Consider the following 56,393-nt stretch of genomic DNA (forward strand, 5'->3'; position numbering starts at 1 on the left):
GTGACGCCGGAGCGCGGACGCTCCAGAACGTGACGGCGGAGCTTGACGAGACCATCCGGGAGCTTCGCAACACCATTTACTCCCTGAATGATTCTGCCGTTGAAAAGGAGCTCCTCAGCAGCCGCGTGCTGCAGGCGGTCCGTAACGCGGCGCGGTCCCTTCGATTTGTTCCCCGGCTTACCCTGACCGGGCCGATTGACGCGATCAGGGACGAGGAAACAGCATCCAACATCCTGGCTGTCGTGACGGAAGGCCTCAGCAATGCCGTCCGCCACTCCGGCGCCGACGCCATTCGGGTGGCAGTTTCCTTGGACGAAGGATGTGTCAGCGTCCTGGTCAAGGACAACGGCGAAGGATTCACCGTTCCATCGCCCGGGAACGGACTGACGAACCTGCAGCACAGGGCCGAAAAGCTGGGCGGCACCTTCGACGTTTCGAGTTCACCGGACACAGGAACCGAGCTGACCTGGCGGGCTCCTGTGTTTTAGGCTTTGGCACCCGTGCTTTACGTGCAGTTCCTACTGGTCCTGCTGCGACTTCCCGCGGTGCTGGGCCGCATGGACTGCCGCCTGGGTCCGCCGTTCAAACCCCAGCTTCGCCAGAAGTGACGAGACGTAGTTCTTGACGGTCTTTTCCGCAAGAAGCATGTGTTCGCCGATCTGGCGGTTTGTCAGGCCTTCACCAATTAACTCCAGGACCCTTCGCTCCTGCCGGGTGAGCATTTCGATCCATGGATCCACTCGCTCCGGCTCGGCCAGTCCCTGGATTATCCTGGCTTTCAGGTCGGCATCAAACAGCGACTCTCCATTGGCAGCGCGGCGAATTGCCCCTATCAGGTCGGAACCGCCTATTTCCTTGAGGACGTACCCCGAGGCGCCGGCCAGCACTGCGCCGCGCAGGGCCTGTTCGTCGTCGTAGCTGGTGAGGATCAGGCAGTTGATCGTTTCGTCGACGGAATGGACATCGCGGCAGACCTCAATCCCGGTCCCGTCAGGCAGCCGCGCATCAAGGACGGCCACATCGGGGCGCAGAGCTGGAATCCGGCGGGCCGCTTCGGCAGCCGATCCGGACATGCCTACGACAACAAAGCCTTCGCTTTCCAGCAGGTCCTGGAGGCCGCGCCGTACCAGTTCGTGGTCGTCGAGAATGAAGACCCGGATGCCGCCGCGTGGTTCAACATGGTGGTCCGATGCTGCTGAAGCGATCATCATGGTCCTTTCTGCCGCCGGGTCCCCACCCGTAACGAGGTGCCGGTCCCGCGTCTGACTCATTCTGTAGGACGGGGGATACGGTCACAAGGGCCCAAGGACCCGGGGACCCTGCGTTCGTGAAGGGTGACAGCGCGTCCATGTGACCTTTGGCCCTACTTGACATGGCCACGTCGGGCTAAGGCTGGAAGGGACTCAGTGCACGGCAGGGGGTGCGGGGCCACGCTGTTTCATCGACGGGGAGGACTCCCATGAAGGCTCGTTCCATCACCATGCTTGTTCTCGGCATCCTGCTCTCAATGCTGGGGGTGGGCCTTCTGTCCGGCGGTATAGGTGCATCGTGGGTCAATGCGCTCCAGAACGACGGCGGCTACCTCACCTCCCCGAGGGAGCGGTTCGCCGTCGATTCATCCGCCATCGTCTCCGCCCGGGCGGACGGAATACGCGGCGACACCTACCCCGGGCCCCTGCCTTTCGACGTGGGCAGCATCCGGATCGGCGCGGAATCCGCCAACCCGGACAAGGACGTATTTATCGGCATCGGGCCAAGGCAGGACGTTGACCGCTACCTGTCCGGATCGAACTACTCCGAATTGCGGGAAGTGGAATTCCGGCCTTTCCGTACTGAATACCTGGAGGTGCAGGGGACAGCCCAGCTGTCAGCTCCCGCAGGCCAGACGTTCTGGGCGGCATCGGCGGCGGGCAGCGGCGAACAGAACCTTGACTGGAAAATCGAAGCAGGGGACTGGTCCGTGGTGGTCATGAACGCCGACGCCAGTCCGGGAATTTCGGCAGACCTTCAGGCCGGGTTCCGGTCCGAGCTGTTCGGTCCCATAGCTGCAGGCCTGCTGGCCGCGGGAGCCATCCTGCTGCTTCTCGGTGTGCCGCTCCTGATCTTCGGCGCGCAAGGGCTGGGGCGCCACACCGCCACACCGTCGCCTTCAATTCCGGTGGCCCGGCCAGGTTCCGCAACACCCTCCGCACCGTCCGGCACAGCGCCGGTGGCGGTCCCGGGCCAGCCCGCCGCGGCCCGGGATGTCCAGGCCGCTGCCGATCTGCGGCCCTACCCCTCACGGCTTCGCGGCGACCTGGACCCGGTGCTGTCCAGGGGGATGTGGCTGGTGAAGTGGTTCCTGGCCATCCCGCACTTCGTGGTGCTGGTCTTCCTCTGGTTCGCGTTCGTTGTGGTCACCATCATCGCCTGGTTCGCCATCCTCTTTACGGCCCGCTATCCCCGCGCGCTCTTCGACTTCAACGTGGGGGTCCTGCGGTGGAGCTGGCGCGTGTCCTTCTACGCCTATGCTGCGCTGGGAACGGACAGATACCCGCCCTTCACGCTGGCCAGGACGGACTACCCCGCAGATTTTGAGGTGGAGTATCCGCAGCGGCTGTCCCGCGGGCTCGTGCTGGTCAAGGGGTGGCTGCTGGCGCTGCCGCACCTGATCATCATCGGGGCACTGACCGGGGCCAGCACGATCCGCTGGACCGACCCCCAGAACCCCGGGATCAGGTATGAGACGGCGGCCGGGTTCTCCCTGTTCGGCTTCCTCGTGCTGGTAGCGGGCGTGATCCTGCTGTTCAGCGGCCGGTACCAGCGCCCGCTGTTCGACCTGATCATGGGCTTCAACCGCTGGATCTACCGGGTCACCACCTACGTGGCGCTCATGCGCGACGAATATCCGCCGTTCCGCCTCGACCAAGGGGCCCGGGACGTGGGAGAGCCGCACCACGACGCCAGCGTCGGCGCCGGCATGCCGGGCACGCCGGCGGTGCCGGCTGAGTCCTACCCGCCGCCCGCGGGCCCCGTGCCTCCGCAGGGTCCGCCGCCGTCGGATCCTACACCGCGCGCTTAAGGCTTCACCGCAGCAGCAGGGCGCCTGTAGGTCTGAAGGCCCCTAGCTGTGGATGACGCACAGCCTTAGGGTCATACCTATGAACCCCACTCTCCTCAGGACGGCGATTGTGCGATTCCCCGTGGTGGCTGCCACCGTGGGGGTGGGTGCAGTCGTCTCGGTGCTGCTGGCAGCGGGGGAGGATCCGGCGGCCCGGTGGACAGCAAGCGCCTATGCCGTCCTCATTGCGGTCATCCAGTCCGGGTCCATGTTCAAGGCATTGATCGGGGGCCGGTGGGGCATCGACCTGTTGGCCGTGACGGCCATCGGCGCCACGGTGGCCGTCGGCGAATATGTTGCGGCCCTGATCATCGTGCTTATGCTCGCAGGGGGTGAAGCCCTCGAAGACATCGCCCAGGGCCGGGCAACCCGTGAGCTACGATCCTTGCTCGAGCGCACTCCCCAGACCGCCCACCGGGAAGTGAACGGCGGTCCGCCCGAAGACATCCCCGCTGAAGCGGTCCGTCCCGGTGACGTGCTCCTGATCAAACCTTCGGAAGTGGTGCCCGTGGACGGGGTGCTGCTCACCGGGACCGGCAGCTTCGATGAATCCATGCTGACAGGGGAGAGCCTGCCGGTGGAGCACGCGGCAGGCGACATGCTGCTCAGCGGATCGGTCAACGGTGATAACGCCGTGAAGATGACAGCGACAGCCACGGCGAAGGACTCGCAGTACAGCCAGATCGTCGCCCTGGTGCAGGAGGCAGCAGCAAGCCGCCCGCCAGTGGTCCGGCTCGCCGACAGGTACGCCGTCCCTTTCACCTTCCTGGCCTTCGCACTGGCCGGGGCGGGCTGGTATTTCAGCCAGGACCCGGCCCGGTTCGCCCAGGTCCTGGTGGTGGCAACACCCTGTCCGCTGCTCATTGCAGCCCCGGTGGCGTTCCTTGCCGGCACCAGCCGTGCGGCACGTTCGGGCATCATCATCAAAAACGGCGGCACCCTTGAACAGCTCGCCCGGGTGCGGACGGCCGTCTTCGACAAAACCGGCACGCTCACGCACGGCCGGCCAACATTGCACGGCATCAGGTTGCCCAAGGCGGCCGGCCCGCCAGTCAGTGAGGACCGGCTGCTGCAGCTCGCTGCGTCGGCAGAGCAGTATTCGTCCCACGTGCTCGCATCATCGGTCATTGCCGCCGCCCGGCAGCGCGGCCTCGAACTCCTGCCCGGCAGCGACGCGAATGAACACGCCACACAGGGAGTCACCGCTACCTGCGGGAACCACAGGGTGGTGGTGGGAAAACCCGGCTTCGTCCGATCGGTCACCACAGGTTTTGAGGAGGCCGGCCTTGCCGGCGGACAACTGGCGGTTTACGTGGGTGTGGATGGTCACTTTGGGGGAGCGCTGATCATGAGCGACCCCCTGCGGGGTAATGCGGTGGACACACTGGCCGGGCTTCGGCGCCTTGGCGTGCGGGAAACCCTCCTGCTCACCGGCGACGCCCTTCCCACGGCAGAACAAATCGCGCTGCAGGCCGGGATCAGCCAGGTCCAGGCAGGCTGCCTGCCCGGTGACAAGGTTTCCATCGTGGCAGGACTGCAGAAACGTCCCGTCATGATGGTGGGCGACGGCGTCAACGACGCTCCGGTCCTGGCCGCCGCAGAGATCGGCATCGCGATGGGGGCCAGAGGATCAACCGCTGCGAGTGAGTCGGCGGACGTGGTCATCATGCTCGACGATCTGTCCAAAGCGGCGCTGGCCGTGGACATCGGTCAGCGCACCATTCGGATTGCCCTGGCGAGCATCTGGACGGGCATCCTGCTCAGCATCGGACTCATGATTGCAGCTGTCTTCGGCTACATCCCCGCCGTGGCGGGCGCACTCCTCCAGGAGGTGGTTGACCTCGCCGCGATCCTCAACGCGCTGCGCGCTCTCCGCAGCGGCAGGAGGGAAACCACGACGGCGGTGGGCGGCACTCCGGCAAGGGTCGGCGCCGTGAGGTGAACCGCCGTCGTCGGCCGCTATCAGGGCTGCCCGGAGTCCAGCGGCGGCCACCAACGCGACGGGGGATTGATCACGAAGCGCCGGCCGGTGACCTCGGAGGGGGTCACCCGCACCAGGTGATCCTTGCTTCCGGACTCCCACGGTGAGAGCCCGGCATCGGCAGCCTCCTGGAAACTCTCCTGCGAATCCACGACGGCAGCGGTGCCTTTGACCACCACACTCCAGGCAATGGTCCCGTATTTATTGAAGCCGTCTGCCTCCAACGCAATGGCACTGCCGGCGAGCACGGCATCCAGCTTCGTTCCCGATGCGGTACGGAACACCACCGTGCCGTTATCGGGAACGTAGTTCACCGGGAAGATTTCCGGCTCGCCGCCGGTAACCACCGCAACCCTGCAGACCGACGCGGCCCGGAGGTATTTCCAGCAGTCATGAACGGAGAGGACTTCTGTCTCAGGTCCCGAAGTGTGGCTTTGCATGCTCGCAGGCTACTACATCCGGTGCTAGCCGCGGTGGATTGGGGTTATCACCGTGGGGCACGGCAAATGCGTCAGCACCGCGTGCGCTGTGGACCCGAGCAGCAGCCGTCTGAAGCCGCCACGTCCTCGGCTCCCCACCACCAGCAGGCTGGCTCCTTCGGCGGCCTTCACCAGCGCAGCAGCCGGCTCCATCACGGTATCCAGGACCTTGTGCACCACCAGATCCGGGTAATCCTCGCGGAGGCCCGAGACTGTTTCGGCCAGCACCATCTGCTCCTCGTCCTCAATGCGCTGGGACAGCGTCTGGGTCAGGGCGCCACTGTCGACCCATTTGTCGGGTTGCCAGACGGCATAAACCACCGTCAGCTCCTCGCCTTCCCGGTCCGCCTCTGCGGCAGCGAACGCAACGGCCTGGGTAGCCTCTTCGGACCCGTCAACGCCGACCACAACACCCTTCCGGCCTTCGGTGTCATGGACGCCGATGACAGCCACCGGACACTTGGCAGCCGCCGCCACCTGCAAGGCCCGGTCCCGCAACGAACCGCCACGATGCGGAGCGCCGGAGCCAACCACCAGCATGGATACCTGAGTGGAGTATTTCCGGAGCGAGCCCGAGATCCCGCCCTCCAGGACTTTGGTGGTCACCTCAACCGGAAGGCCGTCCCGCACGCGTGCGGCCGCTTTCTCCACCAGGCGTTCGCCCTCCTCCACCAGCTCACCGGTCCACGGGATGGGTTCGGCCACCCAGCGGTCGTCAACGACGTAAAGGATGGTCAGCGGCAGGCCGGCCTTGGCAGCCCGTCTGGCAGCCCACTCCACGGCGGCCTGGCTTTGCGGGGAGTCGTTGGTGGCGACAGCGATCGGCTTGGACGTTCTCACGGCTGGTCTTCCTTCTTCTTTTTGTCGGGGCTATGGACAACTAAAACGGGGCAGTGCGCATGCGCAACACAGGCTGAGCTGACTGAGCCCAGCAGCAGGCCGCCGAATCCTCCGTGACCCCGCCTGCCTACAACGATCATGTCTGCGTGGCGGCTCGCGTCGATGAGGGAGTCCCGGGGATGGCCCCGGACAACACGCGGGACGACGTTCGGCGGAATGTTTTCGCCGAAGGCCTGTTCCAGGGCTTCGTTGAGGACGATCCCGACGCGTTCCTCGAAGCGGTCGATTCCCATGGTTACGTACCCGGCGTAAACCTGCGGCTCGTCCCAGTAGGCGGTGGCCAGCACCTTGGCCCCGATGGGAGCAGCCAGCGCCTGGGCCTGCCGCAGCGCCTCCACGGACGCCTCCGAGCCGTCTACCCCCACCACGAACCTGGCGCTCTCTGAGTCCTCCATGGCTGTTCCCTTCGGTACGTGGCTGCTTTAACTCCAGCCTGCGTCCTCGGACAACGGGTCTGTAGGGCCGAAAGTCACCTAGAAACTCGAGGAGCTGCCGGAGCCCGAGAAGCTTCCGCCGCTGCTGCCGTAGCCCGTGGTTGCACCGCCGCCCCGGGCAGAATTGACGCTGCCGACGCCGGTGTTGAGGCCGGTGTTGAAGGCAGGGACCGAAAAGAAGTAGTAGGACGGGTAGACCGTGCCGAGGATGCTGGGTTCATACGTCCGCCGATGCTGCCGGTCCGTGCCTTCCTGCGCATCCTCCATCTCCTTGCGCATGAGGGTTGCTTCACGGTCCGTCTTGGCAAAGCCCTCGATCACGGTTTCTGCATGGTTCTTCAGGAGGACTGACAGGTGGCTCCGGGCATCGCGCAGCCGGTCGAGGGCCGTTTCCGGGGTGATGGTTCCGTCCGCGAGTTCTGTGGTCCAGCGTTCGATGTTGCGCAGGCTCTCGTCACGGAAGGACCTGAGCGCTGCGGCGGTAGCGGAGCCGCTTTGCCCGTGGCGTTTGCTGAGCAGCTGCTCCACGCCTGCCAGGTCGTTGCGGAAGGGCGCCAGTTGCCGGTCCCAGGCGGTGGGCCAGGTGGTGAACTTGTTAAGGAGGGCGTTGCTGTCGGCAATAACGTCGTCCAAGGCGTCCAGTTCCGCGGCCGCGTCCGCGTACTCCCGCACGAGCTTGAGATTCGGCCTGCGGCCCAGTTCCTTCGGCGTCAGGGCATGGACACGGTTGGAGAGCCCGGTGGCGGCGTTGTAACGGTTGAGGAAGGTGCGGTGCTTCTCAAGGACACTGCTGCCGTAGCGTGAGGCCGCCGGAATGGTGCCGGCGTTCAGTTCTGTGACGTCCAGATCCGTGCTGACATTGGCATAGCTCCGGTCGCCGCGCTCCAGCTCCTTCCGGGCCGTTGATCTGGTGACAGCCCGTACCAGCATCAAGGCGCCGGCACCGAGAACAGCGGCCCCGCCGGTCACCCACGCTGTTATCAGGAAGGCGGCAGACCGGTACCAGGGCTGGTTGATCAGTTCGGCGCCGCGCCGGATTCCGGCGATGGTTCCATCCGTCCATTGGGCGTCCCGGAGAAGGTCCTTTGCGGCGTTCTGGATGTCATCCCGCTGTTCCAGCGAAACCTTCCGGTCCTCACCCATGTACGTGCCCACATGCCGGCCCACAGGATCGAGCGCGAAGATGAACAACCCGTCAGCCCATTTCTGCCCGTCGGGGCTGATCCAGTCCGGGTGTTCCGCGCGGGCGAACCTGAGGACCTCTTCGTTAAGGTTGTCCGTGGCGCTGCCGTTGTAGGTGTAGACGGCCACTTTCGTGGGCTCATGGAACTCGATCCCGGCGATGGCCGGCACCAGCGTGTTGCGGTCCAGAACTCCCGCCCGGTCCTCGATGACGACGTCCGTGGGGGTGACGGCACGCGGCAGGGCTGCTGCGCCGCCGCCGAGCAACACGGCCAGCACCAACATCAGCAGCAGCCTGACCGTCCTGATCATCAGGTCACCGGCCACACAACCCGTGTCTGCCATTTCAACGGATCGGGCTCCGTGTCGGGGCCGTTCAGATAGAACTCCCACATGGTATCTGACGGGTTCTTTCCAGCCTCCCTGATGCTGTCCTGGATGGCCGTGTACGTCTCTTCCAGCCGGTCGTAGGGGCCGGTATGCAGAGCCTCGAAGGCATCAATATCGGGAAGCGTGCCCGCGACCACGGTTCCGGCGTCGGACAGAGTGCCGGAGACAGGAAAGCCGGCTTCAACGTCCACCGTATCCGTCGGCATTCCGCGGTACAGGGCGAACGGCGGTCCGGCGAGTTGGACATTCTGCCTCTGCGCTTCCTGGACCACAGTCCCGAATGCCCGGCCGAAGAATTCAGTCAGGGCATTCATTGCGACGTTTTCGCGAAGGACGGCAGTTGGCTGTTCGGTGCAGTGGACAAGCGTTGGTTTCGGAGCCGGTGCATTCATACGGACCAGAATCCACCACGGAAGGGATTCCTTACAGGGCCGAAAGGCACACCGCTCCGGCCCATCACCGCCTTGCCGGGCCTTCCAAGGGGATTACATCAATGCGGGCCTTTTGGCCGTCCGCCGGCCCGATCACCAGCAGGACATTCTGTGCGGTGACGCTGCCGAGCGCTGCAACCACCCGCTCCGCGAGCTCAGGTTCCGGTACGGCACCGGCCGGTTGTGCGGTACCGGCGGCGTCCATCCTTTTCCACACGGCGACCCGGGCACCGGTGGCCGTGTGGATGGCCCTGGACAGCGGCGCGGGGTCGGAGGCTGTCACCAGCGTGACGTGATCAATGGTGCGTTCCCTGGCCGGGGAGGCCGCTGCCAGGAGCGCGCGTTCCCGCCGCCACAGGCCGAAGTGGTAGGCGGCCACGAGGCCGGCCGCAACCAGGAGACCCAGCGGCGCGCGGGTACGGTCCAGGAGGCTGCCCCCGGTTACCTCGCCAAGGAGGAACTCGAAGAGCCTGTAGCCAATGACGAGGAGGGCGATCAGAGCCACCACGGCACTGATGCCGAAGAAGGCTATGAGGTAGACACGCCTGCCTGGCGCAATGGTGTCCGCGGTCTGCGGCGGCCTCGTTGGCCTCCATGCCCGCCACCAGGCCGGGCCGCCCACAGCCAGGGAGCTGAGGCCTCCCAGCAGGAGCGTCCGTGTGCCGCCGCCCGCGAGGGGTGAAACCGCCATGGCAAGCGAAGCATTGATTACCACCCCGATGCCTGACGCAGCCGCTGCCAGGGCAACCCCGGACGTCACCAGCCGGCCTGCACGCCGGCTGGCAACTGACCGTTCAGCCCCGCTGACGCGGTGATAGCGCCACACCAGGGCACCGACCGCGGCGGCGGCTATGGCCGGGCCCAGCGGTGACAGCAGTTCGTTCATCGGCTCAGCCCGGTCGAACGCTGTTCTCAGGAGCACAAAAATGACGACGCCGGCCCCGCCGAGTGCAGTGATGCCCGCTGCGAAGATGCCCACGGCGATCAGCGCCACATCCACCAGGGCGGTGTCCAGTTTCCGGCCGCCGCCCCGGTGCCAGTGCCACCACCACACGAGGCTTCCGCCGACGGCCCAAACCAGCGCCCGGAGCACGGCCTGCCACCAGGTGTCTCCTCCCGGAGTCAGGCTGATGTAACCCCGGATCGCGACGTCGAGCAGACCGCCCAGGGCCGTGATGGCGGCAACAGCGCCCACCACCAGCCCGAAGACCGAACCGATGACTGCCGGGAGATCGTGGAGAGTGCCCGGGCCTTTGAGGGGGTGCCGCCACATCCACCGGTGCCAGATAAAGATGCCGGCCCACACAAGCCCGTTCGACAGGGGCGAATACCACCGCTGTTCGGGCTGGCCGATGAAGGACGCGGCCAGCCCGAGGAAGGCAGTTGCAGAGGTGATCAGGGAGACTGCATAGACGGCGGACAGGTACAGGCCCCACCCCACGGAGCTGCGCTCCGCGCCGTCGTCGAGCCTCTTCCAGACAACCCACCACAGGAGGGCGGCGAGCGGCCCCCCGATCAGCGTGAAGGCAAGGGCGCGGGCCAGGCCTGCCACGTCCGTTGACGCCAGCTCGGCGCCGGTGCTGAAGAGGCGTTCCAGGAGCCCGCTGAGACCCGATGCTGCGATCACCACCAGGGCGAACAGCAGGGCGTAGAGGATCAGTCGCCGGAGCGTGAGCTGGGCGGAACCAACCGGCGGCACTGTTGTCCGGATGCCGGAACTCATGGCTTCACGGGCGTTCCGGTGCACGACAGGAGCTGGTACGGTGCCCGGTCAACCAGCCACCTGCCATCTGTCTTCACCAAGGAGAAACGATCCTCCGTCTCGTACTCGGACGGCCCGAACGGGCCACCCGACCCTGAGTTGACCACGGAGACCTTCACCAGCGCCGTGTTGTCCCGTTCCGTGGCAGAGATCAAAACCACGCGCGTGGGCAGCGGCCCGCTGTCATGGAACCCGGTGCACAGGGACTTGGCCGATGCCGTGAGGTAGGACGTGGCTGTTGCCGTATCGCCGTCGATGACGGCTGTGCTGTACCGCTGGACCACACCCTGGGGTGTGGTTTCATCAAGCGACTCCGGCTCCCCGCGGGTGAAAACGACTGCCAGGGCGACGACCACCAACAGTGCAATCGCGGACAGGATGGCGATCAGAATCCGGTCGGGTTTTCCCCTGGCAGCACTCATGCCGTCAGTATGGCCTACCAGCCATCTTTTGTATCGGTCCTTTGGCCCTGAGCCGGTCAGTTTTTCGCGTTCGAGCTGCTGCGGGGCAGAGCCGAACATCGCGCGGGCGGACAGGGGTTCCTAATCGCCCAGGAGTGCGTCGAGGGTAGTGAAGCCGTAACCGGCGGCGCTGACTTGTTCGATGATCCCCGGGAGTGCATCGGCGTCCAGGGTGCTGCCGTCGTCGGGATTTGAGCCGATGTGCATCAGGATGATTTCACCGGGCTGGAGATTGGCAAGGACCCGATCCGCGACCGTTTGAGTGGTGGTTCCCCCGCTGGTTCCCTTCCACCCCAGGGTGTCCACCGTCCATCGGACCGGGACGTAGCCCAGGCCGTTCACGGCTGCTATGGTCCGGGCATCCCGTTCGCCGTAGGGAAAGCGGAAGAAAGGGCGTGGATCCGCGCCCAGCTCTGCAAGGGCCTGTTCGGCTCCTAAAACCTGTTGGGCGATGAGTGCATCGGACAGGCCCGTGAATCCGGGGTGTGTCATGGAGTGGTTGGCCACGCGGTGTCCGGCCGACATGATCTGTCTGACCTGGTCCGGATTCGAGACAGCCCAGTTTCCGGTCAGGAAGAAGGTCCCGGCCACGTCCTTGGCGGCCAGGGCCGTCAGTATTTTCGGCAGCCCGGCCGCGTTTGCTCCGGCGTCAAACGTCAGGGCCACCACATTCCCGGCGCCCGGGACCACGGTTAGGTCTCCGCCCTGCAGAGCCGGCGGGAACGGGTCACCCGGCAGCGGGGAAGTTGCCTCAGGCACTGTCGGCCCAGGAAGCGGGGGGACAATGACGGGAGGCTGGACCGGAGTCTGGCCCGCTTCCGGAGTGTCAGTGCCCGCCGGGGGTGGCAGCGGCAGAGGCGGTGCAGCGGATGGCGCCGCCGCGGTGGAGGAGTTCGGGCCCGGTGCGCTGGCGGAATTCGTGCCTGGTGCGGAGGACGCACCGTCGGGCGGAACCGCCGGGGGCGGCGCACTGCCGGGCCGGACAGCGAGCGTCACTGCGAGCACCACCGCAATGGCGACCAGGACAAGCGCCGCCGCGACGGCGGCCACCCGTCGTCGCGCGCTACCTGCAGTTGCCGTCGACACAGCCTCATCATGAGGCGCAGGACGGCCAAGTGGCAGGGGCTTTGGTCCTCCACATCAACAACCGGCACCGGCGTTTCCGGCGGAAGGCAGGCCCTTCGACCCTGATGCCGGGACTGCCCCGCGCCCTACCCTCAGGAGATGAACACCACCACTCCGAGCCCGTCCCCTGAGGGTTCTGATGCCGGTACCCGGCGGCTCGCCCCTGACGCCTGCTGGGAATTGCTGGCGGAAAGCGTCGTTGGACGGCTGGCTGTCATCGTGGAGCAGCGGCCGAAGATCTTTCCCATCAACTACGTTCTGGACGGGAAAAGTGTGGTTTTCCGTACCGCGGCAGGAACGGCATTCTGGGGAAGCGTCGGACAGGACATCGCCATTGAAGCTGACGGGTACCAGGCCGACTCCCAGTCCGCCTGGAGTGTCGTTGTGAGCGGCCAGGCCCATGTGATCGTCGCCCCGGAACAGATTGCCGCGGTGGACGCCCTTGGGCTGGAACCCTGGCAATCGGGTGAAAAGCACAATTACATCAGGCTGACGCCCGGGTCGGTGACCGGCCGTCGGTTCCACACAACCCGCCCCGGCGTCTGGCATCCACCGGAGTTCGATCCCGCCACGTCGTCATTTCAGTAACGGTGGAAGCATCGCTCATGGAGCGGACGGCATATCCGGCGGACACCACGCGTGCTACTCGGCAGATGGCCGCTTTCGCTGCTGCTTGGTTGCTGACCGCTTTTGTTTTGATGCGAGGTGCCGGCGCTTTGACCCGCGGGTGGGTTTGGTTGCCCGCCGGTTGGGAGCGTCGGGAGCCAGGCCGGCAGCCACGAGGCCGGCGAGCTTGGCCAGGGCGATCTCCCGGTTCCGCAGCTGGGAGCGCTGTTCGGAAGCAGTCACGGTGATCACGCCGGCGATGAGGCGTCCCTCGAGGCGCGTCAGCAGCCGCATCCGCTGGACGTCCGAAAGCGCCGCGGACTCCGCAACGTTCCAGGAGAGCTCGGCCCGGCTGTCCGTTGTGTTGACGTGCTGGCCGCCGGGACCGGACGAGCGCGAAAACCGCCAGCCGAGTTCCGACGACGGGATGGCCAGCGCGGGCGACACCTCCAGATCCATGGAACCAGCGTTGCATTAAATCCGCGAGGTCCCAGCCTCCCGTACAGTTCCGCGGCCCCGGACTAGCATCGTCTCGGGTGGACCGAAGAGCCTGGCTGACGTGGAGGGAAGGAAATCATGCCGATGTGGTTGCAGGCTCTGATGTGGGGGACGGTGGCCGGCGGGGCCCTGGTTCTTGGGTCCGGGATCGCCTGGTTATGGAAAATCCCGCCAAAGCTCGTGTCAACGGTGATGGCGTTCGGCGCTGGCGTGCTGATCTCGGCGTTGGCTTTTGAACTGGTCGATGAAGCTGTGGAGGGCGGCGGTCTGCTGCCCACGGTGGTGGGTTTCCTGGCGGGCGCCCTGATCTTTGTGTGCTCCAATGTCCTGCTTGCCCGCGCCGGAGCAAAGCACCGGAAACGGTCGGGGGAGAAGCAGCCTTCGGAGCAGGATGCGCCCGGCAGCGGCACGGCCATAGCGATCGGTGCCCTGATCGACGGGATCCCCGAATCGGTGGTTCTCGGACTGGGACTTGTGGCGTCTGGGACGGTCAGTCCGGCCATGCTCGCCGCCGTCTTTATTTCGAACGTCCCCGAGGGTTTGTCCAGCACAGCGGGGATGAAGAAAGCCGGCAGGGGTCCGGCATATGTTTTCGGCACGTGGACCGGCATCGCCGTCTTCTGCGGGCTGGCATCCCTGCTCGGCTTCGCAGCCCTGGAGAATGCGCCCGTTGAACTGATTGCGTTCATCACGGCCGTCGCCGCGGGCGGAATTCTCGCCATGCTGGCAGACACCATGATCCCGGAGGCTTTCGAAGAGCATCACAACCTGACCGGGTTTACAGCCAGCGTCGGCTTCCTGACCGCTTTTACGATCCACCACGTGGGCGGTTGACGTCACCGACGTGCAGACTGGTGTGATGGATGATGCTGACCACGTGACAACCCAACACTCAACGGTGGATGACTGGACGCGGGCACTCGCGGAGTCCACCGGCTCGCCGGGTGGTGGGGCCGGAACGGGGGTGATGCTGGCCATCGCCGCCTCCCTGACCTCGATGGTTGCCGGCTATACCGAAACCGACGATCACCTTCGTTCCGAGCTCGCCGGCATCCATTCACGGGCGCGCGCGCTCCGAAAGGCCGCGCTGCGGCTGGCCGACGAGGACGCCTCCGCATCGCAGGCCTTCGGTGCCGCATTTCGGCTGGAACCGGGAGCAGAACGCGACGCCGCCGTCCACCAGGCATCCGTCGATGCGGCCAAGGCGTCCGCCGTGCTGGGCGACCGGGCCATCGATGCCATAGCGGACCTGGGCTGGCTGGCCACGCATGGCAATCCGGCGCTGGTTGCCGACGTTGTTGTGGCCATCGGCGCCCTCAGGGCAGCGGTCTCCGGGGCGCGAACCAACGTGAGTTTCGACCTCGCTGCGCTCACCAAGGCCGGCGCTGACCTCGAACAGGTCCGCGAGGAGCATCCGGCCCTGTGGGCAACGGTGGAGCGCCTCACCACGGCGCTTGACCGGATCGATCGGCTCACTGCCGCGATTGACCACAGGGCCGCTCCGACGGACAACGCCTGACCGGCAATGCTATTCCGCCCGACGGCGGTCAGGCCGGCTGTGGCGCCGCGCTGACCTCCGCGTAGTCCGTGCGGGCGGCGTACACCTGAGCCTGACGGCCGAGCCAGCGGGCGCTCTCCTTGGGTGTCCGTTCCTGGGTCTCCCGGTCCACAGCGATGAGGCCGAACTTCGGACCGTAGCCAAACACCCACTCGAAGTTGTCGAAGGCCGTCCACGCAATGTAGCCACGCACGTCAATGCCGTCCGCGAGGCAGGAGGCAACGCAGTCGACGGCGACGCGCAGGTAGTCCACCCGCTGCGAATCGTCGTCGGTGGCGAGACCGTTCTCCGTGACGATCACGGGAATGCCGGCGATCCTGGCTGCCTCCCGGATGGTCGCCTCGAGGGCCTGCGGGTAGATCTCCTCGCCCATCTGGTTGGTGGGCACGCCGTCGGGGGCGGGCGCATGGCCGTTCGGGCCGTAGACGGTGCGGCCGTAGGTCTGGATTCCCACGAAGTCGTCACCGCGGGACGCCTCCAGGAAGCGTTCGTTCACGTCGCGGCGCACCTGATCGGCACGTTCCTGGCCGCCCTCAATCGACTGGATGTCCGAGTTGGCGAGGGTCCAGCCCACCTGCAGCCCCGGCCGGTGTGCCTTGATTGCTGCCGTGCCGGCCCGGTGCGCGGCCAGCTTCACGTTGAACCCCGCCTCCGTGGAACAGAACTGAAAGGGAGCCACCGTGCCGGCATCAACGCCAAGCCGTTCCGCAGCGGCGGCCCACACGGGTACGGAACCACGGTTTTCCGGCGCGACGCCGCCGATGCCGAAGGACTCCAGCAGCCAGGGGAGGTTTGGCTCGTTCAAGGTACAGGCGACTCCGATCAGGTCGCCCAGGTGCGCCATCACCCGGTCGCAGTAGCGGGCAAAGAGTTCGGCCGTCCGGGATCCTTCCCAACCGCCGACGGCGAGGAGCCAGCGCGGGGACGTGAAGTGGTGGAATGTGACCACGGGCGTGAGGCCGTGTTCGTGGCACGCTTCCAGCATCCGGCGGTAGTGGTCAAGTTCCGCCTTTGAGAAGTGGCCCTCTTCCGGCTCAATGCGCGCCCACTCCAGTGAAAAGCGGTACGTGGTGAACCCCAGGCCCGCGATCAGGGCAATGTCCTGGCGGTAGCGGTGATAGTGGTCCACGGCATCCCCGGACGGCTCGGTGAACATGCTGCCCGGGAGGTGCTCGAGGAACCAAGTGTCGCTGTTGACGTTGTTTCCCTCCACCTGGTGCCCGGCGCTGGCGACGCCCCAGAGGAAGTCCTGCGGGAATGCTGATGCGGTGGTCATGTGGTTCCTTTCGGTTCAGCGCCAAACACCGGCGCACGGGCCTCTCTGCCCTGGCTTTCAATCCTTTCCCGCCACGTGACCCGGGCCACAATACTTTTTCAATCAATGACATTCTCATGTGAGCGCCCTTTGCCGGCGGCCGATGCTTGTGGGGAGCCGGCCAGCCGCCAGCCCCACAACACTTTTCCTCCGTTTGTCACATCAGAATGCAAAGGCGCACTACATGAAACTTCTGAACTCCACCGCCCGTGCGAGCTCCGCCGTCCTGGCCGGGGCGCTCCTGCTGGGATCGATGACCGCCTGCGGCGGCGGCTCCAGCCAGGCGTCCGCCAAAGCGGACACCAGCTCCCTGACCCTCGCCATCGACAGCGACTCGGCATCGTTCGGTTTTGACCCGCTGCGCGTTTCTGCTGCACAGCGGCAGTTCCTCGAGGGCCTTTATGAGAGCCTGATGACGCTCCAGCCGGACGGCTCGGCAGGTCCGGGCCTGGCCAAGGAGTTCAGCTACAACGCCGACAACACCGTCCTTACCCTGACACTCAAGGACGGCGTGACGTTCACCGACGGGTCCACTCTCGACGCCGAACTGGTCAAGGCAAACCTCGACCGCCGGTCCGACCCCGCATTGAGCGCCTACTCCGCTGTTGCCAAGGGCGGCGCCCAGGAAATCGCCTCCGTTGACGTAGTCAGCCCCACCCAGGTGGCCCTGACCTTCGCCGCACCGCAGCCCGGCTTCGAGAAGAACCTGGCGTCCACCACCGGCATGATCGTTGGCAAGAAGGCTGTCACGGACACTGCCAGCCTCGCCGCCACCCCGGACGGATCCGGCCCCTACACGCTGGATCCCAGCACGGTGAAGGGCAACAAGTACGTCCTGGTAAAGAACACCAAGAGCGCGGACGCGTCAAAGTACGCCTTCGACAAGGTGATCTTCAGCGTGGTCCAGGACCCGCAGGCCCGGGCGAACGCCCTGGTTTCCGGTCAGGCCGACGTCGCCATGCTGACCTCGAACACCGTTGACTTCGCCAAGTCCAAGGGCGTGGGTGTGACCCAGATCGGCGGCACCGTCAACACCATGATCTCCTTTGACAAGATCGGCAAGACCGCCCCCGCGTTCGCCGAAGAGAAGGTCCGGCAGGCCATCCAGTACGCGATCAACCGCCAGGCCCTGGTGGACGCGCTGCACAAGGGCGACATCCCAGCCTGGAACGCCCTGCCCAAGGACTCCGCAGGCTTCAGCAAGGACATTGAGACCACGTTCGCCTACAACCCGGACAAGGCCAAGAGCCTGCTGGCCGAAGCCGGCTACCCGGACGGCTTCGAGTTCACCATCATCGCAAGCGCGCAGACGCAGACGGACCTGCAGGCAGTCCAGAAGGACCTCGCCGCCGTGGGAATCACCATGAACGTGAAGATGGCGTCCTCAACGGACGAGGCCTTCGCCGCCGTGGCCACCACGCCCCTGGGCTACGCGCCGCTGAACTGGGACAACCCCGTGGGTGTGATGTACGGAGCCATCCTCAACGGCTTCACCAACGTGCAGAAGGCCACCGATGGCCAGCTGAGCGCTGCCACGGGCGAGCTGGCAGCCGCCAAGGATGACGCTGCCGTCAAAGCCGCGGCCACCAAGCTGAACACCCGGCTGGTGGAATCCGGCTGGATGATCCCGCTGTACGAAGCGCTGACCAACCAGGGCTACAACACCAAAAAGGTGGCCCCTGTGGAGTTCGCCGGAACCAACGCTTACCCGCTCCTCTCGTCCTACAAGCCGGCCAGCTAATACCCCGGACCTTCCGGGCGGCCGCTTCCCCTGCGGGACGGCCGCCCGGAAAGCCCTGACCGATGGAGGTCACCATGGCACTATTCATCACCAAGCGCCTGTTGATGGCGCTGGCCACCGTGCTGGTGGTTGCGGTGCTGGCATTCCTGCTGGTGCACGCAATGCCCGGCAGCCCGGGAGCCGTCTCGCTCGGCGCCGGCGCCTCCCAGGAAGCGATCGATGAGGTCAACGCCCGGCTCGGCTGGTCCGATCCTCTCGTGGCCCAGTTTTTCAACTGGCTCGGCGCCGCAGTCCGCGGTGACCTCGGTATTTCACTCATTGACGGGCGTTCCGTCAGCGCGGACCTGGCCAGCAGGCTTCCCGTCACCGCGTCGCTGGCGGCCGGAGCCGCCCTGCTCAGCGGAGTCCTCGGCATCGCACTGGGCGTCACCGCGGCCGTCCGGGGTGGCCTGGTTGACCGCATCATCGGCGGCGTAGCCGGCATGGCCGTAGCCCTCCCGGCCTTCTGGATCGGCATCATCTTCGTCTACCTGCTGGCGGTCCAGTCCTCCGTCTTTCCCGCCACCGGCTATGTTCCGTTTGAGGACTCGCCGCAGGACTGGTTGTTGTCCCTCGCGCTGCCGGTGATCACCTTGGCCGTGGGTGGCGGGGCCTTCATTGCCCGCCAGACCAGGGCTTCCATGCTCGAGGCGCTCCAGCAGGAGCACATCCGGACCCTCCGGGCCACCGCCACTCCCACCTGGAAGATCCTCTACGTCCATGCCCTGCGCTACGCCAGCCTCCCGATCGTGGCCGCCATCGCACTGCAGTTCATCCAGCTTTTCGGCGGCTCCGTCATCGCCGAGCAGCTGTTCGCCATGCCGGGGCTGGGCCAGGCCGTCCAGAACTCCGTCAGCACCCATGACGCCCCGTCCGTACAGGGCGTGGTGGTGATCGCCACGGTTGTGGTGGTTGCCGTGAACCTGGTGCTGGAACTCGCCACCAAGTTCCTCGACCCGAAGTTGCGTGCCTCATGATCCCCAACATTGCCCCCGCCCCCGCGGACGCGGACCAGCCAGTAACGACGACGGCGGCTGCCGTCCTTTCCAAGGCCCCCCGCCAAAGCGCGGCGAAGAAATTCTCCGGCAGCAAGATGTTCGGCTCACCGGCCAGCATTGCCGGGGTCATCTGGCTCGTCGCACTGGTGGTGGCCTCCCTGAGCGCGCCGCTGTGGCTGCCCTTCAAGACCGAGGACCAGGACTTCACCGCCGTCCTGTCCGGACCCACTGCCGCCCACTGGCTCGGCACTGACGAACTCGGCCGTGACCTCCTGAGCCGCATCTTCGCTTCCGCAGCCGGCACGCTGGGGACGTCCATGATCACGGTGATTGTCGCCGTCGGCCTCGGAACCCTCCTGGCCATGCTGGCGGCGGCCGCCGGTGACCGCGTGGAGAACGTCATCAGCCGCGTCACTGAAATCATGATGTCGCTGCCCGGCACGGTAATCATTCTGGCCGTTATCGGCGCTGTGGGAACCAACATCCCGCTGATCATGGGAATCCTGGGTGTGTTGATCTCGGCGGGCATCTACAGGGTGATGCTGGGCCAGGCAAAGTCCCTGCAGTCCCAGCTCTACGTGGACGCCGCCAAGGTGGACGGCATGGGCATGGCCGGCATCAGCCTCCGCCACGTGCTGCCCGGCCTGACCAACACCATCGTGGTCCAGGCGGCCTTGATCTTTGCCGTCGGCATGCTGATCCAGGCAGGCCTGGCGTTCATCGGATTTGGCCCGCCCATCCCCGAACCCAGCTGGGGTGGCATGATCCAGGGCGCCTCACAGCACGTCTACGACGCGCCTTGGCTGATGGTCCCTACCGGTGCCGTGCTGGCGCTGACCGTCCTGGCCGCCAATGCGATCGGCAACGCCCTTGGGAAGGCACCCAACGCCGTCGCCTCGCACCTGCCCTCCGCCGCCGCCCGGCGGCAGCGCGCCAAAGCTGTCGCTGCCATCGCGGCAGCTGCTCCGGCACCGAAAGACTCAGCAAAAGACACGCTGAGTGTCCGCAACCTCTCCGTAGGCGTGGACAACGGGGTACGGCTCGTTACGGACGTCTCCTTCGACGTCGAACCCGGCACGGTCCTGGGCCTGGTGGGCGAGTCCGGCTGCGGCAAGACCATGACAGCGTTGTCGCTGCTGGGACTGCTGCCCTCCGGAGTCTCCGTGGCTGAAGGACAGATCCTCTGGAACGGCACGAACCTGGCCGCCGCCACCGAGAAGGACATGGAAGGCATCCGCGGGAGCGATATTGCCCTCATCTCGCAGGAGCCCATGCGCGCCCTGGACCCCATGTTCACGGTGGGCTACCAGCTCACCGCTGCCATCCGCCGGCTCCGCAGGACGGGCAAAGCCGAAGCGAAGGCCGAAGCCCTGGGCCTGCTGGAAAAGGTGGGCATCGTGGACGCCGCGCGCATCCTCAAGACCTACCCGCACCAGATCAGCGGCGGGATGGCCCAGCGCGTGGCTATCGCCCTGGCACTTTCCGGCCGGCCCCGCCTGCTGGTTGCCGACGAACCCACCACGGCGTTGGACGTGACCGTCCAGGCCGAGATCCTCTCGCTGCTCCGCAGCCTGGTGAAGGACACCGGAATGTCCGTGGTGATGGTCACTCACGATCTCGGTGTGGTGGCCGACCTCTGCGACCAGGTGGCCGTCATGTACGCGGGCCAGGTGGTGGAGAACGGCCGGACGGAGAGCATCCTGGACAACCCCCGCCACCCTTATACGCTGGCACTGCTGGCCGCAGATCCGCATGCCAACCATGCCTCGGACATGCCCGAACGGCTGGCCACTATCAACGGCCAGGTCCCGCAGCCCAAGGACTGGCCCGGCACGTGCCGGTTCGCCGCCCGCTGCCAGTTCGCCGGGTCCGCCTGCATGGTACCCATTCCGCTGCTGCCCTCCGGGGCGGGTGATGGCGTGGTGCGCTGCGTCAAATCGGACGAACTGGCCGTCGAGGGGCTGGACTGGGTGCCAACGGACGTCCCCGCCCGCCACCACTTGAGCTTGTCGGAAACCCGGATTGTTGAAACCCGGACTGTTGAAAAGGATCACGCATGAGCACCGCAACCTCGGTCCGCCCTGAAGCATCGCTGCCGGCTGCCGCCCAGCCGCTGCTGGACGTCAAGGACCTGGTGGTCCGCTACGGCCGCGGCCGCAAGGCAGCCAGCGCTCCCGCCGCCGTCGACGGCGTGAGCTTCAGCATCGCCGCCGGCGAAACCGTGGGGCTGGTGGGGGAGTCCGGCTCGGGCAAGTCGACCATCGGCAAAGCGATCCTCGGCCTGCAGAAGGTTTCCGGCGGGTCCATCAGCTACCAGGGCAAGGACATCACCTCGGCCAGCGCCTCCCAGCGCCGGGCATTGGGCGGGGAGCTGCGGGCCGTCTTCCAGGACCCCAACTCGTCGCTGAACCCGCGGAACACCGTGGGCTCCTCGCTCGCTGAACCGCTCCGGCTGCGCGGCGTGAGCACGGCCGAGGCCCGGCAGCGCGCCGAGGACATGCTGGAACGCGTGGGACTGCCCCGCGAGGCCGTTGACCGGTACCCCAGCCAGTTCTCGGGCGGCCAGCGCCAGCGCATCTCCGTGGCCCGCGCCCTCATCTGCGACCCCAGCCTGGTGGTCTGCGACGAGGCCGTGAGCGCACTGGATCTCTCCACCCAGGCCCAGGTGCTGAACCTCCTGGCCGACCTGCGGGACGAACGCGGCCTGGGCTATCTGTTCATCGCCCACGACATCGCGGTGGTCCAGTTCCTGGCCCAGCGCGTGGTGGTCCTCTACCGCGGGCAGGTGATGGAAAGCGGACCTGCCGCCGCCGTCACCGAGAACCCCAAGCATCCGTTCACGCAGGCCCTCGTGGCGGCGTCCCCGGTGCCGCGTCCGGCCGAGCAGGCCGCACGCCGGGAGGCCCGCGAGTCCCTCGGCGTCCGGACCGGAGCGGCCGCCACCCCCGGTCCCGGAGGGTGCCCCTTCCGGCTCCGCTGCCCCCTCGCCACGGATCTTTGCCGTGAGGAACGCCCCGCGCTCCGCCTGGTGGGCGCGGCCGAGGTTGCCTGTCACTACGCCTCCTGACCCTCACACTCGCACCCCTGACCCTATTTCCGTCACGTACTGACGGCCCAGCAGAACGGAACACCACCCCATGCCCCTGGCACCCTGGCACGCAGCCATGATCACCCCTGATGCAGAGTTCGACGGCGCCCCGCTCCTGCGCAAGGAGTTCCAGGCTGCGGAGGGGCACGGCCCCGTGGCCAAGGCGACGCTCCGCGCCACCGCGTTTGGCGTCTACGAGGCCTTCATCAACGGCATTCCCGTGGGCGAGGACGTGCTGAGCCCGGGCTGGAGTTCCTACGAGTGGCGCCTCCGGTACCGCAGTTATGACGTCACTTCGCTGGTGGGCCCCTCGACTGTCATCGGTGTGGAACTGGGGAACGGCTGGTACCGCGGGCGCCTCGCCTGGCACGGCATGTCCAACCTCTACGGCAGTGAACTGGGCTTCTTCGGGCAGTTGGACGTTGAGTTCGAGGATGGTTACGTGCAGTCCGTCGCCACCGACAGCACGTGGCAGTCCGGCCCGTCGGCCACCACCGCGAACGACCTCTACGACGGGCAGACCATCGACGCCCGCCGGAACCAGCAGGGCTGGGCGCAGCCGAACTTCGACGCCGGCACATCGGGTGGCGGCGCGTGGGCCGGCGTGCATGAACTGGAGTTCGATGCCGGCCGGCTGGCTGAGCCGGTGGGCCCGCCGGTGGTGCGCACCGCCGTCGTTCGTCCTGTCGAGATCTTTACATCACCAAGCGGCAAGATGCTGGTCGATTTCGGTCAGAACCTGGTGGGCTGGCTTCGGTTCACCGTTCAGGGCGCGGCGGGGGAGACCATCACGGTCCGCCACGCGGAAGTGCTGGAGGACGGCGAGCTGGGTGTCCGCCCGCTGCGCTCCGCCAAGGTCACGGACACGTTCATCCTGTCCGGCGGCGAGGACTTCTTCGAGCCCACCAAGACTTTCCACGGGTTCCGCTACGCCGAGATCTCCGGCTGGCCAGGCGCGCTCACACAGGAGTCACTGGAGGCGGTGGTGGTGCACTCCGAGCTTGAGCGCACCGGCACCTTCGAGTGCTCCAACGAACTCGTCAACCAGCTCCACCGCAACATCGTCTGGGGGTTCCGCGGCAACTTCCTGGACCTCCCCACGGACTGCCCGCAACGCGATGAGCGGCTCGGCTGGACCGGCGACATCGCCGTCTTTGCGCCCACCGCGGCGTTCCTCTACGACGTCAAAGGGTTCCTGCAGGACTGGCTCCTGGACCTGGCAGCAGAGCAGAAGGCGGCCGACGGCCTGGTTCCCATCACCGTCCCGGACGCCCTGAAGTACTGCCCGCAGCCGCCCGAATTCCCGAAACCGGAATCTTCCGCGCTGTGGAGTGAGGCCTCGGTCTGGGTGCCGTGGGCGCTCTGGGAGGCCTACGGGGATGACACAGTCCTCAAGAACCAGTACGAATCCATGACCTCGCACACCCGCCGCGTGGAGGGGCTACTGTCCTCCACCGGGCTGTGGGACACGGGCTTCCAGTTCGGTGACTGGCTGGATCCGGACGCCGATCCGGACAAGCCGTGGGACGCGAAGGCGGACGCCGGCGTTGTGGCCACCACATGCATGTTTCGCACAGCCTCCATCACAGCCCAGACGGCGCGGTTGCTGGGACACCACGACGACGCCGAGTACTTCGAACAGTTGGCCGCCCGGGTCCAGGCCTCGTTCCTGGAGCACTACGTTGCCGCCGACGGCACCATCCGGAGCGACTGCACCACCGTCTATGCACTCGCGATTGCCTTCGGCATCCTTCCGGGCCCCGAGCATGTGGATTTCGCCGGGGAACGCCTTGCCGAGCTGGTGCGGAAGAACAACTACCGCGTGTCCACCGGCTTCGCCGGCACCCCCTTCATCACCGGCGCCCTCACGGACAGCGGCCACAGCGAGGAGGCCTACCGCCTGCTCCTGGAAGACGGCTGTCCGTCCTGGCTCTACCCGGTGACCATGGGAGCCACCACTGTCTGGGAGCGCTGGGACTCGATGCTCCCGGACGGCACCATCAACAAGGGCGAGATGACCAGCTTCAACCACTACGCCCTGGGCGCCGTGGCGGATTGGCTGCACAAGGGTGTCGGCGGAATCAGCCCGCTGGCGCCGGGCTACAGCAAGATCCGGATCGCACCTGTCCCGGGCGTTGGCATCGACTGGGCCAGAACTTCGTTGAAGACGCCGCACGGAACCGTCCGCGTGGAATGGAAGCTCGACGACGGTGCCCTCCACCTCGAGGTGACTGTTCCCGAGGGAGTGGAGGCCGACGTCGTCCTTCCGGGCGGCGAGCCCCGCAGCGTCGGCGGCGGCACCCACCGCTTCGAGGGCTACATTGCGGCCTCCGAATTGGACCGCCAGGGAAGCCGCTGATGGGCCGAAGCAGCCTGCCCGCGGCCGTTCAACAACTTCGCCTCGGAGAGATAAGGATGCGCGACCCGTTCATCCTCGAACCGGCTCCTGGTGAGTTCGTCTTGTTCGGGACCAGCGACCAGAACATCTGGGGCGGACCCGCAACTGGGTTCGACTGCTACACCAGCCACGATCTTGAACAGTGGGATGGCCCGTTCGCCGCGTTCCGCCCACCAGTGGGCTTCTGGGCAGATACGCAGTATTGGGCGCCGGAGGTTCATGCGGTTGACGGCCGGTTCTTTATGTTGGCCACCTTCGCCGCCTCCAACGGGGCGCGCCGCCGTGGCGTCGCAGTCCTTGTCTCGGACCGTGCCACTGGCCCGTACGAACCATGGAGTGACGGGCCGGTGACACCCGCGGACGAACCGTGCCTGGATGGAACCCTTCATGTTGACGATGACTCCACCCGCTGGCTTGTGTACAGCCGCGGGCCGGAGGGGACATCCGGCCGCGCGGGGATCGCGGACGGTGAAATGTACGCCCTCCGCCTGTCAGGGGACCTGCGCGTCGGCGTCGGTGAGCCAATCCTGTTGTTTGCCGCCTCTTCGGCGGGCTGGACCCGGCCGCTGCGTTTTCCAAAGGGGATCGAACCTCCACAGGACCTGCACCTGGCCCCTGACCCCCAGTTCACCGACGGGCCCTTCCTGCTCCGCTCAGACGAGGGGACACTGCTGATGCTGTGGTCAAGCCACGGTGAGGCGGGGTATACGATAGGCATCGCCGAGTCGGAGACCGGAACCATCACGGGGCCCTGGATTCACCACGACGACGCCCTATGGTCCAGCAACGGAGGTCACGGCATGGTCCTCCGCGCGTCCAGCGGGCGGGACTACCTGGCCTTTCACTGGCCGAACAACACCCCCGACGAACGCGTCCAGCTCACCGAAGTGGAAGTTAAAGGGGCCAGCGTCAAGATACTGTGAGCACCGGTGCCTGATCCACGTGCATGTGCAGGGCAGGTCACCCCTCCGAGTGCGTCCGCACGTCAGGGCTGACTTCGGCAAGGTGGCCCAGGTTCCGCGAGACCGCGCGTGCCGTGGCGCGGACCGCCGGCGCCAGCACGTTGGCCGGCGTGGAACCGTCCGGGACCACGATGGACAGCGCTGCAACCACCGAGCCCTGCGCATCAAAGATCGGCGAGGCCACAGACACCGTCCGCGAGGGCGCCGAGCGGCGGATCATGGCGACGCCGGTGCGCCGGACATCGGACAGGGTCCGGCGCAGCTGTCCTTCGGGCATGTGGTCCACTCCGGGTTCGTTCTCCGGCGGCTTCCGCAGCGTCGCCTCCTGGAACTGCTGGTCCGCGCCGGCAAGGAGCACCAGCCCGACGGCGGTTGAACGCAGCGGCGCGCGCCCGCCCACCCGGTAGGCCACTTCGGTGGCGTCCTTCGAGGACAGCCGCTCAATCAGCACGGCTTCCTCGTTGTCGCGGACGGCCAGCAGCACGTGGTGGCGGGTCACCTCGAAGAGGTCCTCGAGGTAGGGCAGCGCGATCTCGCGCACCCCGTGGCCGCGCGGCGACAGGGAAGCCACCTCCCACAGGCGCACCCCCACCACGTACCGGCCGTCGTCGAGCCGTTCGAGTGCACCCCACGCCACCAGGCGGGCGATCAGGCGCAGCGCGGTGGGCGCGGGCATCCCGGCATGGCGCGCCAGTTCCGAAAGGGTCAGCGCCCGGCGGCGGTCGGAGAAGACCGCGAGCAGGCTCAGCGCCCGGTCAATGACCGGTTCGCCCTGCTTGGGCCGCTTCCCCCGGGTGGGGGTGGTGTCCATGTCCAAAGGGACGGTCATGCGTGAGGTCCTTGCGCCGTTGGAGGTTCGGACCGCAGTCCGTGAGCTAGAGCACAATACCATTCCAACCAATGAAAGATCGCTGTGAGCGTCAGCTGGCCGGACACGAAGCTTGAACCCCAGCCACTCCACGTACAGGAGCTTCCTGCATGACCTCCACCAGTCTCGACTCCCTAGTCGGGGAAACACTCCTGGCCCCGGCCGCGCCCACCAGGCTTCGCGCGGAGCACCTGCGCGAGGCGATGGGCATCACCACCACGCAGCCGCGCCTGAGCTGGACACCGCCCGCCGGAACCATGTCGCAGGGCGCGTATCGGATCACGGCAAGCAACGGCTGGGACACCGGCCGGCTGGAGTCCGCGCAGCATGTCCTGGTGCCATATTCCGGGCCGGCGCTGCAGTCGCGCAGCCGCTTCGAGTGGCGGGTGCGGACGTGGGACACGAACGCCGACGGCACCGAAACGGAGAGCGCCTGGTCTGACCCGATGCCCGTGGAGCTGGGGCTCCTGCACGCCTCCGACTGGACAGCGCAGTGGATCGGGCCTGACGAACCCGATGTTCCGGCCCCCGGCGAGCGCCGCGGCTACGCCCTGCACAAGACCTTGACATTGGACGCCGCACCGAAGACAGCCCGCGTGTACGCCACCGCCAATGGCATCTACGAACTGTTCCTCAACGGCGTGCGCGTCGGCGACCAGCAACTTACCCCCGGTTCAACGAGCTACAACACCACCCTGCAGGTCCAGGCCTACGACGTCACCGCGCTTCTGCACCCCGGCACCAACACCATCCGCGCCGTCCTCACGGATGGCTGGTACCGCGGAACCTTCGGATACACGCGCGACGCCGACATGTACGGCACGCACACGGCCCTCCTTGCGCAGGTGGAGCTGCAGTCCGGGAACAGCAGAACGGTCATCGGCACCGACTCGTCATGGCTGGTGTCCCCAACGGAAATCGTCAGCGCGGACCTTATGGCGGGCCAACGGGTCGACTTCCGCGTGCCGCGCGCCGGTGACGGCAGCGCTCTTCCGGTGAGTCCCGCCGTCGTGCGTCAAGGCAGCTATGCAACCCTGACCGGCCCGGTGGCGCCGCCCACCCGCATCGTGGACGAGCTTGCGGCGGTCTCCATCACCCGCGTGGCCAACGGCCACCACGTGGTGGATTTCGGCCAGAACATCCACGGCTGGGTCCGTCTCAGCAGGCTCGGCCCGCCGGGGGAGACGGTCACCCTCGTTTACGGCGAGGCGCTGGACGGTGACGGCGACGTGAGCCAGGACCACCTGCGCCCGCACGACTTCCGCCGCCCCGGTCAGTTCCTGCCCGCCGGGCAGGTCGATGCGGTGACGGCGTCGGGCGCTCCCGGGGAAGTGTTCGAACCGCGGCACACCACCCACGGCTTCCAGTACGTGTCCGTGCAGGGCCTTGCGGCGGATCTGGCCGCTGAGGACATCACGGCCTGCCTGGTCCAGACTGACCTCGAACCGCTGGGCGCCTTCAGCTGCAGTGATGAGAGGCTGAACAGGCTGCACGGGATTGTGGACCGGAGTTTCCGGGGCAACTCCTGCGAGGTGCCCACCGACTGCCCGCAGCGCGAGAAGGCCGGCTGGACGGGGGACTGGCAGCTGTTCGTGACCACCGCCGCGTACCTCTACGACGTCGCCGGCTTCTCGCGGAAATGGCTAAGCGACGTCCGTGCCGACCAGTGGGAGAACGGCGTCATCGCCAACATCTCCCCGTCGCCAGGCCCGGGGATTACCTCTGCTGAGTTCATGGCGTTCACCAACGGGTCCTGCGGCTGGGGCGACGCGATCGTGATGGTGCCGTGGGAGCTTTACCTGGCCACCGGCGACGCCGGGATCCTGGCCGAAAACCGGGAGGCGATGAACCGCTGGCTCGGCTTCGTCCGAAGCACCGCAGAGACGCAGCGGCACCCGCTCCGAACTGCTGCCGGCCCGGTTCCAGCCCCGCACGAAAAGTTCCTCTGGGACACCGGCTTCCACTTTGGTGAATGGATGGAACCGGACGGCCCGGAACCGGACCTGTTCGGTTCCCGCTCCGCCGATCACGGCATCGTGGCCACAGCCTACTACCGCAACACCACGGCCCTGATGGCGAAGAGTGCGGCCGTTCTCGGCTACGCGACGGAAGCCCGGGAGCTGGCTGAGCTCTCCGAAAACGTCCGGCAGGCCTGGGCCGCGGAATACCTTGACTCCGCAGGGCAACTGACCCAGCCAAGCCAGGCGAACTGCGTCCGGGCACTGGCGTTTGATCTTGTCAGCCCGGAGCAGCGCCACGCCGTCACGGCTCAGCTGGTCTCGCTGATCAGGGCCGCCGGAACGCACGTGGGGACCGGCTTCCTGGCAACGCCCTACCTGCTCCCCGTTTTGGCAGATAACGGTGAACCGGACCTGGCCTACGAGCTGCTCATGCAGGACTCGGAACCATCCTGGCTGGTGATGGTGGACCGTGGCGCCACCACCATGTGGGAGCTGTGGAACGGACTCGACGCCGATGGCGCCCCGCACCAGTCCCTGAACCACTACAGCAAGGGCGCCGTGGTGTCCTTCCTCCACCGCTACACGGCCGGCCTGCGGCAGGCTCCCGGCAGCGCGGGCTACAAACGCATCATCGTCGAGCCGCGGCCCGGGCCGGCGCTGACGTCTGCGGCCACCTCCCATCGAGGCCCGCAAGGCCTGATTGAGGTGCAGTGGGTAATGGACGACGGCGGGCTGCAGCTTCGCGTTGCGGTCCCTCCGGGCACCACCGCCGAAGTCCGGCTCCCCGGCCTGCCTCCCGCCGTCGTCGGCCCCGGAACCCATCACTTCACTGCCGCAGCCCGCTGCGGAACTCCCGAAAACCCAGAGCTCGTAAGGAGCACACCATGAGTGTCAACGAAGCCAACGAGGTCCGCTATACCGAACACACGGACCCTGTCCGCCCGGGCAGCGTGAAGGTTCCGGCGTTCCCGGTATTCGATGCCCCGGGCGTTCCCGGGCACGTCTCGGACGTCTCCGCAGTGCACAGGGAAGTCACCTACGCCCGCGCCATCGGTTTCCGGCCGCTCAAGATGGACATCTGGCTTCCCCGCCAGGCTGCCGGACCCGTGCCGCTGGTGGTGTGGGTCCATGGCGGCGCCTTCCAGCTGGGTGACCGCCGCGAGCTGCCGCCCACTTTCGAACCGGACTCCGTGTTCCGCCTGCTCAACGAGGCCGGGATTGCCTGCGCCACTGTCGATTACCGGCACTCCTTGGAGGCGCCGTTCCCCGCCCAGCTGCATGACGTGAAGGCTGCTGTCCGCTATCTTCGGGAATTTTCGGAGGACCTGGGCGTCGATCCTGACAGGCTCGGGGCATGGGGCGAATCCGCTGGCGGCCAACTGGCGGCAATGCTGGGACTGACCGGAAACCGGGACGACCTGCACGGCGGCCTTGGCGCCCAGGGGCACCCCAGCAGCATCAGCGCGGTGGCCGATTTCTACGGAACCTCCTCACTAGCCCGGATCCCGGCCAGGGACGAGCTGGCCGGACTGTTCCCGCCTGCGTTGACTGCCGCGGTGCCGGCCGGGATGCCGCTTCAGCCCGGCCCCATGCTGGTGGGCGGCTCCGACGATCCCGCGCTCCTGGCCGCGGCGAGCCCGGTCAGCTACGTAACGGCCGGTGCCCCGCCCTTCCTGCTGGTCCACGGCGACAGCGACGGCCTGGTGCCGCACGAGCAGACAGATCTGCTGGCCGGTGCACTTGCGCACGCGGGAGTGGAACACGAAGTGGTCACCATCAAGGGTGCGGACCATTGCTTCTTCGGCGCGGAGGACCAGCTGGACGCCATCCTTGCTGCCGCCGTCGGCTTCTTCGTCGAAAAGCTGGGCAGGCCATGACAGCCCCTCAGCGGGAGGCATCGGCTCCTGCCGACGGCGGGACGCCGGCACCCGACGCGGGTTTCGCTGAGTACCTCGCTGCTCCTGAAGGCCCGGAAACGCCTGCGGGACAGAGTGGCCCCGATGTTCCCATCCGTACCGTCACCGCTGATGGCATTTCCGGGCCGGTGGCGATTCGGATCTACGGGGAGGTGGCCGGCGCGGCCGGACCGGCACTGGTGTGGCTGCACGGCGGAGGATTCGTCAGCGGCAGCCTGGACATGCCCGAGTCCGACTACCTGGGCCGGATGCTGGCAGCCGCCGGCACCCCGGTGCTGTCGGTCGACTACCGGCTGGCACGCGACGGAGTCCACTTCCCCGTGCCCCACGAAGACGCTTTAGCCGCCTGGTCCTGGGTGCGCAGTAACGCTGCGGGGCTAGGGCTGGATCCTGAACTCCTGTGCCTGGGCGGGGCGGGTGCGGGCGGAAACCTCGCGGTGGGCGCGGCCCTGTACCTGACAGATTCCGGCAGGCCGCTGCCTGCGAAGCTCCTGCTGGCCTATCCCTTCCTGCACGCCGAATTGCCGCCGCCCGCAGGCGGGCTGGACGAGCAGGTGATGGCCACACTTCCCCGGCACCTTCGCTTCACCCGCGAAGACTGCGTCCGGCAAGCGGAAAACTACGTGGGCGGCCCCGTCAGCATGGCGTCCTCCTACGCCATGCCCGGCTACGCAGACCCGTCCGGGCTGCCGCCGACGGCCATCGTTGCCTGCGAGTACGACGACGCCCGTGGCTCATCGGAGAGCTTCGCCGCCAACCTGAAACAGGCAGGCATTCCGGTGTCCTACTTCCTCGCCCGCGGAGCGGTCCACGGCCACCTCAACCACGCGGCCGGCAGCCCGGAGGCGCAGCCCGTCCTGGATTTCCTGGCAAAGGAGCTGGCCTCCGTCAGGGCGCTGTGAGGCCGGTGTCGGGCTTCGACGCGGCAGGTCTTCAAAGCTGTTTCATTGAGTGAAAGCGGCCATGCGGAGGGCACTCGCCGTACGCGAAAGTTGAGTTGTGACACGGTCCACACGGGTGGCCCGGCGCATGAACGAAATGGCGCGGTAAGACATGGAGTCAACGACGACGGCAGGGCGGGTTGTGAAGGGCATCGAGTTTGCCCACCGCGAGGGGTCAGCCCCGCTGCTGCTTGATCTCTACACCCCCGCCGCCCCGAAGCAGTCCGGAGCTATGCCGGCGGTCGTCCATTACCACGGCGGCGGCTGGCGAACCGGGGGCCGTTCATCCCTGGGCCCGCACGTGGACACACTCGGTTTGAGCCCGATAGAGCGCCTGGCGGATGCTGGGTTTGTGGTCGCTTCGGCCGACTACCGGCTGAGCTCTGTGGCCACCTTCCCGGCCCAGTTGGTGGACGCAAAAGCCGCGGTCCGCTGGCTCCGGGCGCACGCCGCTGAGTACAACGTGGACCCGGACAGGATCTACGCGTGGGGCGACTCGGCCGGTGGACATCTCGCGTGTCTGGTGGGGCTGACCGGCGGATCCCCGGAGTGGCTCGGCCGGGATGATTCCGGCAAGCCAACGGACGTCAGCGACGCCGTGGCCGCCGTGGCGGCCTGGTACCCGCCCACCGACCTGCTCCACATGGGGCAACAGGCGCTGCCCGGCGCCGTCGCCAGCGCCGATGATCCAGGTTCGAGGGAGGCGCTCCTCCTGGGTGCCCAGCCCGCCGAAGCACCGGACAAGGCAGTGGCCGCGAGTCCTGTCACTTACGCGGGCAACCACGCCCCGCCGTTCTTCCTGGCGCACGGAACCGCTGACCGTTTTGTGCCGCCCGCACAGTCCGCGACGCTGGCCGCGGCGCTGGAAGCCGCGGGCACCGACGTCGAACTCTTGCTCATTGAAGGAGCCGACCACATGTGGCAGCTGCCGGGCCAGGACCCGGCCGCGGCAGCGAAAGCCGCCGGCGCCACCATCGACTTTTTCCGCCGCCAGGCTTACCAGCCCTGACCCCAGACATCCCGGGCACCAGCCCGGGCAAGAAGTGAAAGGCCCCCTTATGCAGTTTGTTGGCATCAACCACCAGGGCGAGTCCTGGGCCGCAGCCCTTGTGGACCCGCTCCTTTACCCGCTCGCGCCCGTTGGCGATTTCTGGCGCGATCCCGCCGGCTGGCAGGACAAGGCAGTCACGCTAACGGCCGACGCCGGCAGCTCGCTTGAGCGCGGAACCGTCGCCGAAGTGCCGCTGGTCCCTGCCTCCGCCCGCGTGATCTGCGTGGGACTGAACTACAAGGCGCACGCCGCAGAAGGCAGCTTCAAGGACCAGGACCTGCCGCCGTACCCCACCCTCTTCGGGCGCTGGACGGCGTCGTTGTCCGTGGGCAACGTCCCGGTGCCGGTACCTGGCGGCGAAGCCGGGCTGGACTGGGAAGGCGAAGTTGCAGCCTATCTCGGCCGGCGCGTCGAGTCCGCTGATGAGGCAGCCGCCGCGGACGCCGTCTTTGGCTATTCCACCTTCAACGACCTCACGGCCCGCCGTGCCCAGAAGCTGACGTCGCAGTGGACGCTGGGCAAGAACGGTGACTTTACCGGCCCGCTGGGCCCGCTGGTCAGCCGCGACGAGGTGGGCGATCTCCGGGACGGCCTCCAGGTCCGGACGCGCGTGAACGGCACCGAAGTCCAGAACGGCAACACCAGGGACATGATCTTCTCCGTGCCGGCCATCATTTCGCTGATCAGCGAAACCTTCACCCTCCACCCCGGCGACGTGATCGCCACCGGCACCCCGGAGGGCGTGGGCTACGCGCGGACACCGCAGTGGCTCCTGCAGGCCGGCGACACCGTGGAAGTGGAAATTGAGCGGCTGGGCACCCTGGTGACCCCCATCGGCGACCCGGCGCTCCGGGCGAGGGCCTGATGGTCACCCACCGTTTCGCTAGCCCGGACATACTGCCGGCGGAGACACAGATCCTGATCTCCGGCGGCGGCCCCAGCGGCCTTTTCCTGGCGCTTGACCTGGCCTCCCGCGGCATCGCGAGCCTGGTGGTGGAGCCGCGGGATTCCGTGGACCACGCCCGGCCGCGGGCCAAAACCACCAATGCCCGCACTATGACGCACCTGCGCAGGCTTGGCCTGGCCGATCCACTGCGCGCTGCGTCGCCCCTGCCGGTGGACTACTCGCAGGACGTCAGCTTCTGCACCAGCCTCACCGGCCCGGGCGTCCACGAACTGCGCCGCTTCCGGCAGGCTTTCCAGCTGGTGCCCGGCCGGTATGGCCCCCAGCCGGAGTGCGGCCAGCAGGTTCCGCAGCCCGTGCTCGAGGAGGTGTTGCGGGCGGCCGTTGCCGGGTCGACTTTGGTGACGATGGTGACGGGCTGGAGCGTCGCGGACGTGCAGGGCACTGAATCCGGCGTTGCGGAAGACAGCGCATCCACGCCGGCATACGTCGTCGACGTCGCTGCTGCCTCGGGTGCCTCCCGCACCATCCGTGCCGAATACGTGATCGGTGCCGACGGCGGGTCCTCCGCCGTGCGCCGGAGCCTGGGCATCCGTCTGGAAGGCGGGTCGGCAGCCCTCTCCAACATCAGCATCCTGTTCCGCTCCGGGGGCCTCGCTTCCGCGGTGGCACTGGAACCGGCAGTGCAGTACTGGGTGGTCGGCGCGGACACGTCCGGAATGGTGGGGCCGATGGATCTCGGCGGTACGTGGTGGGCAATCGTCCAAGGCGTCGATCCGGAGGAAGAGGTGAACACCGGGAGTGCTGCCGCGATGGTCCGCTCGCTGGTGGGCGCCGACGTCGATATTGACGTCCTTGCCACCGATCCGTGGACGGCGCGCATGCTGCTGGCCCCGGAGTACCACCGCGGGGGGGTGTTCCTGGTGGGCGACGCCGCCCACCTCAACCCGCCTTGGGGCGGACACGGGTTTAACACCTGTGTTGGGGACGCCGCGAACCTGGCTTGGAAGCTCGCCGCAGTTCTTGCCGGGTGGGGCGGCCCGGACCTGCTGGACAGCTACGAGGCAGAGCGCCGTCCGGTGGCGGACCGCACCATCAGGGATGCCGCCGCCAACGGCAAGGCACTTGCCTACCACTTCGCCGACCCCGCTCTTCTTGCCGGCGGGACCGCCGGTGAAGCAGCGCGGGACGCGGCGGGCGAAGCCCTGGCCGTTAAACAGAGCGAGTTCGACTCCCTGGGCCTGGTCCTCGGCTACGCCTACGGGAACTCACCCGTGGTGGTCCCGGACGGGTTGCCGGCCCCGGCGGAGGATCCCATCGTGTACATTCCGTCCGCCAGTCCGGGCGCCCTGCTTCCACACGCCTGGCTGGATGAAACCGTCTCCGTGTACGACCTCTTGGGTGCCGGCTTCACGCTGCTCATTGATGCAGCTGCGCTGGCCGGCAAGCCAGCCGAGGAGGCATTTGCTCCCGTGGCGCAGACCGCGGGCCGGAAGGGAATCCCGGTGGCGATTGCCGCCGTCGGGCATTTCGACGACGGGACCTCCCCGTCCCGACTCTGGGGCGCCGACGCGGTGCTGGTCCGCCCCGACCAGCACGTTGCCTGGCGCGGGAGTTCGGCAGAGGCGGCAGCGGCGGCACTGGCCGTGGCCACCGGCCGGCCCGCGTCGGAAGACAAGGCACAGCAGCCGGAACAGCAGAACCAACACACCGAGCAGGAAGGGAAGGCCCGTGACCGCGTCGTCGTTCCGTGATTATCTCTTTACCCCTGACCACCCGCGCGTAGCGGAGATCCGCGGCCTGAACGCTCGCGAATACGCTGAGGCCGCCACCAGGGATTCCTTCGCCGGGCCCATGATCGAGGGCTGGCAGAAGCTGTATCCGCAGCCGTTCAAGGGCATCACGAACGACGGCGTCCTCCGCCCCGGGCTGTATCCGCTCGCTCCCGCGCGGGCGGGGGAGGAAGCGCCTACCGCGGAGATGACCGCGGCGGCCCGCAAGCTCCTCGATGCCGTCACCCTCGAGCAGGCCTCCCGGCTAAGTTACGCCGTGGATGCTCCGGAATGGCAGAGCTGGGCGAACCCGGAGTTTATGCAGCACGACACGGGACTGCGGCTCGACGAACTGGACGCCCCGGTGCGCGATGCCGTGTTCGCCGTGGTGGAAGCATCGCTGAGCCCGGCCGGCTTCGAGCTTGTGCGGAACCTCATGCGGATCAACGGCTTCCTCGGTGAACTGGTGGAGCTGCCGCTGCTGATGAACGAGTTCAGCTACAACTTTGCCCTGTTCGGGGAACCGTCCGAGACGAAGCCGTGGGGGTGGCAGCTGTTCGGGCACCACGCCGCGCTCAACTGCCTGGTAATGGGAACCCAGCTGGTGGTCTCGCCGGTGTTTATGGGCGCCGAGCCTGACGTAATCGACGCCGGGCCGTACCAGGGGGTGGCCGTGTTCAAGGAGCGCATCGCCCTGGCGCGGCAGCTCATGGCTGCGTTGCCTTCGGAGTTGCGCACGGAAGCCACGGTGTATGCATCGATGGTGGATCGAGCGATGCCCGAAGACCGGCTTCACGCGGGCGACGAGCGGCACCTCGGCGGATGTTTCCAGGACAACCGGATCATCCCGTACGAGGGCATCCTGGTGGCGGACATGCCTCCCGAAGCCCGGGCAATCCTGGACGCGGTGGTGGAGGACTTCATCGCGTACCTGCCCGACGGTCCGAGGGCTGCCCGACGGTCCGAGGGCTGCCCGGCGCCGCGAGATCACCGACCGCTACGACGAGAGCTTCTTCAGCTGGATCGGCGGCTGGCAAGGTGAGGAAGCCTTCTACTTCAGGCTGCAGAGCCCGGTGGTGGTCCTGGAACTGGACCACCACACCGGCGTGTTCCTCAGCAACGACGAGCCGGCCCCGTTCCACATGCACACCGTGGTGCGGACACCCAACGGCAACGACTACGGCCGCGAACTCGTCAAGCAACACCCATCGATTGCTCCGTAACTGCCCTTTTGGGCCGCCAAAACGGCGTTTACGGAGCACTCGATGGCTCCCAGGAACCAGAAAATGGCCCGGACTTCCTTTCGGAGGTCCGGGCCATTGGTTTGTGGAGCAACGGCATCGACTGCTCTACAGGTGTCGTTTTGGAGGGTCAAAACGACACCTACTCAGCAGCCGATGGTTACGCTAGGAGATGTCCAGCGCAGTCCGCCGCTGCGGGGGAGGACCCACCACGGTCAGATCCATCTCCGCCTGTGCCCGGCCAAAACCCTCCATGTCCATGTAGGGTGCGCCGCCTTCGGTATACATGTAATCCCCGGTGGGTTTGTTGAAGTACTCGAAGAAGCCGTTGAAGACCGATGGCGTCAGGAAGCCCACCATCTGCGTGTTGTGGGAATCGAAGGCGAACGAATGGACGGTGCCGGCAGGGGCGTGGACGAAGTCGCCCTTGGTCAGCAGCATCTCCCTGCCGTTGGCGTAAAGCCACATCCGCCCTTCCGTGCACAGGAAGTTCTCCGTGTGCTCGGAGTGGAAGTGCAGCGGGATATACGGGGACTTAGCGCCCTTCGTGTGGACCGCGAAATAGTTGGACCCCGTGTTCGCCGGGCGCGAGAGGTAGGTGAACATGGTCTGGTAGCTGGCCAGGCGCTCGCCCTCGTGAGCGCTGAGGAAGTAGGGGCTCTGCGTGGGCGGCAGGCCGGCGTCGTGCTTGAACGTGGGCGTGACCCGCTCGACGTCCGGGAACGTGATACCGAACTCGGCGCCCACCTCGGCCTGTTCCTGGAGGCCGGCCTTACGGCCGGCCCGCACGGGCGGAACGTGGGAATCGATCGGGGTGCCCACGCGCTCGTAGTAGGCCTCGGCGCCGCCGGGTGTCATCCAGTTCAGGAAGCGGGTGTAGTGGCTCGCCATCCGGTACGCGTGAGGCGTACCCGGCGGGATGACCACCGAGTCGCCGGGGGTGAGGATACGGCTCTCGCCAGGAAGCCACACATGCAGGATGCCGTCGAAAACGTAGAGGGTCTTGTGCTCCACTGTGTGGCTGACAAAGGGCGTTTCCGCGCCCATGCCGCCGGAGATGTAGGCGGCACTGAAGATCCCGCCGGTGTCCGCGGCGCGGGCTATCACGGTCACCAATTGCCCGTTGATCTCGTAGCGGGCGCCTTCCCCCGAGGCCATGTAGTACGGCACTGCCTCGCCCGGCAAGGCATTGGACACCGGCAACTGCTGGTTCATTTCCTCAACGCTGAGGGACATCGGTTCCTTCTTTCCTGTATCGCCCAGTATGGGGTCTGGAAAAGCATCTCCGATCCTGGCGCCAGAATGGAGCCGGGATTTCATTGGATGAAAGCGTTCTCACCAGGCATCGCCTTTGACGGGCTACGCCGAAAAACTCCTCGAAGAATTTCTGTGCATATGCATCCAAATCCTGCACTGCGCCGGTAGTAGGGGTGTAAGCAAAAATGCCCGCGGGGCGGGCCGATGAAGGAGAAGGACATGCGCAGGAGCATTTTCACAGCAGGAGCAGGCGCAGCGGCAATTGCGGCAGCAATCGCTTTCGCCGGCCCGGCCCAGGCCGCCGAGGGGGACGCCCAGCTTTCCGTGCTGCACGGCGTGCCCGGGTTAACGGTGGATGTCTGGGTCAACGGTGACCGCACGCTCGATGATTTCACTCCGGGTTCGCTGGCAGGCCCACTGGCGCTGCCGCCGGGTGCCTATGAACTCGCCATCACCGCGTCGGATGCCGCTGATGCTTCGGCCCCGGCCATCGGGCCCGTGACCGTGAACCTGGCCGCGAACGGGAACTACACCGCCGTTGCCAACCTCGATGCGGCAGGCAAACCCACTGCCAACCTGTTCACCAATGACGTGTCCCGGATCGAGGCGGGCAAGGGCAAGCTGACTGTCCGGCACACCGCCGCGGCTCCCGCCGTGGACGTGCTCGCCGGAGGCGCGGCCGTGGTGTCCAACCTGGCCAACCCCAGCGAACAGACCCTGACCCTTGATCCGGGAACCATCTCGGCTGCCGTGGCTGCAACCGGCACCACCACCCCGGTGATCGGCCCGGCTGATGTGACGGTCGCCGAGGGCACGCATACCGTCGTCTACGCCTGGGGCAGCCTGGCGGACAACAACCTCCAGTTGGCTGTGCAGACCATCGAAGGCCTGCACTCGGCACCAGGTTCTGTCCCGGGGGCCCGTGACGGCTCAGCGGATAGCGGACTTGCCGCCACTGGCATCGACGGCGGTGTATCGGCCGGATCGGTGGTGGTGACCGTCGGATTTGCTGCCCTGGCCCTGGTCCTGCTCTTTGGCGGCATCGGCATGATGCGCACCATCGCCGCCCTTCGGGCAGGGGAACCCCTGGAGCCCGGCCGTCGGGCGTGAAACGCAGGTAGCCCGGCCACCGGTGCAGCCGGCGGCCGGGCACCTTTTCATTTGCAAGGTGCAGTCACATTCGCGGAAGGGGCGGGTCATGACACCACGCACGACGACGGCAGGCGGGTCCCGCCGTCGCACACCCGTTCCGTGGCGGGCCGGCCTCGCCGCAGCCGCTGCGGCGCTGCTCCTGACAGCGTGCGGCCCTGCCGGTCCGCCCGCGCAGGTGGCACCGTCCGCCGCGGCCGCCGGCCCTGCTACCGCCGCCGCAGCCACCCCTGCGGAAACCCGGGCGCCGGCCACTCAAGCCGCCATCCCGGTACGGCCGGCCACGCCGCCGGCACCCGCAGCGGCCGTTCCCGTCCCCACGTCCCTGACCGTGGCGGGAACATCCATCAACATGACGGTGATCCCGGTGGGCGTGGCAGCGGCCACGGCAATGGAACTACCGGAGGCTTTCGACCAGGCCGGCTGGTACCGGTTCGGCCCGGCCCCGGGAGCGGCAGCCGGGACAGCGGTCATCGCCGGGCACATCGACACCACGTCTGACAGGGCACCGTTGTCGCAGTTGAAGACGTTGGCGGCAGGGACTGTCATCGAGGTGGGGCGGCAGGATGCATCGTCCCTGACCTATCGGGTGGTTTCCGTGGACCTGATGTCGAAGGACAGCTTTGACGGTGATTCCCTCTTCCGACGCGCCGGTCCGCATGAACTGAAAGTGGTGACCTGCGGAGGAAGATGGCTGGACGAACGAATGGACTACAGCGACAATGTGATTGTCACCGCGGTCCTTGAGTGAACGGCGACCAGCCGTGATTCTCGCCACCGATGCCGGGAAGGAGTCAAGCTTGGCACTTCCTGACCCTTCGCCTTCCGGGTGGGATGACGGGCTGACCTCCTCCTTCGTCGCTGGCGACGAGCGTGCCCTGGCAGCGGCCTACCGTGAGTTTGCTCCGCTGGTGCACACGCTGGCCCTGCGCTCCCTGCGGGACCGTTCAACGGCCGACGACGTCACCCAGGAAGTCTTCATCAGGGTCTGGCGGTCCCGGAGTACCTTCAACCCCCAGATGGCACGGCTTCCCGCCTGGATCGTGGGCATCACCCGGAACGCCATTTCGGACGCTCAATCGGCCTCGACGCGGGAGTTCCGCAAGGTCCTGGCAGTGGCCGGGGTCCAGGGACCGGCCGAGGCAGACCCGGGGCTGGAAACAGCCGAGGTTCTGGCGGACAGGCTGCTCCTGGACGGAGAACTGGACAGGCTCGGCGAACCCCAAGGCTCCATTATGAAGCTCGCCTTCTTCGAAGACCTGACGCATGAGCAGATCTCCCGGAAACTTGAACTTCCGCTTGGTACCGTCAAGAGCCATATCCGCCGCAGCTTGTCGCACTTGAGAAACAGATTGGAGGTAGACCATGCCGCATCTTGATCCGGACCGGTTGAGCCTCCTCGCGCTGTACGACGACTGGCTCGATGAGGACGGCAGGGAACACCTGGGCAGCTGCAGTGTCTGCTCGGAAGATTACGCGGCACTGCGCCGCGCAGTGTCCGCCGTGAAGACTACGCCGGACGCCAGCTCCCTTGAAGCGCCCGGCCCGCACGTGTGGGCCGGCATCCACCGGGAACTTGGCCTCTCCACGGCAGTGCAGGAAGACCCGCTGGCCACCGTGCGGGATGCTCCAGGGACGAGGCCACAACCGGGAGCCGGGCCACAACCGCAACCAGCGCAGCAACCGGGAGCCGCGCAGGAGCCTGGCGTTGCGCCGGTGCACGAAAGAGCGCCGGATCAGCCTGTTTCCCTTGATGCCAGGCGCCGGACGGCCGCCTGGTGGCAGCGTCCCGGCACCTGGCTGGCCGCCGCCGCAGCGGCAACGGTGCTCGTGGCGGGAGCAACCGTGTGGAGCCTGAACCAGTCCACCACACCGCTGGCCCAGGCCGAACTGACACCGCTGGCCCAGCACTCTGCCACCGGCTCCGCGAAGGTGGTCGAGGCAGCGGACGGCTCCCGCACGCTGGAAGTGAAGCTGAGCAAGGACGAAGCGCAGGGTTACCAGGAAGTCTGGCTGATCGCCCCGGACCTCTCACGGCTGGTCAGCTTGGGCGTGATGAATTCGGATTCGGGCACCTTCGCGGTGCCCGCCGGGCTGGAACTTACCGACTTCCCCATCGTGGACGTCTCGGACGAGCCCGTGGACGGCAATCCGGCGCACTCAAGCGTCAGCATCGTCAGGGGCACGCTCAATACCTGAAATGCCCGGCCGCATCGTTACTCCATGCTTCGGAGCGTGAAGCCGCGTTGCCTTGCGCGTCGGCGCATTTCACCTGCGTTTGTAAGGGATTGAGGGCGGGTGGTTGGTTTGGTGCACCGGCCTTTGAAAGGAAGAACATGACGGAAGATTTTGACCTCACCCCGCAGCACCTGCGCCACGTCCTGGGCCACTTTGCCTCCGGCCTGACTGTGATCACGGCAGCAACGGACAACGGTCCGGCGGGCTTCACGTGCCAGTCCTTCTCCTCCCTCTCCCTTGATCCGGCCCTGGTCACCTTCAGCCCCGCCCGCAGCTCGAGCACGTGGCCGCAGCTCCGCCGGGCCGGACGCTTCACGGTGAACATCCTGCCCGCCGGGCACCAGCATCTGGCCGCCCGGTTTGCCCGTTCCGGAACCGACAAGTTTGCCGGCGTCGATTACTGCTCCTCGCCGCTGGGCAACCCGGTGCTGGACCAGGCGCTTGCCTGGGTGGACTGCGAGCTTCATGAGGAGTACGACGGCGGCGACCACACCATCGTGGTGGGCGCGGTCCGCTCCCTTGGCGCCCGGGAGGACGCCGAGCCGCTGCTGTTCTTCAAGGGCGGTTACTTCGAAGGTGTGCCGTCTCCCGCCACATTGCTGGAAACCGTCGCCTGAGAATGCCCGGGCCAGGCTCGCCCAGGCACCGGCCGCCTGGGCGCCGGTATTGACTCGTTCGGAAGCGGTGGGAGCATAAAAGTGTCGGAACAGCCCGCTCCACGGCGGGCCGGGAACCGGCAGGCAGAAGGTTTGTCCGATGTCAGGGTGCGGTGCGCGCGGATCGCCGGCCCGCGTAGCAGTAATGACCGTCGCGGCTGCAATCAGCATGGCGCTGGGTAGCTGCACCTACGAAACGGAGCACGACTTCCGGGAGCCCGCCGCACCCGCGTCGGCGCCCCCGGCAGCAGCCGTGCCTTCTGACCGCCCCCGGATTTATCCGGACCGTGGCGTTGAGCCGAAGGCCCGGCTTGAACATGCCAGCAGGGAGCTGATCGATGCCGGAGCCTCTGCGGTCCTGCTCGAACTGCGAGTAGGGGCTGACGAGCCTTGGACCCACGCCGCGGGCGTCCGCAAAGCCGGCGGAGACGCTGCCCTGGCAACGGATCCCATCCACGCCGGTGACATGACCGAATCCTTCGTTGCCGTCTCCGTGCTCAAGCTCGCGGACGAAGGCGGGCTGTCCCTCGACGAACCCGCTGGCACGTACCTGCCGGAGCTGCACAGCCTGTTCCCCGGGCAGGAGCTCCCTGCCGTGCGTGATCTGCTCCGCCACACCTCCGACATACCCGACTACTACAGCGGCCTGCTGAATTCACCCGCACGGGAGCGGGCACTTACTCAACGAATGGGCGCTGTGGACAGACTTGCGTTGGCCGCAACGCTTCCTTGGAAGCCCTTACCCTCCCAGTGGTACGAGCACTCGAACAGCAACTACGTCGCCCTGGGCCTGATCGTTGAGCGTCTCCGCGGGAAGCCTCTCGCCGAGGTCCTGAAAGCAGATGTCACGCAGCCCTTGAGCCTCAGCAGCACCCGGCTGACGGACGATGGCCCCGTCCCTGAGGACATGGTTCATGGCTATACACGCCTCGACGCCGGCCCCGCCGACACAACCTATGCTGCCCTGCACATCGGGGCCGCGGATACCGGCCTCATCTCAACGGTGGGTGACCTCAACGCGTTCCTCGGTGCACTCCTGGCGGGCCGGCTGATTAACCGGAACCTGGTGGCGGAAATGCAGGGGCCCGTCCACGCAAAGTTCGGGCTTGGGCTCTACAAGTGGAACGATCGCTGCACCAATGGCTTCTACGTCGGCTACGTCGGCGACATCCCGGGGTACGGGACCGTGGCCATGGCCAGCGCCGACGGGCGCCGGCGGATCGCCCTGGCGGTGGCCTATGCGCCGTCGGCGTTGATTTCCGGCACCAATGCGCTGGACGGCTACCTGACCGGCATCGCGGAAGCTGCCCTCAACGCCAGCTGTCGCTTCGGCAGCGGCGTCTCCTTCGGGGACAACCAGTAACGCGGACCGGCCAGGCGGTGAGGCTCTCAGGAGACCCGGGTGCGGTCTTCGGCCGGCAGCCCTGCCGCCTTCCCTTAGATGAGGCCCAGTTCGGTGAACGCGTCAACCAGTCCTTCGCGGTGCGGGGGCGCGGCCGTGCGGTCGGCCAAGGCAAGGAGTTCCGGGGAGGAGCCCTCGATTGCAATGCCCACACCCGCGAACGCAATCATTTCGAGGTCGTTCTGGCCGTCACCGACCGCAACAGTGTTTTCGCGTTCGATGCCGAAGTGGGCAATCACGGCAGCAACGCCGTCGGCCTTGCTGATACCGCGCTGGTACAGCTCGCCCGCATGGCGCCCCTCATTGGCGATTGAATTCGCGACGACCGCGATGTCCGGACCGATTTCCCGGGCGATGCGCTCCATGGGCACGGGAGCCTCGAAGACCGAGACTTTGGCGAACGCGGCCGCTGCGCGGTCGGGCGTGACGCGCACGGATCCCAGGATTGCCGAGGAGCCCTTCGGCTGGCCCGCCGGGGCACGACGGAAATGTTCTTCGATGATGGCGCGAAGCCGTGCCTCAGCCTCCGGGGCCACGTGGAGGGAGTCCTGGGCTTCAAGTACGTAGACGGCATCGTGGGCGTCGAGCGCTGCTACGGTTCGGGCTGCGAGGCCGGCAGGGAACCGGCGGTCCAGCAGCACTTCACCATCAACCTCCACGTAAGCGCCGGCACTTGCCACCAGGCCGTCGAACCCGGCTCCGAGGATGGCCGCCGGCAGCATGGACACCGGACGTCCGGTGCACAGCAGGACTTTGTGTCCCGCCGCCCGCGCCGCACGGACCGCGTGCACATGGCCCTCGGGAACAATTCCGTAGTCCGCGTACGTGCCGTCGACGTCCAGGAAGACGGCCCGGATGGTTGCTGCGGAGGTTCTTGGTGTGGAGCTCATGCTCCGGGATTCTACAGGGGCGGGGGGATAGGCTGCCGTCCCCCTGCTCCGCTACGGCCAGGCTGATGCCTGATGTGGCGCCACCTGAGTGGCGTTCCGGTTGGATGCGTAACCGGCCAGCTACGATGAGGTGGCTGCCGGCCTCGAACCCGGCTGCAAGGCTCGAGAGCAAGGAACGCTGTTATGACACAGACATACTTCGACGTGGTTGTCCGCTACCAGGTGAAGCCTGAAGAAACGGAAACCGTTCTCCGCCTGCTGGGCGAGATGGCCGCAGCCACCCGGACGGAAGAGGCAAATCTTTCGTATGAGTACTTTCAAAGCGTTGAAGACCCCACCCACATCGTGATCCTCGAGCGCTACACCGATGCCGCCGGCTTTGCGGCCCACCGTGAATACGACCATGTCCGCAGCATCGGCGCAGAGCAGATCATCCCGCGCCTGGCACGCCGCACCATCCAGACCTTCGAAGGCACAGCGGAGGCCTGATTCCGGAGAGAAGTCAGGTCGTGTGGGCCGTTGCGATGCCGTGCGAGGCGGCCCAATCGCTGACGTCCCTGCGTTCAATCGCCGCGGCCATCAGCTCGGGAAACAGGTCCGGCGTGCAGGCGAAGGCCGGGACTCCGATGCCCGCGAGCGCAGCGGCGTGGTTGGAGTCAAAGCCGGGGTGGCCGCTGTCACTGAGGGCCAGGAGCGCAATCAGGGTTGCTCCTGATCCGACGATGGCGGCGGCGCGCCGCAGCATCTCTTCGGCGATTCCGCCCTCATAGAGATCACTGATCAGGACCAGGACCGTGTCGGCCGGCTGGGTGATCCGGGCCTGGCAATAGGCGAGCGCCCGGTTGATGTCCGTGCCGCCGCCGAGCTGCACGCCGAAGAGCACATCCACGGGATCCTCCAGGTCCTCGGTCAGGTCAACCACTTCGGTGTCAAAGACCACCAGCCGGGTGCGGACGGACCGAAGTGAGCTGAGGACCGCCCCGAACACACTGGAATACACCACTGATTCAGCCATTGAACCGGACTGGTCGATGCACAGGATGATCTCGCGCTGCACCTCAGTACTGCTCCGGGCGTAGCCGACCAGCCGTTCCGGCACCACGGTGCGGTACCCGGGCTGATAGTTCTTGAGGTTGGCGGCGATGGTCCGGTTCCAGTCGATGTGCCGGTGCCGGGGCCGCCTGGTCCTCGCGGCCCGGTTTAACGCCCCTGAAACGGCCTGAATGGTCCTGGCCCGCAACCTCTCCTCCAGTTCCCTGGTCACCTGCCGGACCACTGTCCTGGCGGTCTCGCGTGACTGCTCGGGGATCACCCGGCCCAATCCGATGAGGGTGCTGACGAGGCTGATATCGGGCTGGACCGTGCGGAGCATCTCCGGTTCAAGCAGCAGGTGCCGCAGGCCGAGCCGGTCCATGGCATCCGCCTGCATCACCTGCACCACGGAGGACGGGAAGTAGCCGCGGATGTCGCCCAGCCACCGGGCGACCCGCGGGCTGGACGCCCCGAGGCCGCCTGGCCCCTTGTTGGGTGCGTCATAGAGCGCCTCCAGCACGCTGTCCCGGCGCGCGTCATCGTCCGAGAGCACAACGCTTTCGCCGCCGTCCCTGGTGATGCCGTCAGCCTCCTGTCCGCCGAGTACCAGGCGCCACCGGCTCAGCCTGTCACTGTCCTCCGGAGGTGTGTCAGTCATGCGATCGCCTCCCATCCCAGGATTCGTGCCATCGTCCGGATGGCCGGGCCGGCCCGGCCCAGGTCCGGTTCGGCGGCGTCCGGCCCCCGCGCAGGCCCCTGGCCCTGGCTAAGCTGTTCGCCGATCTCGCGCCGCTCAGGCCGGCTGAAACCCGAGAACGTCCGGCGCAGCAGCGGCAGGACGTCGTCGAACATGTCCTCCTGGACCCCTGCCACCCAGTCATCGATGATCTGCAGGAGGTGCCGGTCGTGGATCAGCAGCACCGCGTCGCCGGACAGGAAGCCGTCCAGCCAGGCTGCGGCCTCGGGTGCCGGGGTGGCAATAGACAGCCGCCGGCTCAGGCGGGCAGCCACCTCATCGCGTTCAACCAGCCCGGCATCCAGCAGGAGACGTGTGGCGCGGCCGGCGACGGACCCGTGGATCCGGTCCGAACCGGCGACGGCGGCCAGGGCCCGGTGCCAATCGTCCAGTGGCAGGTCCGGCAACAAGGACAGACCGTGTTGCGCCGAATCCATGGCCCGCCGCATGGCCTCTGCCGCGGCGTTGTCCAGCCCGGCACAGGCGACAGGCAGTCCCACGCATGCCCGCACTACTGTCGCATCGAGGATCGTGTGCACACCTGTGACATCCACGCCGCGGACATTCCCGTACCTGCAGGTCCGGGCGAGCGGAGCAATGGTTTCCAGCAGCGGGGCAACATCCTGCTGCACTGCCGTGCGCTCGGCGAGCACCGACACCACAGAGCCGATGCCGTCCGGCAGGTCTGCCAGCAGGCAGCCTTCGAGGAGCTCGCTGAGGCCGGCCAGGCTGCCGGAACCCTCGGCGCGTTCGGCCACGCATGCTGCGGCTGCCGCGGCGATCGTGGTCCCGTAGCGGCCGGCTTCCACCACCGCGACGGCCAGCTCCGGCTGCCAGCGGAGGGTCCAGGCCTCCTTGAACGTCCCCGTGGTGCGTCCGGTGTCGGCGGGGGTTCCCCAGTCCACGCCCAGAAGGGTCAGCCGGTGCAGGAGCACTGACCGGGCAAGCTGGGCCGGCTTGCGGAGGTCGATCGCCACGACCTCTTCCATCGCCTTGGGCTGCAGGCGCAGCCGGCGCTGGGTGGCCGCCAGGTCGGCGGCGAGCGGTACGGTGGGCGCGGACTCCGGCACGCTTCCCAGCCCGGGCCCGATGGTGAGTTCGCGGCGCACCAGAGCCAGGGGAAGCGGGGAGCCGTCGCAGAGAACCGCCTGGGCGGCGTCGTCCAGTTCGACCAGGCCGGGGCTGGGCCGGCCGCGGACGGCGGCCAGGGTGGCAGCAAGCCGGCTCGCCTCAACTACCGAAGCGGTTGAGGCGTCGAGGTTTTCCTGGCGGAGTGTGCGGGCGACGCGCACCAGCCACGTTGTGGCCACGTCAGCCGCGGGGTCCTGTGCAGTCCAGTGGGCGAACAGATGCTGGTACCAGCCGGGCGCCGTGACTCCTGCCCCGTAGCCGGTTGCCAGGCGAAGCCGGTCCGATGTCCACGGCACCCACGTGACCGCCACCTTGGTCTTGGGCAATCCCGCCAGAAGCTTGTTATCCGCCGTCGCCGCGGGGAAGTTTGCAGGCACCAGGGCAGGGGCGTGATAGGCCCCGCACACTACAGCGATCCGTGCGTGCCCCTCGCGCATGGCGGCCCTCAGGAGCCGACGCATCGCTGCTTCACGGCGGGTGTTCTCGACGACGTCGGGGTGTCCGGCGGGACGGCCGTCCACGGCGCGGATCTCCGCGATGGCGTCGGTGATGGCCGCGAACCTGTCGATGGGATCGGAGGTTCGGTGCTCGACGGCGTCCTCCCACCAGCGCTCGGCGTCGCTGTACCCGGCGGCCCGGGCCAGCATGGAGACCGCATCGGGACGGTAGGGCTGTTGCGCCGGCGACGGCTGAGCATCCCCGGCGTCGATGTCAGTTTCGTTGTCGGCGTCGTCGTCGGTCCCAACCCGGGCCGCGTGCAGCGCGAAGCTGTGCGCCGCGGGCAGGTCGATGGCCCGTACCGGAATCCCCACTGAGTGGGCCCACCTGAACGCCACCCACTCCGGCGAGAACTCCGCCAGCGGGTAGAACGTGGCCAGGCGCGGCTGGTCAGCGGCGTAGATCAGCGCCGCCACCGGCGGGATCATCCCGGAATCGGCGACCAGCGGGATGACGGGATCGAGCTCCGGCGGTCCCTCCACCAGCACCAGGTCGGGCCGGATGGTGGCCAGAGCCTCCGCTACCGAACGGGCCGAACCCGGCCCGTGGTGCCGGATCCCCAGGACATGGACGTCTGTCATGGATCAGTTTGTGCTTTCGAGGTCGCGGCAGGCCCGGTAGAGGTACTTCCATTCCGGCCGGTTCCGGACAACGGTCTCCAGGTACTCCTGCCAGATCACCCGGTCCTGGACCGGGTCCTTCACCACAGCCCCGACCAGGCTGGCCGCCACATCCTGGGCGCGGACGCTGCCGTCGCCGAAGTGGGCCGCCAGCGACAGGCCGTTTGTCATCACCGAAATCGCCTCGGCGGTGGAGAGGGTGGCGGACGGGGACTTGAGCGTGGTGCGCTGGTCCTGGGTGAGGCCGGCGCGGAGTTCCCGCATCACCGTGACCACGCGCCGGATCTCCGAAAGAGCCGCAAGGTCCGCCGGAAGTTCGAGGGCCGCGCCGAGGCTGCGCACGCGGGTGGTGACGATTTCCACTTCCTGGTCGAGGCTGTCGGGCAGCGGCAGGACCACCGTGTTGAACCGGCGGCGCAACGCCGAGGACAGGTCGTTGACGCCCTTGTCGCGGTTGTTGGCGGTGGCGATGACATTGAATCCTTTGCGTGCCTGCACTTCAGCGTTGAGCTCGGGGATCGGCAGTGTCTTTTCGCTCATGATCGTGATGAGGGAATCCTGCACATCCGAGGGGATCCGGGTGAGCTCCTCCACCCGGACCAGGCTGCCGGTTTCCATGGCCCGCATCACCGGTCCTGCCACCAGGGCCGCGCGGGAGGGGCCATCGGCGAGCAGCCGGGCGTAGTTCCAGCCGTACCTCAGCGCCTCTTCGGGGGTGCCGGCCGTGCCCTGCACCACCAGGGTGGACGTGCCGGAAATGGCCGCGGCCAGGTGCTCACCGAGCCAGGTCTTGGCCGTGCCCGGCACGCCGAGGAGCAGCAGGCCCCGGTCGGTTGCCAGTGACGCCACAGCAATTTCAACCAGCCGGGCCGATCCCAGATACTTCGGGCTGACCACCGTGCCGTCGGAGAGGGTGCCGCCGAGGATGTACGTGGCCACCGCCCACGGGGACAGCTGCCAGCTGGGCGGCCGGGGCCGGTCGTCGGCGGCGGCGAGGGCCAGCAGTTCATCGGCGTAGGCGGTTTCCGCGTGGGCGCGCAGAATGTCCGGGGCGGTGGTCTGGGCTTCGGTCATCGGAAGGCCTCCGTCAGGGATTGTCGGAATGATTGGTACTGCACAACGTCCCGGAACACCCGGCGCCGGACGGCGTCGTCGTCGGAACGCTGAAGAAGGCGGTGGCACTGCTCTGCCGCATCGGGGGGCAGTGCCAGCGGCAGGAACGGAGCCACCAGTTCCGCCAGGTAGCCGCCGTCCTTGGCGGCGAGCAGTCCGACGACGGCGGTGCCCAACGGCAGTCCCCATGGCCGCGGCATGTCGCGCAGCAGTCCGGCCAGCGCCACTGGCTGCAGCGTGCCGCCATTGACGTGACGGAGGAGTGCGGGTTCCTGTTCGGCGGCCGGCAAGCAGGCCAGCAGGCGCGCATCAGCGCGAAGATCGAGCAGGGCGCGGGCCCATTCCGCGTCCGAGCGGTGGGCCGCGGCGGTGAAGATGGCTTCTACCACGCGGGGTTCCCGCTCCAGCATCGCCAGCGTCGCCGCCGGGTTCCGCCCGGTGACGGCCGTCCACACGTCCAGCGGCGCGCCGCGGATGATGGTGTCCAGCCGACCCAGCCTGTCGGGTTCACCGGTGCGCGGTGACGGGGCGATCCCATCGCGCACGGCTGCGGGGTCCGGGTCCATAGGCAGGTCGATGTCGAACTGCCTGCGCAGCAGGCCCTTCACCTGGAGGAGCGGCGCAAGCCGGGCGGCCATCCGCCGGGCCCTGGCGCTGGCGGGGAGCCGGTCAAGCAGCGCGGCGGCGGCGTCGCGGACAATCTTGGCCTTGTCGTCCAGTGCACGTTCCAGCAGGTCTTCGTCATCCGGGCCGAGGTTGGTGGCCAGAACACCCAGTTCGGCGGCGCGCTCCCGGGCGCTGAACCCGTTCCAGTCTTCCTGGAGCCGGTCGCGGGCGGCGGCAGGGTCGCTGCACCGGAGCCGCTCACGTTCCGTCGCAGCGTCAGCCGCCTTGTGCCCGGCCACGGCGGACGCGGTCCCGGAAAAGGTATCGGACGCCGTGGAGCCCAGGTCCAGCAGCCAGCGGCCCCGGACGCCGATGGCAGGAAGCAGCTGCTCAGCCACCGCCGGCCGTGCGTCGGCCAGGGCCAGCACGGCCGGGAGCAAGCGGTGCGGAACGCAGAGCCCGGCTTGGGCCGCGGACTGCAGCCAGTCAATGACAAGGCGCATCCGCAGCTCCTGGCCAACCGGCGGCTGGCTGAGGAGCAGGTCCAGCAGGCGGGCTGCCTCTCCAGTGGCCTGCGGCGCATTGTCCACCGGCGCCGGGTCAGCCATCCTGGCGGCGTCCACATCACTTGGGCGGCGGGCCGCGCGGGTGATGACGTCCGCAAAAGCTGCCTGGTCGAGCAGCAGTTCCTCGGGTGGCACGTCGCCGGGAGGGAGGCATCCCAGTCCGGACGCCGGCGGCGGCGCGGCATGCCGCCCCGTGCCGATAAGGGCCGCACTGCGAAGTTCGGCCAGCCAGGTCATGGCGTCACCACCGTTCCATTGACGACGACGGACAGGGGCCGGACGCGTCCGTCCTCCAGTTCTCCAAACACCTGGACTGGGTGGCCGCCGGTCAGGGCAAGCAGCGGGACCGTGGGTGCGTCAAGCATGGGCAGGGCATCCCCGGCACTGTCCCGCAGCCAGCCGGGATTGCCAGGGCAGACGCGGACGCCGGCCAGCAGCGCCGGGTGACTCTGACGCCACGGGGACAGCGCGACGGCGGCCGCTTCCATTTCCAGCACGTCGGCGATGCTGCTGCCCTTACCCAGGCTGTCGGCCAGTCCGCGCGGGGTGATGGGACCGGTGAACATCGCCCGCCGCGGTGCCGTACCGGGGTAGCGGGCTACTATCACGTCCAGCACGGCGCCGGCCAGCTGCGGCGTTGCGAGCGCTTCACCCCGGGCGGCGAAGTCGAGCACCACCACCACGGTGCCATCGGGCCCGCGAAGCCACGTGCGCTGTTGCTGCAGCCGTCCGTCGTCACCGCGGTGGGCGCCGAGCACCAGCCACGGGCCGGGCAGGGCCTCCGCCGCCTGGACGTCGGCGGACGGCGTCGCCCAGCCCACTGCCGCACGCAGGTCCGCGAACTCTTCGGCAGTCAGTCCGTCCCGTCTGCCCCAGGCCTTGGTCACGGCCCACCAGCGGCCGGTACGGAAGAGCAGGTGATCGGCCCAGTCGGGGCGGGCATGGACGTCCGATCCCATGGTCCGCACCTGCTCGGCCAGGCCCGGCAGCTGGGCGTCGACCAGGCGTCCCGCCACCCCGTCCCACCAGGAATACGGCTGGTTGCGGGCGGCGGCCAGGCCGGTCCGCACCAGGTCCGTGAGCCACCGGGCGAAGTCGGCCATGCCGGCGTCCATCAGTGACAGTCTGTCGGCCAGCCGCCTGGCCTGGGCGGCCGGATCCGTCGGCGGACCCTCGTGGCGCCGCTCCCTGGTGGCGGCCCGATCTGCCCGCTGACTTGCCCACTCCTCGGCGAAAGCGGCCGTCTCCGCGCCGCCGTCGGCCAATTCTCCCCGCGCCCACAGCAGGAGCAGGGCTAAGGCATGCTTGCACGGGAACTTGCGGCTCGGGCACGAGCAGCGGTAGGCCGGGGCGGCAACGTCCACGCTTACCTGGTAGGGGGTCTTTCCGCTGCCTTGGCATTTTCCCCAGACCAGGGCATCGTTGCTGCCGGTCTCTGACCACGGCCCCGGCAGCGCCAGCTTCCGGGCGGCGGCCAGGGACGAGGGGTCGGGAGCGGCGCCGACCACTTTTTCTTCGCTCCATCGCCCCATGAAGCACATTCTGCCTGACGTCACCGACTCCGCAAACAGGCGCGGCGGTGTGGCGGATTGGCTCACCAGCCCGGGACCCGGCCCAGCCCGCCGGCCGGCAACCGTTGCCGGTGCGGAGCCGGACTGCCATTCTGGGTGGATCCGCAGTCCTGGCAGCGAATGGAAGGATCAGGCCATGCCCCTCTATCTCTCGAAGTTCAGCTACACCCCGGAGACCTGGTCACGGCTGATCAGCAACCCCGAGGACCGGCGGAAAGCGGCGCAGACGTACATCGAATCCGTTGGCGGCAAGCTGCATGGATTCTGGTATGGCTTCGGGGCCCACGATGGCTACAACCTGTGGGAGGCTCCGGACAACGTGTCCATGGCCGCGGTGGCCCTGGCCATCAGCGGCGGCGGCGCGCTGAGCTCCTTCGAAACAACTGTGCTCCTGACGGTCGAGGAAGCGATGGAGGCCATGCGGACGGCCGATCAGATCACGTACCGTCCGCCTGGTGCCAGCTAGGATCAGGTATGCCCCAACGCCTGATGCTGCTTGACACCGCGTCCCTGTACTTTCGCGCGTTCTACGGCCTGCCGGACACCCTCACGCGCGCTGACGGCACGCCGGTGAACGCGGTCCGCGGCCTGCTGGATATGATTGCGCGGCTCGCCACCGACTACGGGGCCACGCATTTGGTTGCTTGCTGGGACGACGACTGGCGTCCGCAGTGGCGGGTGGACCTCATCCCCACCTACAAGACGCATCGGGTGGCGGAGGTGGTGGCTGATGCCCCGGACGTGGAAGTGGTGCCGGACGCCCTCGAGGCGCAGCTTCCCATGATCCGCCGGGTCCTGGAGCTCGCGGGCATCGCGGTGGTGGGGGCTGCCGACCATGAGGCCGACGACGTTGTGGGTACCTACGCCAGCCAGGCTGACCTTCCGGTGGATGTGGTGACCGGTGACCGGGACCTCTTTCAGTTGGTCGACGACGACCGCCAGGCACGGGTCATTTACACCGCGCGCGGCATGCGGAACCTCGAAGTCCTGACCGACGCCGCTGTGGTCGAAAAGTACCGCGTGTTGCCGCAGCAGTATGCGGATTATGCGACCCTTCGCGGCGACGCCTCGGACGGGCTGCCCGGGGTCGCCGGGATCGGCGAGAAGACGGCAGCGGCGCTGCTCGGCGAATACGGCACCCTCGACGGACTGCTCGAAGCAGCATCGGATCCCGGCAGTCGCCTGTCAGCGTCCGTGCGGGCCAAGCTCGCCGCAGCGAGCGACTACCTCAAGGTTGCACCCGTGGTAGTCAACGTGGTTCGTGACCTGGCGTTGCCGACGCTCGAGGAAGCCGGCGCGCAGCTGCACCCGGTGGTGGGAGAATCCCGGGCCGAACTGGAACGGCTCGCCGCCGAATGGAACCTGGGCGGCTCGGTAGCCCGGCTGCTCGCCGCGCTCGACCTGCGTGAGTGACGGATGGCGGCCGCCGGAACAGACCCGAACAGCGCTTTAACGCAAGCAAACGACGGCGGGACACTCCCGGCGTCGTTCGCTTGCCTTGCGTGATGGTCTTTACGTGTGGGAGTAGGTGAGGCAGTCCGCGTTATCGGGGCCCGGGCCCACATGGACTTCCGGTGCCTTACACATGAGGTGGTCGTTGTGGACACATTCCGCGCGCTGGCACGCTCCGACGTCGGCCAGGACCTTGGGCAGTCCGCCATGCATGCCGGTGTCGATGAAGGTGGCGCAGGACGCATGGTCTTCAGCCCCGCCCACCGTGATGGCGGCGGCGTTGCAGTTGGAATGATCGTTGAAGGAACAGTTGGTAACACTGCAGTCAGCGACGTGCGTTGTCATACAAAATCCTCCGTGTTCAGGCCGCCCCGGACGGGCGGCTCCTCTGCCCACGGTAACGCCGTCGTGCCGGATCAAAAAGACCCAATCATGTGACCTAATTCAGGCAGGACAGGGGCGCTGTCCGTCAGTCCGCGGCCGGCAGGAACCGCCCGTTCCGGATCCGTGACGGCCCGCACTCCACGTCCATCGGCGGGATGCTCCACGGCCCGCGCCCGTGGCCCGGCGGCCGGCCCACGGCCACGTGCGGCACCCAGTGGGGGTACCGGAAGCCAAGGGCCGGCGAGCTGAGGATGAAGTCGTCAACGTTGTCCACAAGGAGCCGGTCCAACAGGTCATGCAGTCCCTGCACCAGGGAAACCTGATAGTCCCTAACGTGCTGCGGCACGGTCACTTCCAGCCCGGCGATGCTGCCGCCGCCCAGCACGATCACCCGGTCCGAGGTTCCGGCGAAGCCCGCCAGTTCCGGCAGTGACCGCAGCCACCGTGCCGTGCCTGTGACGGCGTTGCCGGCAGGGGTTGAGCCCTTGGTCCAGTCCTCGATGTCCCGGGCGAAGTCTGCCAGGATGCCCACATGAAGCAGGGTCAGGTGCAGGCCCTGCGGCCGGCGCAAGGACTGCACCAGGCTGCCCAGCGCCTCGAAGTCAGCCGGACCGTGCCCGACCCGGAGGACAGGAACCTCCACCGTAATACGGGGCGGCACGGGCATGCTGACCTCCTCAGGCAGGTGTCTCCGCTGCCATTATCCTCCGGTGCGGAACCGCAGGCACAGGAACACTCTTGCTGTTCAGTCCGCCAGGGTGTCGAATCGAAGGACACGATTCAGCCCGGTGCACGGCACGACGCCAGGAGGTTCCCATGTCAGTGAAAGGCGCGAAGGACGCAGCACGGATACCGGGACGGAGCGGACCCGAGTCGCGGCGGGGAGACGCCGCCGCCGGTTTTGCGGCAGACAGCCCGGACCAGGTGCGCAATGTGGCGCTCATCGGGCATTCGGGGGCGGGGAAGACCCTGCTGATCGAGGCACTGCTCGCCGCCCACGGCATGATTTCCCGCAAGGGTTCCATTGCGGATGGAACCACCGTCAGCGACTCGGACCCGGCCGCCGTCCGGCAGCAGCGCTCGGTGGGGCTGGCCGTGGTGCCGCTGCTCATCAATGGCATCAAGGTGAACGTGCTGGACACGCCCGGCTATCCGGACTTCATCGGCGAATTGCGGGCAGGGCTGCGGGCGGCGGACGCGGCCCTCTTTGTTGTCTCGGCCGTGGACGGCATCGATGCCACCACCACCGGGCTGTGGGGAGAATGCGAGCGGGTGGGGATGCCGCGTGCCGTGGCCATCACCCGCGTTGACCACCCCAGGGCGGATTACGACGGCGTCCTGGCCGCCTGCCAGCAGGCGTTCGGCGAGTCGGTGGTGCCCCTCTACGTCCCGGTCCGCAGCGCCGGCGAGATCACGGGACTGCTCGGGTTGCTGCAGGGGACGGTCTCCGACTATTCAGAAGGGGAGGCCGGCGCGCCGCCGCGGGACGCAGACCCGGGCGAGCTGTCCGGCTCGGAAGCGGCACGGGGCCAGCTGATTGAAGGGATCATCGCCGAAAGCGAGGACGAGACCCTGATGGACCGCTACCTCGGCGGCGAGGACATCGATACGGACGTCCTGGTCACGGACCTGGAAACCGCCGTCGCCCGCGGCTCGTTTTTTCCGGTCCTGCCCACCTCGGCCGTGACCGGCCTGGGCGCTGCCGAGCTGATGGAAGTCCTGACCAGGGCGTTCCCCTCCCCGCTGGAGCACGGACTGCCGGAAGTAACAGACCTGTCCGGCGCCCCGGCCGCAGAACTTGCCTGTGACCCTGCGGGGCCGCTGGCGGCAGAGGTGGTCCGCACGACCGTTGATCCGTTCCTGGGCCGGGTCTGCCTGGTGCGGGTCTTCTCGGGCACGCTGCGTGAGGACACTCCCGTGCATGTTGCCGGCCACGGGCTGGCGGACCGCGGCCACCAGGACCATGACACGGACGAGCGGGTCACGCACCTGTATTCCCCGCTGGGCGCCAACCTCCGGCCGGTGGCGCAGTGCGTCGCCGGCGACATCTGTGCGCTCGCCAAACTGGGAAGCGCCGAGACCGGGGACACCATCTCGTCCAGGGAACAGCCGCTGCTGCTCTCCACCTGGGAGATGCCCGAGCCGCTGATGCCGGTGGCTGTCGAGGCGGACTCACGCAGCGACGAGGATGCCCTGTCCCGAAGCCTGGCCAAGGTTGCTGCGGGAGATCCCACCCTCCGGGTGGAGCGGAACGCCGAAACGCACCAGCTGATCCTCTGGTGCATGGGCGAGGCCCATGCTGATGTGGTGCTGGACAGGCTGCGGGAGCAGGGCGTGAAACTGCACACCCAGGACGTGGTGACGCCGCTGCGGGAAACCTTTGCCGGCCCGGCCACCGGCCACGGCCGGCACGTCAAGCAATCAGGCGGCCACGGGCAGTACGCGGTGTGCGATATCAATGTGGAACCGCTCGCACGCGGCGGCGGATTCGAATTCATCGACAAGACCGTGGGCGGCGTGATTCCGGGAACATTTATCTCCTCCGTGGAAAAGGGGGTCAGGACCCAGATGCAGAAAGGCCTGGCGGCAGGCTTCCCCGTGGTTGACCTGCGCGTGACGCTGGTGGGCGGAAAGGCCCACAGCGTGGACTCGTCCGACGCCGCGTTCCAGGCAGCCGGTGCCCTGGCACTCCGGGAGGCTGCCGCTGCGGGCCGGATCAAGCTGCTTGAGCCCGTGTCCACGGTCAGCATCACCGTCTCGGACGAGCATGTGGGCGCCGTGATGAGTGACTTGTCCGGCCGCCGCGGCCGGCTGACCGGAACCGCCACCGCCGACGGCGAGCTGACCGAAATCAGCGCCGAGGTGCCGGACCAGGAACTGCTGCGCTACGCCGTCGAGCTGCGGGCCCTGACGGCCGGCACGGGGCGGTTCCGCCGCCGCTACCTGCGGCACGAGCCGGTGCCCAGCACCTGAGTGCCGGACCATGAATG

Annotated in this window: 52 protein-coding genes (2 of these 52 only partly in view); 31 read left to right on the forward strand and 21 right to left on the reverse strand. The window is 67.4% G+C overall.

The features are described 5' to 3' along the window. Positions 1-488, forward strand: partial view of a GAF domain-containing protein gene (locus IDT60_RS08610; protein WP_370590731.1) — the end only. The gene continues 1,228 nt to the left of window position 1, outside the view; only the last 488 of its 1,716 coding nucleotides appear in the window; its start codon lies beyond the left edge, outside the window; it ends in the stop codon at positions 486-488. Between the two features lie 30 nt (positions 489-518). Here the strand turns inward: IDT60_RS08610 and IDT60_RS08615 are convergent, their stop codons facing one another. Beyond that, positions 519-1,211 carry a response regulator transcription factor gene (locus IDT60_RS08615; RefSeq protein ID WP_305072163.1) on the reverse strand — a complete coding sequence of 231 codons (693 nt, stop codon included), beginning with the start codon at positions 1,209-1,211 and terminating at the stop codon, positions 519-521. Between the two features lie 248 nt (positions 1,212-1,459). Between IDT60_RS08615 and IDT60_RS08620 the strand changes: the two genes are divergently transcribed. Together IDT60_RS08620 and IDT60_RS08625 are read left to right on the forward strand one after the other, a co-directional pair. Beyond that, entirely contained in the window at positions 1,460-3,061 is a 1,602-nt protein-coding gene (locus IDT60_RS08620) for a DUF4389 domain-containing protein (protein WP_191081591.1), read from the forward strand. A gap of 79 nt (positions 3,062-3,140) precedes the next feature. Continuing rightward, positions 3,141-5,042 (forward strand): heavy metal translocating P-type ATPase, encoded by a 1,902-nt coding sequence (locus IDT60_RS08625; protein WP_191081592.1) that lies wholly within the window; start codon positions 3,141-3,143, stop codon positions 5,040-5,042. Positions 5,043-5,062: 20 nt separating this feature from the next. Here the strand turns inward: IDT60_RS08625 and IDT60_RS08630 are convergent, their stop codons facing one another. The 8 genes from IDT60_RS08630 to IDT60_RS08665 form a co-directional block, all read right to left on the reverse strand. Further along, positions 5,063-5,521, reverse strand: coding sequence for a pyridoxamine 5'-phosphate oxidase family protein (locus tag IDT60_RS08630; protein WP_191081593.1), 459 nt, complete (start codon positions 5,519-5,521; stop codon positions 5,063-5,065). A 24-nt stretch (positions 5,522-5,545) separates the two neighbouring features. Next, positions 5,546-6,400, reverse strand: a complete 855-nt coding sequence (locus tag IDT60_RS08635) for a universal stress protein (RefSeq protein WP_191081594.1) — start codon at positions 6,398-6,400, stop codon at positions 5,546-5,548. Next, positions 6,397-6,855: a universal stress protein gene (locus IDT60_RS08640; RefSeq protein ID WP_191081595.1), complete on the reverse strand. Its 459-nt coding sequence runs from the start codon at positions 6,853-6,855 to the stop codon at positions 6,397-6,399. Before IDT60_RS08640 ends, IDT60_RS08635 begins: the two co-directional genes overlap by 4 nt. A gap of 78 nt (positions 6,856-6,933) precedes the next feature. Further along, positions 6,934-8,388 carry a DUF5129 domain-containing protein gene (locus tag IDT60_RS08645; RefSeq protein WP_191081880.1) on the reverse strand — a complete coding sequence of 485 codons (1,455 nt, stop codon included), beginning with the start codon at positions 8,386-8,388 and terminating at the stop codon, positions 6,934-6,936. Continuing rightward, positions 8,388-8,780: a GyrI-like domain-containing protein gene (locus IDT60_RS08650; protein ID WP_255527079.1), complete on the reverse strand. Its 393-nt coding sequence runs from the start codon at positions 8,778-8,780 to the stop codon at positions 8,388-8,390. The genes IDT60_RS08645 and IDT60_RS08650 overlap by 1 nt, the downstream gene beginning before the upstream one ends. A 142-nt stretch (positions 8,781-8,922) precedes the next feature. Further along, positions 8,923-10,620 carry a DUF5671 domain-containing protein gene (locus IDT60_RS08655; protein ID WP_191081597.1) on the reverse strand — a complete coding sequence of 566 codons (1,698 nt, stop codon included), beginning with the start codon at positions 10,618-10,620 and terminating at the stop codon, positions 8,923-8,925. Then, positions 10,617-11,081: a hypothetical protein gene (locus IDT60_RS08660; protein ID WP_191081598.1), complete on the reverse strand. Its 465-nt coding sequence runs from the start codon at positions 11,079-11,081 to the stop codon at positions 10,617-10,619. The genes IDT60_RS08655 and IDT60_RS08660 overlap by 4 nt, the downstream gene beginning before the upstream one ends. A 120-nt stretch (positions 11,082-11,201) precedes the next feature. After that, a complete protein-coding gene (locus IDT60_RS08665) occupies positions 11,202-12,206 on the reverse strand; it encodes a polysaccharide deacetylase family protein (protein ID WP_191081599.1) in 1,005 nt (334 codons plus the stop codon). Positions 12,207-12,344: 138 nt separating this feature from the next. Between IDT60_RS08665 and IDT60_RS08670 the strand changes: the two genes are divergently transcribed. Beyond that, a complete protein-coding gene (locus IDT60_RS08670) occupies positions 12,345-12,833 on the forward strand; it encodes a pyridoxamine 5'-phosphate oxidase family protein (RefSeq protein ID WP_191081600.1) in 489 nt (162 codons plus the stop codon). A 54-nt stretch (positions 12,834-12,887) separates the two neighbouring features. Here the strand turns inward: IDT60_RS08670 and arfB are convergent, their stop codons facing one another. Continuing rightward, a complete protein-coding gene (gene arfB / locus IDT60_RS08675; RefSeq protein WP_191081601.1) occupies positions 12,888-13,310 on the reverse strand; it encodes an alternative ribosome rescue aminoacyl-tRNA hydrolase ArfB in 423 nt (140 codons plus the stop codon). A gap of 117 nt (positions 13,311-13,427) precedes the next feature. Here arfB and IDT60_RS08680 point away from each other — a divergent pair, with 117 nt between their 5' ends. Beyond that, on the forward strand, positions 13,428-14,183 hold the full coding sequence (locus tag IDT60_RS08680) for a ZIP family metal transporter (RefSeq protein ID WP_191081602.1): 756 nt from the start codon (positions 13,428-13,430) through the stop codon (positions 14,181-14,183). Positions 14,184-14,208: 25 nt separating this feature from the next. Then, positions 14,209-14,868 (forward strand): cyclodeaminase/cyclohydrolase family protein, encoded by a 660-nt coding sequence (locus tag IDT60_RS08685; RefSeq protein ID WP_191081603.1) that lies wholly within the window; start codon positions 14,209-14,211, stop codon positions 14,866-14,868. A 28-nt stretch (positions 14,869-14,896) separates the two neighbouring features. Here IDT60_RS08685 and IDT60_RS08690 read toward each other — a convergent pair whose 3' ends face one another. Continuing rightward, complete coding sequence (locus tag IDT60_RS08690) at positions 14,897-16,183, reverse strand: glycoside hydrolase family 1 protein (protein WP_191081604.1); 1,287 nt, start codon at positions 16,181-16,183, stop codon at positions 14,897-14,899. A gap of 223 nt (positions 16,184-16,406) precedes the next feature. Between IDT60_RS08690 and IDT60_RS08695 the strand changes: the two genes are divergently transcribed. From IDT60_RS08695 to IDT60_RS08720, 6 genes are all read left to right on the forward strand, one after another. Beyond that, positions 16,407-17,963: an ABC transporter substrate-binding protein gene (locus tag IDT60_RS08695; RefSeq protein WP_191081605.1), complete on the forward strand. Its 1,557-nt coding sequence runs from the start codon at positions 16,407-16,409 to the stop codon at positions 17,961-17,963. 62 nt (positions 17,964-18,025) lie between these two features. Continuing rightward, positions 18,026-18,979, forward strand: coding sequence for an ABC transporter permease (locus tag IDT60_RS08700; protein ID WP_191081606.1), 954 nt, complete (start codon positions 18,026-18,028; stop codon positions 18,977-18,979). Next, positions 18,976-21,060, forward strand: a complete 2,085-nt coding sequence (locus IDT60_RS08705; RefSeq protein WP_191081607.1) for a dipeptide/oligopeptide/nickel ABC transporter permease/ATP-binding protein — start codon at positions 18,976-18,978, stop codon at positions 21,058-21,060. The genes IDT60_RS08700 and IDT60_RS08705 overlap by 4 nt, the downstream gene beginning before the upstream one ends. Next, on the forward strand, positions 21,057-22,067 hold the full coding sequence (locus IDT60_RS08710; protein ID WP_191081608.1) for an ABC transporter ATP-binding protein: 1,011 nt from the start codon (positions 21,057-21,059) through the stop codon (positions 22,065-22,067). Before IDT60_RS08705 ends, IDT60_RS08710 begins: the two co-directional genes overlap by 4 nt. Positions 22,068-22,137: 70 nt before the next feature. Then, positions 22,138-24,447 carry a family 78 glycoside hydrolase catalytic domain gene (locus IDT60_RS08715; RefSeq protein ID WP_191081609.1) on the forward strand — a complete coding sequence of 770 codons (2,310 nt, stop codon included), beginning with the start codon at positions 22,138-22,140 and terminating at the stop codon, positions 24,445-24,447. After that, positions 24,447-25,409, forward strand: coding sequence for a glycoside hydrolase family 43 protein (locus IDT60_RS08720; protein ID WP_223883930.1), 963 nt, complete (start codon positions 24,447-24,449; stop codon positions 25,407-25,409). Before IDT60_RS08715 ends, IDT60_RS08720 begins: the two co-directional genes overlap by 1 nt. A gap of 37 nt (positions 25,410-25,446) precedes the next feature. Here the strand turns inward: IDT60_RS08720 and IDT60_RS08725 are convergent, their stop codons facing one another. Next, positions 25,447-26,277, reverse strand: a complete 831-nt coding sequence (locus IDT60_RS08725) for an IclR family transcriptional regulator (protein WP_191081610.1) — start codon at positions 26,275-26,277, stop codon at positions 25,447-25,449. Positions 26,278-26,426: 149 nt separating this feature from the next. Between IDT60_RS08725 and IDT60_RS08730 the strand changes: the two genes are divergently transcribed. The 8 genes from IDT60_RS08730 to IDT60_RS23385 all read left to right on the forward strand — a co-directional run bounded on the left by IDT60_RS08730 (position 26,427) and on the right by IDT60_RS23385 (position 36,084). Next, entirely contained in the window at positions 26,427-29,165 is a 2,739-nt protein-coding gene (locus IDT60_RS08730; RefSeq protein WP_191081611.1) for an alpha-L-rhamnosidase, read from the forward strand. After that, positions 29,162-30,154, forward strand: coding sequence for an alpha/beta hydrolase (locus IDT60_RS08735; protein ID WP_191081612.1), 993 nt, complete (start codon positions 29,162-29,164; stop codon positions 30,152-30,154). The genes IDT60_RS08730 and IDT60_RS08735 overlap by 4 nt, the downstream gene beginning before the upstream one ends. Next, positions 30,151-31,095: an alpha/beta hydrolase gene (locus IDT60_RS08740; protein WP_191081613.1), complete on the forward strand. Its 945-nt coding sequence runs from the start codon at positions 30,151-30,153 to the stop codon at positions 31,093-31,095. The genes IDT60_RS08735 and IDT60_RS08740 overlap by 4 nt, the downstream gene beginning before the upstream one ends. Positions 31,096-31,246: 151 nt before the next feature. After that, positions 31,247-32,143: an alpha/beta hydrolase gene (locus tag IDT60_RS08745; RefSeq protein ID WP_191081614.1), complete on the forward strand. Its 897-nt coding sequence runs from the start codon at positions 31,247-31,249 to the stop codon at positions 32,141-32,143. Between the two features lie 49 nt (positions 32,144-32,192). Next, positions 32,193-33,050 carry a fumarylacetoacetate hydrolase family protein gene (locus IDT60_RS08750; protein ID WP_191081615.1) on the forward strand — a complete coding sequence of 286 codons (858 nt, stop codon included), beginning with the start codon at positions 32,193-32,195 and terminating at the stop codon, positions 33,048-33,050. Next, the gene (locus IDT60_RS08755) at positions 33,050-34,843 is read left to right on the forward strand and encodes an FAD-dependent monooxygenase (protein WP_191081616.1); all 1,794 of its coding nucleotides are present in this window, start codon (positions 33,050-33,052) and stop codon (positions 34,841-34,843) included. The genes IDT60_RS08750 and IDT60_RS08755 overlap by 1 nt, the downstream gene beginning before the upstream one ends. Further along, entirely contained in the window at positions 34,821-35,903 is a 1,083-nt protein-coding gene (locus IDT60_RS08760; protein WP_255527080.1) for a DUF3500 domain-containing protein, read from the forward strand. Before IDT60_RS08755 ends, IDT60_RS08760 begins: the two co-directional genes overlap by 23 nt. Continuing rightward, on the forward strand, positions 35,848-36,084 hold the full coding sequence (locus IDT60_RS23385; RefSeq protein ID WP_255527089.1) for a DUF3500 domain-containing protein: 237 nt from the start codon (positions 35,848-35,850) through the stop codon (positions 36,082-36,084). The genes IDT60_RS08760 and IDT60_RS23385 overlap by 56 nt, the downstream gene beginning before the upstream one ends. Positions 36,085-36,267: 183 nt before the next feature. Here the strand turns inward: IDT60_RS23385 and IDT60_RS08765 are convergent, their stop codons facing one another. Continuing rightward, positions 36,268-37,338, reverse strand: a complete 1,071-nt coding sequence (locus IDT60_RS08765; RefSeq protein ID WP_191081617.1) for a quercetin 2,3-dioxygenase — start codon at positions 37,336-37,338, stop codon at positions 36,268-36,270. Between the two features lie 240 nt (positions 37,339-37,578). Between IDT60_RS08765 and IDT60_RS08770 the strand changes: the two genes are divergently transcribed. The 6 genes from IDT60_RS08770 (at position 37,579) to IDT60_RS08795 (ending at position 42,765) form a co-directional block, all read left to right on the forward strand. Next, a complete protein-coding gene (locus tag IDT60_RS08770) occupies positions 37,579-38,469 on the forward strand; it encodes a DUF4397 domain-containing protein (RefSeq protein WP_191081618.1) in 891 nt (296 codons plus the stop codon). 88 nt (positions 38,470-38,557) lie between these two features. After that, entirely contained in the window at positions 38,558-39,259 is a 702-nt protein-coding gene (locus IDT60_RS08775; protein ID WP_191081619.1) for a class F sortase, read from the forward strand. 49 nt (positions 39,260-39,308) lie between these two features. Next, positions 39,309-39,887 carry an RNA polymerase sigma factor gene (locus IDT60_RS08780; RefSeq protein ID WP_223883931.1) on the forward strand — a complete coding sequence of 193 codons (579 nt, stop codon included), beginning with the start codon at positions 39,309-39,311 and terminating at the stop codon, positions 39,885-39,887. Next, positions 39,874-40,707, forward strand: a complete 834-nt coding sequence (locus tag IDT60_RS08785; protein ID WP_191081620.1) for an anti-sigma factor — start codon at positions 39,874-39,876, stop codon at positions 40,705-40,707. The genes IDT60_RS08780 and IDT60_RS08785 overlap by 14 nt, the downstream gene beginning before the upstream one ends. A gap of 137 nt (positions 40,708-40,844) precedes the next feature. Continuing rightward, positions 40,845-41,363, forward strand: a complete 519-nt coding sequence (locus tag IDT60_RS08790) for a flavin reductase family protein (RefSeq protein ID WP_191081621.1) — start codon at positions 40,845-40,847, stop codon at positions 41,361-41,363. A gap of 184 nt (positions 41,364-41,547) precedes the next feature. Then, positions 41,548-42,765, forward strand: coding sequence for a serine hydrolase (locus tag IDT60_RS08795; RefSeq protein ID WP_191081622.1), 1,218 nt, complete (start codon positions 41,548-41,550; stop codon positions 42,763-42,765). A 74-nt stretch (positions 42,766-42,839) separates the two neighbouring features. Here IDT60_RS08795 and IDT60_RS08800 read toward each other — a convergent pair whose 3' ends face one another. After that, positions 42,840-43,694, reverse strand: coding sequence for an HAD-IIB family hydrolase (locus IDT60_RS08800; protein WP_164199991.1), 855 nt, complete (start codon positions 43,692-43,694; stop codon positions 42,840-42,842). Between the two features lie 183 nt (positions 43,695-43,877). Here IDT60_RS08800 and IDT60_RS08805 point away from each other — a divergent pair, with 183 nt between their 5' ends. Next, positions 43,878-44,183 (forward strand): putative quinol monooxygenase, encoded by a 306-nt coding sequence (locus tag IDT60_RS08805; protein ID WP_191081623.1) that lies wholly within the window; start codon positions 43,878-43,880, stop codon positions 44,181-44,183. A gap of 13 nt (positions 44,184-44,196) precedes the next feature. Here IDT60_RS08805 and IDT60_RS08810 read toward each other — a convergent pair whose 3' ends face one another. The 5 genes from IDT60_RS08810 to IDT60_RS08830 are packed head-to-tail and all read right to left on the reverse strand — an operon-like array spanning position 44,197 to position 51,528. Continuing rightward, positions 44,197-45,384, reverse strand: coding sequence for a VWA domain-containing protein (locus tag IDT60_RS08810; RefSeq protein WP_191081624.1), 1,188 nt, complete (start codon positions 45,382-45,384; stop codon positions 44,197-44,199). Further along, positions 45,381-47,672: a DUF5682 family protein gene (locus IDT60_RS08815; protein ID WP_191081625.1), complete on the reverse strand. Its 2,292-nt coding sequence runs from the start codon at positions 47,670-47,672 to the stop codon at positions 45,381-45,383. Before IDT60_RS08815 ends, IDT60_RS08810 begins: the two co-directional genes overlap by 4 nt. A gap of 3 nt (positions 47,673-47,675) precedes the next feature. Beyond that, the gene (locus tag IDT60_RS08820; RefSeq protein ID WP_191081626.1) at positions 47,676-48,785 is read right to left on the reverse strand and encodes an AAA family ATPase; all 1,110 of its coding nucleotides are present in this window, start codon (positions 48,783-48,785) and stop codon (positions 47,676-47,678) included. Beyond that, complete coding sequence (locus IDT60_RS08825; RefSeq protein ID WP_191081627.1) at positions 48,782-50,233, reverse strand: DUF5691 domain-containing protein; 1,452 nt, start codon at positions 50,231-50,233, stop codon at positions 48,782-48,784. The genes IDT60_RS08820 and IDT60_RS08825 overlap by 4 nt, the downstream gene beginning before the upstream one ends. Then, on the reverse strand, positions 50,230-51,528 hold the full coding sequence (locus IDT60_RS08830) for an SWIM zinc finger family protein (protein WP_191081628.1): 1,299 nt from the start codon (positions 51,526-51,528) through the stop codon (positions 50,230-50,232). The genes IDT60_RS08825 and IDT60_RS08830 overlap by 4 nt, the downstream gene beginning before the upstream one ends. Before the next feature lie 175 nt (positions 51,529-51,703). Between IDT60_RS08830 and IDT60_RS08835 the strand changes: the two genes are divergently transcribed. Beyond that, on the forward strand, positions 51,704-52,033 hold the full coding sequence (locus tag IDT60_RS08835; RefSeq protein ID WP_191081629.1) for a GYD domain-containing protein: 330 nt from the start codon (positions 51,704-51,706) through the stop codon (positions 52,031-52,033). 8 nt (positions 52,034-52,041) lie between these two features. Next, positions 52,042-52,980, forward strand: coding sequence for a 5'-3' exonuclease (locus IDT60_RS08840; protein WP_191081630.1), 939 nt, complete (start codon positions 52,042-52,044; stop codon positions 52,978-52,980). A gap of 99 nt (positions 52,981-53,079) precedes the next feature. Here the strand turns inward: IDT60_RS08840 and IDT60_RS08845 are convergent, their stop codons facing one another. Together IDT60_RS08845 and IDT60_RS08850 are read right to left on the reverse strand one after the other, a co-directional pair. Next, entirely contained in the window at positions 53,080-53,364 is a 285-nt protein-coding gene (locus tag IDT60_RS08845) for a DUF1540 domain-containing protein (protein WP_191081631.1), read from the reverse strand. Positions 53,365-53,488: 124 nt separating this feature from the next. Continuing rightward, positions 53,489-54,070 carry a hypothetical protein gene (locus tag IDT60_RS08850; RefSeq protein WP_191081632.1) on the reverse strand — a complete coding sequence of 194 codons (582 nt, stop codon included), beginning with the start codon at positions 54,068-54,070 and terminating at the stop codon, positions 53,489-53,491. A gap of 149 nt (positions 54,071-54,219) precedes the next feature. Between IDT60_RS08850 and IDT60_RS08855 the strand changes: the two genes are divergently transcribed. Continuing rightward, positions 54,220-56,376: an elongation factor G-like protein EF-G2 gene (locus IDT60_RS08855; protein WP_191081633.1), complete on the forward strand. Its 2,157-nt coding sequence runs from the start codon at positions 54,220-54,222 to the stop codon at positions 56,374-56,376. A 10-nt stretch (positions 56,377-56,386) separates the two neighbouring features. Beyond that, positions 56,387-56,393, forward strand: the beginning of a protein-coding gene (locus IDT60_RS08860; protein ID WP_164199975.1) for an MFS transporter. Its footprint extends 1,250 nt past the window's final position; the window shows 7 of its 1,257 coding nt (coding positions 1-7); it begins with the start codon at positions 56,387-56,389; its stop codon lies beyond the right edge, outside the window.

It is taken from the genome of Pseudarthrobacter sp. BIM B-2242 (assembly GCF_014764445.1).
GTDB lineage: Bacteria > Actinomycetota > Actinomycetes > Actinomycetales > Micrococcaceae > Arthrobacter > Arthrobacter luteus_A.

Excerpts from the sequence above, each read along its gene's own strand:
- IDT60_RS08615 (WP_305072163.1), bottom strand. The coding sequence starts at position 1,211 with ATGATGATCGCTTCAGCAGCATCGGACCACCATGTTGAACCACGCGGC.
- IDT60_RS08620 (WP_191081591.1), top strand. The coding sequence starts at position 1,460 with ATGAAGGCTCGTTCCATCACCATGCTTGTTCTCGGCATCCTGCTCTCA.
- IDT60_RS08625 (WP_191081592.1), top strand. The coding sequence starts at position 3,141 with ATGAACCCCACTCTCCTCAGGACGGCGATTGTGCGATTCCCCGTGGTG.
- IDT60_RS08630 (WP_191081593.1), bottom strand. The coding sequence starts at position 5,521 with ATGCAAAGCCACACTTCGGGACCTGAGACAGAAGTCCTCTCCGTTCAT.
- IDT60_RS08640 (WP_191081595.1), bottom strand. The coding sequence starts at position 6,855 with ATGGAGGACTCAGAGAGCGCCAGGTTCGTGGTGGGGGTAGACGGCTCG.
- IDT60_RS08645 (WP_191081880.1), bottom strand. The coding sequence starts at position 8,388 with ATGATCAGGACGGTCAGGCTGCTGCTGATGTTGGTGCTGGCCGTGTTG.
- IDT60_RS08650 (WP_255527079.1), bottom strand. The coding sequence starts at position 8,780 with ATGAATGCCCTGACTGAATTCTTCGGCCGGGCATTCGGGACTGTGGTC.
- IDT60_RS08655 (WP_191081597.1), bottom strand. The coding sequence starts at position 10,620 with ATGAGTTCCGGCATCCGGACAACAGTGCCGCCGGTTGGTTCCGCCCAG.
- IDT60_RS08660 (WP_191081598.1), bottom strand. The coding sequence starts at position 11,081 with ATGAGTGCTGCCAGGGGAAAACCCGACCGGATTCTGATCGCCATCCTG.
- IDT60_RS08670 (WP_191081600.1), top strand. The coding sequence starts at position 12,345 with ATGAACACCACCACTCCGAGCCCGTCCCCTGAGGGTTCTGATGCCGGT.
- arfB (WP_191081601.1), bottom strand. The coding sequence starts at position 13,310 with ATGGATCTGGAGGTGTCGCCCGCGCTGGCCATCCCGTCGTCGGAACTC.
- IDT60_RS08680 (WP_191081602.1), top strand. The coding sequence starts at position 13,428 with ATGCCGATGTGGTTGCAGGCTCTGATGTGGGGGACGGTGGCCGGCGGG.
- IDT60_RS08685 (WP_191081603.1), top strand. The coding sequence starts at position 14,209 with ATGGATGATGCTGACCACGTGACAACCCAACACTCAACGGTGGATGAC.
- IDT60_RS08690 (WP_191081604.1), bottom strand. The coding sequence starts at position 16,183 with ATGACCACCGCATCAGCATTCCCGCAGGACTTCCTCTGGGGCGTCGCC.
- IDT60_RS08695 (WP_191081605.1), top strand. The coding sequence starts at position 16,407 with ATGAAACTTCTGAACTCCACCGCCCGTGCGAGCTCCGCCGTCCTGGCC.
- IDT60_RS08700 (WP_191081606.1), top strand. The coding sequence starts at position 18,026 with ATGGAGGTCACCATGGCACTATTCATCACCAAGCGCCTGTTGATGGCG.
- IDT60_RS08705 (WP_191081607.1), top strand. The coding sequence starts at position 18,976 with ATGATCCCCAACATTGCCCCCGCCCCCGCGGACGCGGACCAGCCAGTA.
- IDT60_RS08710 (WP_191081608.1), top strand. The coding sequence starts at position 21,057 with ATGAGCACCGCAACCTCGGTCCGCCCTGAAGCATCGCTGCCGGCTGCC.
- IDT60_RS08715 (WP_191081609.1), top strand. The coding sequence starts at position 22,138 with ATGCCCCTGGCACCCTGGCACGCAGCCATGATCACCCCTGATGCAGAG.
- IDT60_RS08720 (WP_223883930.1), top strand. The coding sequence starts at position 24,447 with ATGGGCCGAAGCAGCCTGCCCGCGGCCGTTCAACAACTTCGCCTCGGA.
- IDT60_RS08725 (WP_191081610.1), bottom strand. The coding sequence starts at position 26,277 with ATGACCGTCCCTTTGGACATGGACACCACCCCCACCCGGGGGAAGCGG.
- IDT60_RS08730 (WP_191081611.1), top strand. The coding sequence starts at position 26,427 with ATGACCTCCACCAGTCTCGACTCCCTAGTCGGGGAAACACTCCTGGCC.
- IDT60_RS08735 (WP_191081612.1), top strand. The coding sequence starts at position 29,162 with ATGAGTGTCAACGAAGCCAACGAGGTCCGCTATACCGAACACACGGAC.
- IDT60_RS08740 (WP_191081613.1), top strand. The coding sequence starts at position 30,151 with ATGACAGCCCCTCAGCGGGAGGCATCGGCTCCTGCCGACGGCGGGACG.
- IDT60_RS08745 (WP_191081614.1), top strand. The coding sequence starts at position 31,247 with ATGGAGTCAACGACGACGGCAGGGCGGGTTGTGAAGGGCATCGAGTTT.
- IDT60_RS08750 (WP_191081615.1), top strand. The coding sequence starts at position 32,193 with ATGCAGTTTGTTGGCATCAACCACCAGGGCGAGTCCTGGGCCGCAGCC.
- IDT60_RS08755 (WP_191081616.1), top strand. The coding sequence starts at position 33,050 with ATGGTCACCCACCGTTTCGCTAGCCCGGACATACTGCCGGCGGAGACA.
- IDT60_RS08765 (WP_191081617.1), bottom strand. The coding sequence starts at position 37,338 with ATGTCCCTCAGCGTTGAGGAAATGAACCAGCAGTTGCCGGTGTCCAAT.
- IDT60_RS08770 (WP_191081618.1), top strand. The coding sequence starts at position 37,579 with ATGCGCAGGAGCATTTTCACAGCAGGAGCAGGCGCAGCGGCAATTGCG.
- IDT60_RS08775 (WP_191081619.1), top strand. The coding sequence starts at position 38,558 with ATGACACCACGCACGACGACGGCAGGCGGGTCCCGCCGTCGCACACCC.
- IDT60_RS08785 (WP_191081620.1), top strand. The coding sequence starts at position 39,874 with ATGCCGCATCTTGATCCGGACCGGTTGAGCCTCCTCGCGCTGTACGAC.
- IDT60_RS08790 (WP_191081621.1), top strand. The coding sequence starts at position 40,845 with ATGACGGAAGATTTTGACCTCACCCCGCAGCACCTGCGCCACGTCCTG.
- IDT60_RS08795 (WP_191081622.1), top strand. The coding sequence starts at position 41,548 with ATGACCGTCGCGGCTGCAATCAGCATGGCGCTGGGTAGCTGCACCTAC.
- IDT60_RS08800 (WP_164199991.1), bottom strand. The coding sequence starts at position 43,694 with ATGAGCTCCACACCAAGAACCTCCGCAGCAACCATCCGGGCCGTCTTC.
- IDT60_RS08805 (WP_191081623.1), top strand. The coding sequence starts at position 43,878 with ATGACACAGACATACTTCGACGTGGTTGTCCGCTACCAGGTGAAGCCT.
- IDT60_RS08810 (WP_191081624.1), bottom strand. The coding sequence starts at position 45,384 with ATGACTGACACACCTCCGGAGGACAGTGACAGGCTGAGCCGGTGGCGC.
- IDT60_RS08815 (WP_191081625.1), bottom strand. The coding sequence starts at position 47,672 with ATGACAGACGTCCATGTCCTGGGGATCCGGCACCACGGGCCGGGTTCG.
- IDT60_RS08820 (WP_191081626.1), bottom strand. The coding sequence starts at position 48,785 with ATGACCGAAGCCCAGACCACCGCCCCGGACATTCTGCGCGCCCACGCG.
- IDT60_RS08825 (WP_191081627.1), bottom strand. The coding sequence starts at position 50,233 with ATGACCTGGCTGGCCGAACTTCGCAGTGCGGCCCTTATCGGCACGGGG.
- IDT60_RS08830 (WP_191081628.1), bottom strand. The coding sequence starts at position 51,528 with ATGGGGCGATGGAGCGAAGAAAAAGTGGTCGGCGCCGCTCCCGACCCC.
- IDT60_RS08835 (WP_191081629.1), top strand. The coding sequence starts at position 51,704 with ATGCCCCTCTATCTCTCGAAGTTCAGCTACACCCCGGAGACCTGGTCA.
- IDT60_RS08840 (WP_191081630.1), top strand. The coding sequence starts at position 52,042 with ATGCCCCAACGCCTGATGCTGCTTGACACCGCGTCCCTGTACTTTCGC.
- IDT60_RS08845 (WP_191081631.1), bottom strand. The coding sequence starts at position 53,364 with ATGACAACGCACGTCGCTGACTGCAGTGTTACCAACTGTTCCTTCAAC.
- IDT60_RS08850 (WP_191081632.1), bottom strand. The coding sequence starts at position 54,070 with ATGCCCGTGCCGCCCCGTATTACGGTGGAGGTTCCTGTCCTCCGGGTC.
- IDT60_RS08855 (WP_191081633.1), top strand. The coding sequence starts at position 54,220 with ATGTCAGTGAAAGGCGCGAAGGACGCAGCACGGATACCGGGACGGAGC.